Annotated in this window: 44 protein-coding genes; 17 read left to right on the forward strand and 27 right to left on the reverse strand. The window is 44.0% G+C overall.

The window, feature by feature from the left end; all coding sequences use genetic code 11:
- Positions 1-104: 104 nt before the first annotated feature.
- The 18 genes from coxB to Q0K92_RS08125 form a co-directional block, all read right to left on the reverse strand.
- Complete coding sequence (gene coxB, locus Q0K92_RS08040; RefSeq protein WP_297325291.1) at positions 105-980, reverse strand: cytochrome c oxidase subunit II; 876 nt, start codon at positions 978-980, stop codon at positions 105-107.
- A gap of 741 nt (positions 981-1,721) precedes the next feature.
- A complete protein-coding gene (locus Q0K92_RS08045; RefSeq protein WP_297325292.1) occupies positions 1,722-2,393 on the reverse strand; it encodes a Bax inhibitor-1/YccA family protein in 672 nt (223 codons plus the stop codon).
- A gap of 171 nt (positions 2,394-2,564) precedes the next feature.
- Positions 2,565-3,005, reverse strand: a complete 441-nt coding sequence (locus Q0K92_RS08050) for a hypothetical protein (RefSeq protein WP_297325293.1) — start codon at positions 3,003-3,005, stop codon at positions 2,565-2,567.
- A gap of 29 nt (positions 3,006-3,034) precedes the next feature.
- Complete coding sequence (gene ruvB, locus Q0K92_RS08055; protein ID WP_297325294.1) at positions 3,035-4,078, reverse strand: Holliday junction branch migration DNA helicase RuvB; 1,044 nt, start codon at positions 4,076-4,078, stop codon at positions 3,035-3,037.
- A gap of 24 nt (positions 4,079-4,102) precedes the next feature.
- Positions 4,103-4,687 carry a Holliday junction branch migration protein RuvA gene (gene ruvA, locus Q0K92_RS08060; RefSeq protein WP_297325295.1) on the reverse strand — a complete coding sequence of 195 codons (585 nt, stop codon included), beginning with the start codon at positions 4,685-4,687 and terminating at the stop codon, positions 4,103-4,105.
- Complete coding sequence (gene ruvC / locus Q0K92_RS08065) at positions 4,684-5,202, reverse strand: crossover junction endodeoxyribonuclease RuvC (protein WP_297325331.1); 519 nt, start codon at positions 5,200-5,202, stop codon at positions 4,684-4,686. The genes ruvA and ruvC overlap by 4 nt, the downstream gene beginning before the upstream one ends.
- Positions 5,203-5,225: 23 nt before the next feature.
- Positions 5,226-5,951 (reverse strand): YebC/PmpR family DNA-binding transcriptional regulator, encoded by a 726-nt coding sequence (locus Q0K92_RS08070; protein ID WP_297325296.1) that lies wholly within the window; start codon positions 5,949-5,951, stop codon positions 5,226-5,228.
- A gap of 146 nt (positions 5,952-6,097) precedes the next feature.
- The gene (gene glmS / locus Q0K92_RS08075) at positions 6,098-7,945 is read right to left on the reverse strand and encodes a glutamine--fructose-6-phosphate transaminase (isomerizing) (RefSeq protein ID WP_297325297.1); all 1,848 of its coding nucleotides are present in this window, start codon (positions 7,943-7,945) and stop codon (positions 6,098-6,100) included.
- Between the two features lie 46 nt (positions 7,946-7,991).
- Positions 7,992-9,362: a bifunctional UDP-N-acetylglucosamine diphosphorylase/glucosamine-1-phosphate N-acetyltransferase GlmU gene (gene glmU / locus Q0K92_RS08080; protein ID WP_297325298.1), complete on the reverse strand. Its 1,371-nt coding sequence runs from the start codon at positions 9,360-9,362 to the stop codon at positions 7,992-7,994.
- Between the two features lie 176 nt (positions 9,363-9,538).
- Entirely contained in the window at positions 9,539-9,961 is a 423-nt protein-coding gene (locus tag Q0K92_RS08085; protein WP_297325299.1) for a F0F1 ATP synthase subunit epsilon, read from the reverse strand.
- An 18-nt stretch (positions 9,962-9,979) separates the two neighbouring features.
- Entirely contained in the window at positions 9,980-11,359 is a 1,380-nt protein-coding gene (atpD, locus tag Q0K92_RS08090; RefSeq protein WP_297325300.1) for a F0F1 ATP synthase subunit beta, read from the reverse strand.
- Between the two features lie 31 nt (positions 11,360-11,390).
- Positions 11,391-12,275: a F0F1 ATP synthase subunit gamma gene (gene atpG / locus Q0K92_RS08095; protein ID WP_297325301.1), complete on the reverse strand. Its 885-nt coding sequence runs from the start codon at positions 12,273-12,275 to the stop codon at positions 11,391-11,393.
- 4 nt (positions 12,276-12,279) lie between these two features.
- Positions 12,280-13,821, reverse strand: a complete 1,542-nt coding sequence (gene atpA, locus Q0K92_RS08100) for a F0F1 ATP synthase subunit alpha (protein ID WP_297325302.1) — start codon at positions 13,819-13,821, stop codon at positions 12,280-12,282.
- Positions 13,822-13,833: 12 nt separating this feature from the next.
- Positions 13,834-14,370, reverse strand: coding sequence for a F0F1 ATP synthase subunit delta (locus Q0K92_RS08105; RefSeq protein WP_297325303.1), 537 nt, complete (start codon positions 14,368-14,370; stop codon positions 13,834-13,836).
- On the reverse strand, positions 14,370-14,843 hold the full coding sequence (locus tag Q0K92_RS08110; protein WP_297325304.1) for a F0F1 ATP synthase subunit B: 474 nt from the start codon (positions 14,841-14,843) through the stop codon (positions 14,370-14,372). Before Q0K92_RS08110 ends, Q0K92_RS08105 begins: the two co-directional genes overlap by 1 nt.
- 40 nt (positions 14,844-14,883) lie before the next feature.
- Positions 14,884-15,156: a F0F1 ATP synthase subunit C gene (gene atpE, locus Q0K92_RS08115; protein WP_013646518.1), complete on the reverse strand. Its 273-nt coding sequence runs from the start codon at positions 15,154-15,156 to the stop codon at positions 14,884-14,886.
- A gap of 55 nt (positions 15,157-15,211) precedes the next feature.
- Positions 15,212-16,021, reverse strand: coding sequence for a F0F1 ATP synthase subunit A (gene atpB / locus Q0K92_RS08120; protein WP_297325305.1), 810 nt, complete (start codon positions 16,019-16,021; stop codon positions 15,212-15,214).
- Positions 16,022-16,049: 28 nt separating this feature from the next.
- Positions 16,050-16,430 carry an ATP synthase subunit I gene (locus Q0K92_RS08125; RefSeq protein WP_297325306.1) on the reverse strand — a complete coding sequence of 127 codons (381 nt, stop codon included), beginning with the start codon at positions 16,428-16,430 and terminating at the stop codon, positions 16,050-16,052.
- Positions 16,431-16,762: 332 nt separating this feature from the next.
- Here Q0K92_RS08125 and argJ point away from each other — a divergent pair, with 332 nt between their 5' ends.
- The 3 genes from argJ to Q0K92_RS08140 are packed head-to-tail and all read left to right on the forward strand — an operon-like array spanning position 16,763 to position 19,884.
- Complete coding sequence (argJ, locus tag Q0K92_RS08130; RefSeq protein WP_297325307.1) at positions 16,763-17,989, forward strand: bifunctional glutamate N-acetyltransferase/amino-acid acetyltransferase ArgJ; 1,227 nt, start codon at positions 16,763-16,765, stop codon at positions 17,987-17,989.
- Between the two features lie 12 nt (positions 17,990-18,001).
- Positions 18,002-18,883: an ATP-binding protein gene (locus Q0K92_RS08135; protein WP_297325308.1), complete on the forward strand. Its 882-nt coding sequence runs from the start codon at positions 18,002-18,004 to the stop codon at positions 18,881-18,883.
- Positions 18,874-19,884, forward strand: coding sequence for a Nudix family hydrolase (locus Q0K92_RS08140; RefSeq protein WP_297325309.1), 1,011 nt, complete (start codon positions 18,874-18,876; stop codon positions 19,882-19,884). The genes Q0K92_RS08135 and Q0K92_RS08140 overlap by 10 nt, the downstream gene beginning before the upstream one ends.
- A 5-nt stretch (positions 19,885-19,889) precedes the next feature.
- On the opposite strand, the gene Q0K92_RS08145 is transcribed toward Q0K92_RS08140, so the two are convergent.
- Positions 19,890-20,078 carry a DNA gyrase inhibitor YacG gene (locus Q0K92_RS08145; RefSeq protein WP_297325310.1) on the reverse strand — a complete coding sequence of 63 codons (189 nt, stop codon included), beginning with the start codon at positions 20,076-20,078 and terminating at the stop codon, positions 19,890-19,892.
- A gap of 141 nt (positions 20,079-20,219) precedes the next feature.
- Between Q0K92_RS08145 and Q0K92_RS08150 the strand changes: the two genes are divergently transcribed.
- The 6 genes from Q0K92_RS08150 to cphA (Q0K92_RS08175) all read left to right on the forward strand — a co-directional run bounded on the left by Q0K92_RS08150 (position 20,220) and on the right by cphA (Q0K92_RS08175) (position 29,233).
- The gene (locus Q0K92_RS08150; RefSeq protein ID WP_297325332.1) at positions 20,220-20,795 is read left to right on the forward strand and encodes an RNA polymerase sigma factor; all 576 of its coding nucleotides are present in this window, start codon (positions 20,220-20,222) and stop codon (positions 20,793-20,795) included.
- Positions 20,792-21,400, forward strand: a complete 609-nt coding sequence (locus tag Q0K92_RS08155; protein WP_297325311.1) for a DUF3619 family protein — start codon at positions 20,792-20,794, stop codon at positions 21,398-21,400. The genes Q0K92_RS08150 and Q0K92_RS08155 overlap by 4 nt, the downstream gene beginning before the upstream one ends.
- 88 nt (positions 21,401-21,488) lie before the next feature.
- The gene (locus tag Q0K92_RS08160) at positions 21,489-23,783 is read left to right on the forward strand and encodes an ABC transporter ATP-binding protein (protein ID WP_297325312.1); all 2,295 of its coding nucleotides are present in this window, start codon (positions 21,489-21,491) and stop codon (positions 23,781-23,783) included.
- Positions 23,780-24,250: a DUF1854 domain-containing protein gene (locus Q0K92_RS08165; protein ID WP_297325313.1), complete on the forward strand. Its 471-nt coding sequence runs from the start codon at positions 23,780-23,782 to the stop codon at positions 24,248-24,250. The genes Q0K92_RS08160 and Q0K92_RS08165 overlap by 4 nt, the downstream gene beginning before the upstream one ends.
- An 85-nt stretch (positions 24,251-24,335) precedes the next feature.
- The gene (gene cphA, locus Q0K92_RS08170) at positions 24,336-26,666 is read left to right on the forward strand and encodes a cyanophycin synthetase (RefSeq protein ID WP_297325314.1); all 2,331 of its coding nucleotides are present in this window, start codon (positions 24,336-24,338) and stop codon (positions 26,664-26,666) included.
- Positions 26,663-29,233 carry a cyanophycin synthetase gene (cphA, locus tag Q0K92_RS08175; protein ID WP_297325315.1) on the forward strand — a complete coding sequence of 857 codons (2,571 nt, stop codon included), beginning with the start codon at positions 26,663-26,665 and terminating at the stop codon, positions 29,231-29,233. Before cphA (Q0K92_RS08170) ends, cphA (Q0K92_RS08175) begins: the two co-directional genes overlap by 4 nt.
- Positions 29,234-29,253: 20 nt before the next feature.
- Here cphA (Q0K92_RS08175) and zapD read toward each other — a convergent pair whose 3' ends face one another.
- From zapD to Q0K92_RS08200, 5 genes are all read right to left on the reverse strand, one after another.
- Positions 29,254-30,009, reverse strand: a complete 756-nt coding sequence (gene zapD, locus Q0K92_RS08180) for a cell division protein ZapD (RefSeq protein WP_297325333.1) — start codon at positions 30,007-30,009, stop codon at positions 29,254-29,256.
- A gap of 118 nt (positions 30,010-30,127) precedes the next feature.
- Positions 30,128-30,730 carry a dephospho-CoA kinase gene (gene coaE, locus Q0K92_RS08185; protein ID WP_297325316.1) on the reverse strand — a complete coding sequence of 201 codons (603 nt, stop codon included), beginning with the start codon at positions 30,728-30,730 and terminating at the stop codon, positions 30,128-30,130.
- A gap of 3 nt (positions 30,731-30,733) precedes the next feature.
- Positions 30,734-31,594, reverse strand: coding sequence for an A24 family peptidase (locus Q0K92_RS08190; protein WP_297325317.1), 861 nt, complete (start codon positions 31,592-31,594; stop codon positions 30,734-30,736).
- A 42-nt stretch (positions 31,595-31,636) separates the two neighbouring features.
- Positions 31,637-32,860, reverse strand: a complete 1,224-nt coding sequence (locus Q0K92_RS08195) for a type II secretion system F family protein (RefSeq protein ID WP_297325318.1) — start codon at positions 32,858-32,860, stop codon at positions 31,637-31,639.
- A 188-nt stretch (positions 32,861-33,048) separates the two neighbouring features.
- Positions 33,049-33,951 carry an SDR family oxidoreductase gene (locus Q0K92_RS08200; protein WP_297325319.1) on the reverse strand — a complete coding sequence of 301 codons (903 nt, stop codon included), beginning with the start codon at positions 33,949-33,951 and terminating at the stop codon, positions 33,049-33,051.
- Positions 33,952-34,000: 49 nt separating this feature from the next.
- Here Q0K92_RS08200 and Q0K92_RS08205 point away from each other — a divergent pair, with 49 nt between their 5' ends.
- Entirely contained in the window at positions 34,001-35,056 is a 1,056-nt protein-coding gene (locus tag Q0K92_RS08205) for a CDP-6-deoxy-delta-3,4-glucoseen reductase (protein ID WP_297325320.1), read from the forward strand.
- Between the two features lie 8 nt (positions 35,057-35,064).
- Here the strand turns inward: Q0K92_RS08205 and Q0K92_RS08210 are convergent, their stop codons facing one another.
- The 3 genes from Q0K92_RS08210 to hemC all read right to left on the reverse strand — a co-directional run bounded on the left by Q0K92_RS08210 (position 35,065) and on the right by hemC (position 38,146).
- Positions 35,065-36,240, reverse strand: coding sequence for a heme biosynthesis HemY N-terminal domain-containing protein (locus tag Q0K92_RS08210; protein ID WP_297325321.1), 1,176 nt, complete (start codon positions 36,238-36,240; stop codon positions 35,065-35,067).
- A gap of 170 nt (positions 36,241-36,410) precedes the next feature.
- Positions 36,411-37,187: a uroporphyrinogen-III synthase gene (locus tag Q0K92_RS08215; protein ID WP_297325322.1), complete on the reverse strand. Its 777-nt coding sequence runs from the start codon at positions 37,185-37,187 to the stop codon at positions 36,411-36,413.
- Between the two features lie 2 nt (positions 37,188-37,189).
- Positions 37,190-38,146, reverse strand: a complete 957-nt coding sequence (gene hemC, locus Q0K92_RS08220; RefSeq protein WP_297325323.1) for a hydroxymethylbilane synthase — start codon at positions 38,144-38,146, stop codon at positions 37,190-37,192.
- A gap of 124 nt (positions 38,147-38,270) precedes the next feature.
- On the opposite strand from hemC, the gene ppc reads away from it, so the two are divergent.
- The 7 genes from ppc (at position 38,271) to Q0K92_RS08255 (ending at position 46,240) form a co-directional block, all read left to right on the forward strand.
- Positions 38,271-41,066 carry a phosphoenolpyruvate carboxylase gene (ppc, locus tag Q0K92_RS08225; RefSeq protein ID WP_297325324.1) on the forward strand — a complete coding sequence of 932 codons (2,796 nt, stop codon included), beginning with the start codon at positions 38,271-38,273 and terminating at the stop codon, positions 41,064-41,066.
- Between the two features lie 53 nt (positions 41,067-41,119).
- The gene (locus Q0K92_RS08230) at positions 41,120-42,424 is read left to right on the forward strand and encodes a pitrilysin family protein (RefSeq protein WP_297325325.1); all 1,305 of its coding nucleotides are present in this window, start codon (positions 41,120-41,122) and stop codon (positions 42,422-42,424) included.
- A gap of 15 nt (positions 42,425-42,439) precedes the next feature.
- Complete coding sequence (gene rsmD, locus Q0K92_RS08235; protein ID WP_297325326.1) at positions 42,440-42,994, forward strand: 16S rRNA (guanine(966)-N(2))-methyltransferase RsmD; 555 nt, start codon at positions 42,440-42,442, stop codon at positions 42,992-42,994.
- Positions 42,987-43,466 carry a pantetheine-phosphate adenylyltransferase gene (gene coaD, locus Q0K92_RS08240; RefSeq protein WP_297325327.1) on the forward strand — a complete coding sequence of 160 codons (480 nt, stop codon included), beginning with the start codon at positions 42,987-42,989 and terminating at the stop codon, positions 43,464-43,466. Before rsmD ends, coaD begins: the two co-directional genes overlap by 8 nt.
- 20 nt (positions 43,467-43,486) lie before the next feature.
- Positions 43,487-43,738 (forward strand): YfhL family 4Fe-4S dicluster ferredoxin, encoded by a 252-nt coding sequence (locus Q0K92_RS08245; RefSeq protein WP_297325328.1) that lies wholly within the window; start codon positions 43,487-43,489, stop codon positions 43,736-43,738.
- A gap of 279 nt (positions 43,739-44,017) precedes the next feature.
- Positions 44,018-45,061, forward strand: a complete 1,044-nt coding sequence (locus Q0K92_RS08250) for a type IV pilus twitching motility protein PilT (RefSeq protein ID WP_297325329.1) — start codon at positions 44,018-44,020, stop codon at positions 45,059-45,061.
- Between the two features lie 42 nt (positions 45,062-45,103).
- Positions 45,104-46,240 (forward strand): PilT/PilU family type 4a pilus ATPase, encoded by a 1,137-nt coding sequence (locus tag Q0K92_RS08255; protein ID WP_297325330.1) that lies wholly within the window; start codon positions 45,104-45,106, stop codon positions 46,238-46,240.
- Positions 46,241-46,602 lie beyond the last annotated feature (362 nt).

A 46,602-nucleotide genomic window follows, 5' to 3' on the forward strand; every position in this document is an offset into this window, starting at 1 on the left:
TTATGATTGGTCGTTGTAATCCAGCGCATTATCCCACTGGGATGATGGTCATCATGTCCGTGACCGTGTGCGTCACCGTGTACTGCTGCCATAGTTATCTCCTTTTACTTATTTTCCACATGCATTGATGTTTTAACTGCGGATGCGCCTTGCTGAGCAGCAACCCATTTAGTATATTCACCTGCCTCCATTACCTCTACTACAATCGGCATGTATCCATGATCTTTACCACATAACTCAGCGCATTGACCACGATAGATTCCTGGTTTATCTGCTGTGAACCATGTATCACGAATAAAACCTGGAATAGCATCTTGCTTAATGCCCAATGCCGGCACCCACCAAGCATGTAGTACATCATTTGCAGTTATGATAACACGCACTTTCTTTCCAACAGGAACGACCACACGATTATCAACCTCTAGTAAATAATTTTCACCTTTCGGTGCTTTATTTTCAATTTGAACTCGTGGCGTCGATAGCTTACTAAAGAAACTAATTCCCTCGCCTTCGCCTTGCAGATAATCATAACCCCACATCCACTGATAACCAGTTGCTTTTATAGTCATATCAGGACTCGATGTGTCTTTCATCGCAATGACTGTTTTTGTTGCTGGGTACGCCATTACAATCAATATAAGGCAAGGTATTACCGTCCATACCACTTCGACTGCAGTGCTATGATGGAAATTTGCCGCCTTATAACCAAGAGATTTACGGTGCTTGAGTATTGAATAAAACATGACACCAAATACACCAATAAATATAGCCAAACAAATCCACAACAGCACAATATGCTGATCATAAATATCTTTCGCTATGATACTCTGCGGCTCGGGTAAATTGTATTTAGACCCTACTGCCATGCTTGAGTACAAAGCGAGAGCGGATACCCCCGCCAGGGTTGCTACTGATTTACTTCTCATATTTCCCCCCACATGATTACTAATTTTACGGATTCCAAATACGACCAAGAACATTACAAAGCACAGCTTTATATGCTCTACTAACTTACGAAAGCCATACAGCAGAATCCTATTTTGTTAAAACCACACCATGATTGACGATAATTACATTTCCTTGACCGAATTTCCTTATTATCCGCAACTTAGATTTTATTAGTTATAGATATCTTCTACACGCTAATCAATCAAGTGGAAATTCTAGCATGCCGCTGTTGCTCAAACAAGGAAAATTCATGATTCTTATAGCAATATTACCCTGCTTATAAAATGGTATTGCTATTTAATCATCCCCAACAAAAACCTTTGAATCAGGAAAACCCTATCTCTACTTTTCCAGAAACAGCTTTCTAATACATTAATCAAAGCACTCTATTTACCAACTCATTGAGTAACTTCTTGCATTTCCATTCATCCAGGATTCACCAATAATGACAATTTCCAGACAAAAAAGTCCGTTATCAATTTTAAGTGTACAGAAATATGGCCTAAACAAGCGCAATTAAAAGCATAACAAATAGAGCAATAACTATCATGGGAACGACAAAACCCATCCAATCCGAAGATGTACCTTTTGGGCTATTTTTCATCCTATCCAATACAGTAGGAAACAGAATTACAATGAACATCGCTAGTGCCAGCGCAGAGATAATTTGCATCCAATCCATGTTCCCAAAGCCCCCTCGTTCACACTTTATTTGCTCAAAACAAAACCCCGGTTAAACCGGGGTTTTGAACAGTTATTCAGACACTTGAAGGCTAATCATCATTACCCATGATACCTAATATCTGCAATAGACTGATAAAAATATTAAAAATTGTCATATACAACCCAATCGTCGCCAACACATAATTGGTTTCACCACCATGAATAATGCGACTCGTGTCATATAAAATAAAACCGCTCATAATCATGATAACCACAGCCGATATTGCTAGTGACATAGCAGGCATGGCCAGAAAAATGTTTGCCACTGCAGCAAGCAATACTAGTAAGAAACCTACCATCAGAAAACCGCCAAGAAAACTAAAATCTTTTCGTGTAGCCAGTGCATATGCAGACAAGCCCATAAATATGACACCCGTTCCACCGAGTGACAGCGTGATAATATTTCCACCATTAGGTAACGAGGCGTACATACTCAATATTGGTCCCAAACCAAAACCTAGCATACCGGTAATCAAGAAGACAATTCCAATACCTGCTGTAGAGTTTGCAAAACGGGGCAATACAAACATGGCGATTACCATCCCTCCAATAACGGATATCAGATAAGTCATTGGTGGCATATTCATGAACATTGACAGCGCAGCTGTAAAACCACTGAATAACAATGTCAGTGATAAAAGCATATAAGTATTGCGCAATACTTTGTTGGTCGCCAAAGCTGATGAAGATCTTTGAGCAACTGTTGAGTAATTTTGATTCATTTTAAAATAACCTCCAATCTAAAAATTAAATACCTAATCATTCTAGTAAGCAGTAAGACTAACGCATTTTATCGATAGTTCAAAACGCCATGTGCGTATATTAACCCAAAACCATAAGTATACTCAGAAGAGAATAATTTCTATGTTTATATGCACATTAACTATTACAAACTATCCTTCACTCGCTTTTGCCAGCGTAAAATTATAAACAAGGAAGAATCCTCCTCGTTCAACCAAAGTAATATTTAAACTAACAGACCCTCCGTCAAAGTTTGCGATACCTGAATAATTAATGCGTTTCTCACTCACTAGAGAAAATGCACTTACTGTACGTGAAAAATTAATTTCTTGAATTGATCGAAAACGGCCAAAGCTACGATAGAGGTTCATCAATTGATCAAGCTGTTCGTCATTTACTGTCTGTTTGGCTTCAGGCGCTAAGTGAGTCAGAAGTGCCTGTTTTTCCCAGCTGGAAATTTCGGTTAATATCTGCGCAACCGCTGGTTCTGCACTTTTACTGTAATAATCTTTCTCACGATTGGTATAAAAATACAGCATAATGACCAACGTCATTAAAATCGCAATGATAATGCGCAGCGTCTGAATTTGCATAAAATCTAACTTAAAAAATCAACTGATTATTAACAACTCTCTTCCCAAAGATCACCACTCAATCCGTTTTTCGGTAGAGTAACACCAAAATGTTGATAAGCAGCTGCAGTAGCCATGCGGCCTCTCGGCGTACGTTTCAAAAATCCTTGCTGAATCAAATAAGGCTCCAGCACATCTTCGATCGTATCACGTTCTTCACTAATTGCTGCTGCGAGATTATCAACCCCAACAGGGCCACCACTGAATTTTTCTAACACAGCAAGCAATAATTTCCTATCCATAATATCTAATCCTATTGCATCGACATCCAACATATTCAGAGCTGCATCGGCCACTGCAGCAGTAACGTGCCCATCAGCTTTAACCTCGGCAAAATCACGTACACGACGCAGCAATCGATTTACAATCCGTGGAGTACCACGTGAACGGCGCGCAATTTCAAATGCACCATCTGACGATATTCTCACATTCAACAACCCTGCAGAACGGACAACAATTTTACTTAGTTCTTCCGAAGTATAAAACTCTAGTCGCGAAACTATTCCAAAGCGATCACGCAAAGGGTTAGTAAGCATACCAGCTCGCGTAGTAGCACCAACTAAAGTGAATGGCGGCAAATCCAATTTCACCGAACGCGCCGCTGGACCCTCACCAATCATAATATCCAGTTGATAATCCTCCAACGCCGGATAGAGAATCTCTTCCACTACTGCAGAGAGACGATGAATCTCGTCTATAAACAAAACATCATTGGGTTCCAGGTTTGTCAGCAAAGCTGCCAGATCACCTGGGCGCTCTAACACTGGACCAGAGGTTTGGCGCAAATTAACACCCATTTCTCTGGCGATAATATGCGCCAATGTAGTTTTTCCTAGACCCGGAGGGCCAAATAAAAGGACATGATCAAGCGCTTCATGACGATTTCTAGCTGCTTCAATAAAAATCTGTAACTGCCCACGAATTTTTTCTTGACCAACGTATTCTTCTAACTGCTTGGGGCGTAGTGCGCGCTCCAAGATTTCTTCCTGCGAAGATGAAGGTATTGCAGCAACTAGCCGATCTGTTTCAATCATTCAGCAATCCAGGTTATGTACTTGTTACTTTTCCTTTGACAACAACTGCAATGCCTGACGTATGCCGTCAGATAACGTGGCACTTGCGGCTATTTGCTTGACAGCCCAATTAGCCTCTCGGTCACTATAGCCCAGCGATAACAATGCATTCAGAATATCATCGCCATGCACAGATGAAGGCTCGGACTCATCCAAATTAATTATTGTAGAATTCAGCTTATCCCGCAATTCCAGCAGCAAGCGTTCGGCTGTTTTTTTTCCAATCCCAGGTACTTTGATGAGTCGCGCACTATCTTGAGTCGCTACGGCATGGTACAAATCAGGTACACTCAAACCGGAAAGAAGAGCCAATGCAGTTCTTGCGCCTACGCCGGAAATTTTCACCAATTGACGAAAAGTTTGGCGTTCTGATTCCGTTGCAAAACCAAACAGCAAGTGTATATCTTCACGTATCACAAGATGTGTATACAATGTAGTTTGAGTCCCAATCGCTGGAAGGTCATAAAAAGTGCTCATAGGCACATTTACTTCATAACCCACCCCTTGCACATCCAACAGTACCTGGGGTGGATGTTTTTCAAGCAATGCACCAGTTAGCCGCCCAATCATACCAGGCGCCCTCGTTTCATGCGGTAGCCTGCTAATGGAATTTTCCCCAAACCAACCCCCGCGTGCGCATGGCAAATCGCACACGCAAGCGCATCCGCAGCATCGGCGCTTGGACTACTTGTCAGATTCAATAAGCGCATCACCATTTCTTGAACTTGATCTTTTTTTGCATGACCATTACCCACAACTGCTTGTTTTATTTGTAGTGCCGTATACTCAGCCACCATCAGATTATTCATCACAGCAGCGCAAATTGCCACGCCGCGCGCTTGACCCAGCAATAATGTTGATTTGGGGTTAATATTGACGAAGACTTGCTCCACGGCAGCGCATTCGGGTCGGTATTGTGCAATAACTTCACTCAGGCTATCCAAAATCGACTTAAGGCGAGCAGGTAATTCACCCTCAGATGTCTTGATACACCCACTACCGACATAGATCAGATCACTACCACTCTTATCAATCACACCAAAGCCGGTAATCCGTAAACCTGGGTCTATGCCAAGAATGCGAATTTTGTCACCCAGCCAGATGATGTTTATTCATCCAGAACTGCTGTGGTATATACATTCTGCACGTCATCAAGACTTTCTAATGCGTCCAGCAACTTATGCATTTTAATCGCATCGTCGCCAGTTAATAATGCTTCATTGCTCGGTTTCATGGTTACTTCAGCAAACTCTGCTTTAAAACCGGCTTTCTCCAGTGCTTCTTTAACTGCGATAAACTCATAAGGCGCGGTAATTACTTCAATACTATCATCATCATTACTGATTACATCTTCAGCACCGCCTTCCAATGCAGCTTCTATCAATTTATCCTCATTGGTTCCTGGTGCAAAAATTAATTGACCACAGTGTTTGAATAAAAAATTGACCGAACCATCCGTGCCTAGATTACCACCATATTTGGTAAAAGCATGACGCACATCGGCAACAGTACGGACACGATTATCGGTCATACAATCAACCATTACCGCAGCACCTGCTATTCCATAACCTTCATAGCGAATTTCTTCATAATCAACACCATCCAATTCCCCGCTACCCCGCTTGATCGCACGCTCAACATTGTCCTTAGGCATATTCTGATCATACGCTTTATCAACCGCCAAGCGTAAGCGCGGATTACAGTTGATATCTCCTCCACCCATGCGAGCAGCAACAGTTATTTCTTTGATGAGTCGCGTAAACACCTTGCCGCGTTTGGCATCTTGCGCGGCTTTTTTGTGTTTGATATTAGCCCATTTACTATGACCAGCCATTCTTGTCTGTATCCTTTATTAAAGTGGGCCTATCTTATCACCCCATCAAGCATGGATAAAGTACCATACTTCCGCTTCAAAAAATAAACGTTCAACTGATATAAATACTGATCGCAATCTAAGTCACTTTAATCCTCAAACTATCACTATTCAACCGTTACTGCTTTTGCCAGATTTCTTGGCTTATCGACATCAGTACCCCTCTCGAGAGCAACGTGATAAGCCAATAACTGCAGCGGAATTGTATGCAGAATCGGGCTAAGTAAACCGGTATGCTCCGCTAGTCGAATGACATGCAAATTCTTACTCTCCGTTATCTGAGAATCAGCATCTGCGAATACGTATAGTTCACCACCTCGAGCATGCACTTCCTGTAGATTTGATTTAAGCTTACCCAACAATTGATCATTAGGAGCAATCGCAACAACTGGCATCTCACTATCCACGAGTGCTAACGGACCATGTTTGAGCTCTCCGGCCGCATATGCTTCCGCATGAATATATGATATTTCCTTAAGCTTTAATGCGCCTTCCATAGCAATCGGATAATGAACACCGCGCCCAAGAAATAGCGCATGACGTTTTATCGCAAAACTTTTAGCCCAAACTTTAACTTGCGATTCAACTTGCAATGTATTCTGCAATGCAACCGGCAAGTGACGTAACGCCGCAATCATGCGATGCTCATCATCCTTCGATAACCGATGATGTATTTTTGCTAGCGTTATCGTAAGCAACAGAAGTGATGCTAGTTGCGTAGTGAATGCTTTCGTTGAAGCCACACCGATTTCTGGACCGGCACGGGTTAGAAAGCGCAAATTAGTCTGTCGAATCAGAGCGCTTTCCGGTACATTACATATAGCAAGACTATGCTGATGATCTAATTTCTTGGCATAACTCAGAGCTGCCAGCGTATCCGCGGTCTCTCCCGATTGCGAAATACCAACCACTAACGTATTTGGATGTGCAATAGGATTACGATAACGATATTCGCTGGCAATATCCACATTACAGGGTATTCCGGCAACCGATTCGATCCAATATCGTGCCACCAGTCCAGCGTGATAGCTGGTTCCACACGCCAGAATCAGAATATGCTTCGTTGCCGACAATATTTTTTCTGCTTCGCTACCAAATAAATTGGGTGAAATAGATTGTGTATTGAATACCATCTCCAGTGTGTTAGCCACTGCACTCGGCTGTTCGAATATCTCCTTTTGCATGAAATGCGTGTAGGGACCTAATTCAATCGCTTCATTGGACAAATAGCTTTCATGCACGGCACGCTCAACCGCTTCACCTAGCTGATTATGTAGGCAATTCACGATTCGATAGTCACGATTATGCAGCTCCGCAACATCACCTTCTTCCAAATAGATGATATTTCGTGTGGTCTGCAGTAAAGCAGAGGAATCGGATGCCACATAGTTGCCATCCTTTCCCACGCCAATTAATAACGGAGCTCCATTGCGTGCAACAACAATTCGTTCTGGATGTGCTTCTTCCATAACTGCTATCGCATAGGCACCCTGCAGTTCTGCAATGGACAAACAAACTGCTTTTAATAAATCACTTTCTTGCTCAAGTTTAAAGGCTATGAGGTGTGCAATTACTTCGGTGTCAGTATCTGAAGTAAATTTGTATCCTTGATTCTTCAGGTGAATGCGTATTTCTTCGTGGTTTTCTATGATGCCATTATGCACAACAGCAATTCGTGATTTCTCTCCTGAGAAATGAGGATGCGCATTACGTTCAGAAGGTTCTCCGTGCGTAGCCCATCGCGTATGTGCTATGCCTGCCAATCCGCACGTATTCTGCTGCGCAACAAGCTTACTCAATTCTGTTACACGACCTGTTGTACGTACTCTTTGTAATCCATGGTTGGTTACTACCAAACCAGCGGAATCGTACCCTCTGTACTCAAGGCGTAACAATCCTTTCAATAAAACAGGAACTACATCCACATTTGCTATCGCGCCAACTATTCCACACATCCTGATTCTTCCCCTTACACAACTTGTTAAGATACATGGGACATCATTATTTCGACTTAGTTGGGCGCTTCCACTCAAAGAAACTTACTTGCTTAACCCTTGACAAAGTTAAAGCGCTTTCCGGAGTATCTTTTGTAATGGTTGATCCAGCGCCAATTGTTGATCCTTTGGCGATTCTAACCGGCGCGACAAGCTGAGTGTCAGATCCAACAAACACATTATCTTCTATGATAGTTTGATGCTTGTTCGCACCATCGTAGTTGCAAGTAATTGTTCCAGCACCGATATTGACATTCTCTCCAACGATTGCATCGCCGATATAGCTTAAGTGATTAGCTTTACTGCCCGATGCAATCCGGCTATTTTTAACTTCAACAAAATTACCGATATGTACCTCATTGAGAAGTGCAGTACCCGGACGTATACGAGCATAGGGGCCTATCTTACAATTTTCTCCTATTTCTGCACCTTCAATTAGGCTATAAGGGTGAATTATCGCCCCCGCCGCAACCATTACATTCTTTAATATACAATTCGCACCAACCTGCACACCATCGTTCAATTTGACAATCCCTTCAAAAATACAATTAATATCAATCTTGACATCTGTTCCACAATGCAACTCTCCTCTGATATCAATCCGCGCCGGATCAGCCAAACTGACTCCCTGCTCCAGTAGTTTATTCGCGTATTCTTCTTGATAGATTCGTTCAAGCTGTGCTAATTGGCGCTTATCATTAACACCCATTACCTCCCAAAGATTGGTTGGTTGTGTAGAGTTCACTTGAACCCCTTGTTTAGCAGCCATCGCAATAATGTCAGTTAGATAGTACTCGTGCTGCGCATTCGTATTTTCAATCTTTGGTAACCATTCATGCAAATAGATATTAGGAATCAGCATGATCCCGGTGTTAATTTCACATATATCTTGCTGTACTACGCTAGCATCTTTTTGTTCAACAATCGCTGTGATTGCATTTGTTCTTGGATCGCGCACAATTCTGCCATACCCGGTCGGATCCGCCACTATTGCTGTAAGTAATACACAATATCCTGCTTGCGCTGAAATTATTAGTTTCTGGAGTGTGTCTTTACTGACGAGAGGAACATCTCCATATAATACAAGCGTCGATCCTTCCTTATCGAGATAAGGTTGAACTTGCATTAATGCGTGTCCCGTACCTAGTTGGTGCTCTTGCACAACCCATGTCAGATCACTATCCGGCATAGACCGCTGCACCACTTCTCCACCATGGCCTATCACAACACAAATTTTATAAGGCATGAGTAATCGGGCTGTACTCGTCACGTGCCTGAGTAGCGGATAGCCTGCTAAAGTATGCAGTACTTTAGGAAGCGAAGATCGCATGCGCTTTCCAGCACCTGCTGCCAGTATTACAACATTTAGCTTTAACACAATATTGAGCTTTCCCTGGATATTAATTACTTAGTACTTATTCCGTAGCAGCATAACAAATATTTTTTGTCTCTTACTCTTAATAAAGCCAAATTTTAACGTCATTTATACAAATTCGGATTACAGGCATAAAAAAAGGCGACATATGTCGCCTTTTTCGCTATCGATACATTATATTAGTGCTTACGCTTTCTCAGCTTGTCAATTGCTGCCAATTGCGACATTGCTTCCATAAGTTCAGCTTGCGCTTTAGCATAATCCAATTCTGATTCACGATTTTTCATGGCTTCTTCTGCAGCTCGTTTTGCTTCAATAGCTTTCGCTTCATCAAGATCATGACTACGCACAGCAGTATCAGCCAGAATCGTTACAACATTAGGTTGAACTTCTAACATGCCACCAGACACATATATCAGTTCTTCCTCTTTTAGTTGAGCTTTGATACGCACCATTCCAGATTTGATTCTGGTCAGCATCGGCGTATGACGTGGATAGATACCTACTTCACCCATTTGTGCCGGTGCAACCAAAAATTCCACTGGACCGGAATAAATCGATTCCTCAGCACTTACGATATCAAGATGAAAAATGGTGCTCATTAACTATTTTCTCTAAGTTCATTGAAGTGTTTTAGCTTTCTCGACGGCTTCTTCGATACTACCAACCATGTAGAATGCTTGCTCGGGTAATTCATCGTATTCCCCTTCCACAATACCTTTAAAGCCTTTGATAGTATCTTTAAGAGATACATATTTTCCAGGAGAGCCAGTAAATACTTCAGCAACGTTAAATGGCTGCGACAAGAATCGCTGAATCTTACGAGCTCGGCTCACTGCCAGTTTATCTTCTGGTGACAATTCATCCATACCTAGAATAGCTATAATATCTCTTAGTTCTTTATAGCGTTGCAGTGTTTGTTGCACTGCGCGGGCTGTATTGTAGTGATCTTCACCAACAACCTGAGGATCAAGTTGACGTGAAGTTGAATCCAGAGGATCCACCGCTGGATAAATACCCAAAGAAGCGATATCGCGAGACAACACCACAGTTGCATCCAAGTGCCCAAAAGTTGTTGCCGGTGAGGGGTCAGTCAAATCATCGGCTGGCACATACACAGCTTGTATTGACGTAATCGAACCTGTTTTCGTCGATGTAATACGCTCTTGCAAACGTCCCATTTCTTCTGCCAGTGTCGGTTGATACCCCACTGCTGATGGCATACGTCCCAGTAGTGCAGACACCTCAGTCCCAGCCAACGTGTACCGATAAATATTATCAACGAAGAATAATACGTCACGACCTTCATCACGAAATGATTCAGCCATCGTTAATCCCGTTAGCGCTACTCGTAGACGGTTTCCAGGTGGCTCATTCATCTGTCCATAAACCAATGCAACCTTGTCAAGTACCTTGGATTCTTTCATCTCATGATAGAAATCATTTCCTTCCCGAGTTCGCTCTCCCACACCGGCGAATACTGAATATCCACTATGTTCAATTGCAATATTACGTATCAATTCCATCATATTGACTGTCTTGCCCACACCTGCACCACCAAACAATCCAACCTTTCCGCCCTTTGCAAACGGACAAATCAAGTCAATCACTTTAATACCTGTTTCCAATAACTCTGTGGATGCAGATAATTCATCAAATGCAGGCGCTTCACGATGAATAGACATACTTTTTTCTGCACCAATATCGCCCATTTCATCAATAGGACGACCCAAAACATCCATAATACGTCCCAATGTTTTGGTTCCGACAGGCACATTAATCTGCTTACCGGTATTTTTGACTACCATCCCACGACGCAATCCATCAGAAGATCCCAATGCAATTGTGCGCACGATACCATCACCTAGCTGTTGCTGTACTTCCAGCGTAAGCTCAGAGCCTTCCATTATTAATGCATCATATACTTTGGGGAGAGACTCACGCGAAAATTCCACATCAATCACTGCACCAATACACTGAACAATTTTTCCTTGACTCATCGTTGTTCCCTAAACTAAATACAAAAATGTTTTAAACAGCTGCCGCGCCCCCGACGATCTCTGACAATTCCTTGGTAATTGCAGCTTGCCGAGACTTGTTGTATATCAATGTTAATTCATCAATGACATTTCCAGCATTGTCTGATGCGGCCTTCATCGCAACCATTCTTGCAGATTGCTCAGATGCCATATTCTCTGCCACAGCCTGGTATATCAATGCTTCGACATACCGTATCATGATATCGTCTATCACAGGCTTTGCTTCAGGCTCATAAATGTAATCCCATGTTGTTTTTGGCTTGCTGTTACTTTGCTCATCGCTTTGCATGCGCTCATCGGTCAATGGAAGTAACTGCTCCATCACAGGCTCTTGTTTCATCGTATTGATAAAGCGATTATAAAAAATGTACACCCGATCAAACTGATCTTGCGTATAGCCATCCAATACCACTTTGACTGCGCCGACGAGCCTCACTATATCAGGGGTATCACCAAGCCCGACAACCTGTGAAGTAACATTCGCGCCAATCCGACTCATAAAACCCAAGCCTTTGTTACCGATACAACAAGCCTCAATTTGTTCACCTTCTGCTTGCCAGCGCTTCATTTGATTTAAAGTTTTGCGCAATACATTAGTGTTCAATCCACCGCACAGACCTTTATCCGAAGTCACTACGATGATACCAATTCGTTTGACGGTATCTCGTGCAATCAGAAATGGATGCCGATACTCGGTATTTGCCCGACTCATATGAGCTGCGACATTACGTATCTTTTCACCATACGGTCGCGCTTTTTTCATCCGATCTTGAGCCTTACGCATTTTAGACGCGGCCACCATTTCCATAGCACGCGTAATCTTTTGCGTATTCTTTACACTCTTTATTTTATTGCGTATCTCTCTGCTGCCGGCCATTTGCTTAATATGTTCCGTTTTGCTTAAATTCTTGAATCGCTGCTGTCAGCTCTTTTTCTGTTTCTGCATCAAGCTCTTTGCTTTTCTCTATTTTATCAAGAATGCCGCCATGCTGACCGCGCACATAACTTTTTAATGCAGATTCGAATGCCAGTGCTCGATTCACTTCCACATCATCAAAATATCCATTATTGACCGCAAATAAAGTGAGCGCCATTTCAGAAACACTGAGTGTTGCATACTGAGGTTGCTTCATGAGTTCAGTTGCCATTTTTCCACGTTCCAGCTGTTTACGTGTCGCTTCATCTAAATCCGACGCAAACTGAGCAAATGCAGCTAATTCTCTGTATTGTGCTAATGCCAGACGTATACCGCCACCCAATTTTTTAATAACTTTAGTTTGTGCTGCCCCCCCCACACGGGAAACTGACACGCCGGCATTGATTGCAGGACGAATACCTGCATTGAATAAATCTGTTTCAAGAAATATTTGCCCATCTGTAATTGAAATCACATTAGTTGGCACGAAAGCGGTCACATCACCAGCTTGTGTTTCAATGATTGGAAGTGCAGTCAACGATCCAGTTTTACCTTTTACTTCACCGTTTGTCGCTTTTTCGACATATGCTGCGCTTACTCTAGCTGCTCTCTCAAGCAAGCGTGAATGTAAGTAGAACACATCACCTGGATATGCTTCACGTCCAGGTGGACGTCTTAAAAGTAAGGAAATTTGCCGATACGCCCATGCTTGCTTAGTTAAATCATCATAAACAATTAATGCATCCTGACCTTTATCACGAAAATATTCACCCATGGTACAGCCTGAATATGGTGCAATAAATTGCATTGCTGCTGATTCTGATGCCGTTGCCGCCACCACGATGGTGTATGCCATTGCACCGTGTTCTTCCAATTTTCGAACTACGTTAGCAATTGATGATGCCTTTTGTCCGACCGCAACATATATACAAAACATGTTTTGGCCTTTTTGATTAAGAATCGCATCAATAGCTACTGCAGTTTTTCCAGTCTGACGATCACCAATGATCAATTCGCGCTGCCCACGTCCAACCGGCACCATGGAATCCACTGACTTCAGTCCTGTTTGCACAGGCTGATCAACAGATTGTCGCCAAATAACACCCGGTGCAATTTTTTCAATCGGCTCTGATCTTACTGCTGTAATAGGCCCTTTACCATCTATTGGCTGTCCTAGTGCATTAACAACGCGTCCCAGCAAGCCTTCTCCAACTGGTACTTCAAGTATACGTCCGGTACATTTGACTGTATCCCCTTCACGGAGGTGTTCATAAGCTCCCATGATAACGGCGCCCACAGAATCCCGTTCAAGATTCAATGCTAAGCCGAAGGTATTACCAGGAAACTCAAGCATTTCTCCTTGCATTACATCGGACAAACCATGAATGCGCACAATACCGTCTGTTACAGAAACAATCGTTCCCTGCGTACGAACTTCTGCTGTATCAACAAGTCCTTCTATCCTTTGTTTAATCAGTTCACTGATTTCGGATGGATTTAACTGCATTTCATTTAACTCCTAGCTTTTAAGTGCAAAGGCCATGACTTCAAGTTTACCGCGAACTGAAGCATCAAGAATCTCATCACCAATTTCAACTTTAATACCGCCTATTAATTCAGGATCTACACTCACTTGAGCTTCTATCTTGCGCTTAAATTTTTGTTCGAGATCATCAACCAGTTTTTTTAATTGCTTGCTTTCCATTGGAAATGCGCTAACAATTTTCGCTTCCACAACTCCTTCGTGCTGCGCTTTCAATTGTTCAAATAATTGACTTATTTGAGGTAGCACAAGTATCCGTTTGTTCTCTACTAGCATTATTACTAAATTACGTGCATCAGAACTAAATTTACTTCGCCCAATCTCCAGAAATATTTCACTGAGCTGCTTCGCAGAAACCACCGGATTACCAATGAGCAGCTTTACTTGATCATTTTCTGCAATTTCTGATGCGAACTGCAGCATTTTTGACCATTGAGGCAAACTATTATTGACAACGCCTAATTTAAACACTGCCTCTGCATAAGGCCTTGCAACTGTAATCGCTTCGGCCATTATCTTAGATCTTCCTCAATTGAAGCAAGCATATCAGCATGCGCCTTAGCATCGACTTCCCGACGCAAAATTTTTGCCGCACCAGCAACTGCCAATTGTGCAACATGTTGGCGCAATGCTTCTTTTGCACTAAACATCTCATGCTCTATATCTGCCTTAGCGCCAGCAATTATTCGATCACCTTCCTCTTTTGCCGTTCTTTTAGCCTCTTCAACAACTTCCGTAGCCCGTTTTTCAGCTTGCAAAATTATTTCTGAGGCCCGCTGTTTAGCTTCTTTCAATACATCAGATGAGCGCTGACTTGCCAATTCCAATTCATGTCGACCGCGCTCCCCAGCGGCCAGACCATCAGCAATTGTTTTTTGACGCTCTTCTATTGCACGCAGCAACGGTGGCCATACATACTTAACAGTGAACCAAATAAATACCGAAAAGGCTATCGCCTGAGAAATTAAAGTAAAGTTAATATTCATGACAAGCCTGTAATATCTGATCTAAACCACAACAACATTATTATTGAATCACTGCCAGCAATGGATTACCAAATGCAAACAGCATAGCCAAACCGACGGCAATAATAAAAGATGCATCCGTCAAACCCAGCAACAGAAACACCTTCCCTTGTAAGGTAGGTATCATCTCTGGCTGGCGCGCAGCACCTTCAAGAAAACGGCTACACATCACACCCACGCCGATACATGCTCCAGCTGCCCCAAGACCGATCATCAAACCAATACCTATTCCGGTATACGCTTGAATCATTGCCAAATACTGCAAATTCTCCATTTTAGTTCCCTTCTGTTAAGATTAATAATATGCAACAAAAATAAAGCTTCTAAATTTAATGAGATTCATGTGCCATGGATATATATACCACCGTCAGCATCATGAAGATAAATGCTTGCAAGGTAACTATCAAGATATGAAATATCGCCCAACCCGCCCCGAGTATTGAACCAAAGATTGTACCTGACACTCCGGTTGCTGCCCACATACCCAATAACAGGAAAATAATTTCACCTGCATAGATATTCCCAAAAAGTCGCAGAGAATGAGACAAAGGTTTGGATACATATTCTATAAAATTAAATAGCAGATTCAGTATCCACAACAACGGACTTTTCCCAAATGGCGTACAAAAGAGCTCATGCATCCAACCGCCCCACCCCTTGACCTTTACATTAAAGAAAAGCATCAGGAACCATATTGAAAGGGCCAGCGCAAAAGTTGTGTTGACATCCGTAGTTGGCACTATTTTCCAGTTGTGCAGACCAAATGCATGTTCCAAGATCCACGCCATAATGTCTATTGGCAGAATATCCATAGCATTCATCATCAGCACCCATACAAATATTGTTAGCGCTGTTGGCGCAACAAACACATGCCGGTTACCATGAAATGTATTCTTCACCTCATTATCTATGAACTCGACAGCAAGCTCGACAAATGCCTGACTCTTCGATGGCACGCCAGATGTTGCTTTGCGCACAATCAGCCATATAAACCCAAGACTGATAACACCAAGAATCACGGATGTAACCAGCGTATCAACATGCAGAACCCAGAACGAGCCTTCGCCGACTTGCGCCGTTAAATAGGTCAGATGATGATCAATGTATGATGTTGGAGTAAGTTCTGTATCCGATGCCATGCGTACCTGCTCTATTTCTACTATTAATTCACCTTGTTTTTATATTATCAGATACAAACAACGCCATGCTATGAGCCAAAACAGTAAGGATAAATGTTCCGATGAATGCGAATGCATTAACACTTTCAAAATTCTTGAACACTACCCACAGCAAAATCACAATTAAGCCTATCTTAACAATTTCAGCTCTAATTGCAGTTCTAATTGCCGCATCAGCTGTATACCCTTTATGATGGGAGATAATTATTGCAAACACTGCGGAGGATATCAAACTAACCATTCCTCCTAGAATTGCTGATACTGCACTTTGCAAATCAGACAAAAAAACAAAAATAATCACCACAACCAGAGTTAGAAGCAACTGCACTCTTAGCACAAAACTTAACGGTCTATTTTTTATCCAAGACATACCATTTCTATCTTAGGAACAGACAGCGTTGATTATCTGCACTCAAAAAAAGGGCTAATACTAGCTTACTTAAGCTGTTCAGTCAATGTACAAATCGAGATCTGCTAGAGAACAAAAAAGACTACTTTGGCTTTTAGCAAATGATTTGATCGGATTATCCGGATGGAATCCAGATAAGTACCGTGATCCAAAAAAACCGACTACTCTGTTAAGGGATAAGCCAAACTGCTCAGCGGCCTTAAAGTTATCAATACCATCATGAGAATTTTTTAGAAAACCCTGGCAAAGATACGGTAGCATAGCGTCATTTTAAAATGACTTGATTATTTACCATGCCTGTTAATATTTCTCCCCTACTCCCCGAACAACTCTCGCCCGTCGATGGTGTAACTCTTGGCATTTTTGAGGCCGGTATTAAAAAGCCTGATCGTAAGGATTTGCTGGTGATGGTGCTAGATGAAGGCACGAAAGTCGCCGGTGTTTTTACCCAGAATCGATTTTGTGCTGCGCCGGTGATTGTGGCAAAGCAACATTTAGCGCAGCCGCCCATTCGCGCCCTGCTGATAAATACCGGCAATGCCAATGCCGGGACTGGTGAATCAGGAATACAGCATGCGCTGGCGACCTGTTCTGAACTAGCCAGACTATTGGGCTGCACGGCGCAGCAGGTATTGCCGTTTTCAACGGGCGTGATCATGGAGCCATTGCCGGTAGACAGGATTGTCAAAGGCCTGCCCTCGGCCGTTGCTAATTGCAGAACGGATAACTGGTTTGCCGCAGCGCAGGCGATCATGACCACGGATATCGTACCGAAAGCGGCATCCCAGCGGTTAGAGATTGATGGAAAAACAGTGACGGTTACCGGCATCGCCAAAGGCTCCGGCATGATCCGCCCGAATATGGCGACCATGCTGGGTTATGTTGCGACCGACGCGGTCATCAGTCAGGATTTGCTACAGGAGATAGTGCAATACGCCGCGGATCATTCGTTCAATCGCATCACGGTGGACGGCGATACTTCCACCAATGATGCGTTCATCGTACTGGCTACCGGGAAAGCTGGGCACAGCGAAATTACCCTGCAAAGTAGCAAAGAATTTAATCAGTTGCAGCAAGCCATTACCGCTGTTGCTGTCGAACTGGCGAAAATGATTGTACGTGATGGTGAAGGTGCAACCAAGTTTATTACCGTGCAAGTGGATGCTGGCAAGAACACGGATGAATGCACCAATGTAGCTTATGCGATCGCACATTCGCCATTGGTCAAAACCGCTTTCTTCGCATCCGATCCGAATCTGGGGAGGATTCTGGCAGCGATTGGATATGCCGGAATTGATGATCTGGATGTGAGTGGCATTCAACTCTACTTGGATGATGTGCTGGTTGCGGAAAAAGGCGGCAGAGCAGCGCATTATCGCGAAGAGGATGGACAACGCGTGATGAATCAGTCTGAGATTACCGTGCGTGTCGTGCTGAATCGCGGTTCAGCATCTACTACTGTCTGGACCTGCGATTTTTCTTATGATTACGTCAAGATTAATGCGAGCTATCGCAGTTAAGATCAGTATTCCATGAATGATTTCGACAAACTCTATGAGCGGGCAGACAAGCTGCTTGATCTTATGGAAAAACTTCTGCCACCAGCGCCACCAGATCCTGACTGGCAATCAGCGATTGCTTTTCGTTGGCGCAAACAGGGCAATACTGGATATATCCAGTCGATTGCACACCTTCATCGAATTACGTTAGATGCATTATGTGGCATTGCCGATCAAAAGCAGCGGATTGATCAGAATACGCAACAGTTTGTGCAGGGATTTTCTGCCAATAATGTGTTGCTGACAGGCGCGCGTGGTACGGGAAAATCCTCACTGATTAAGGCATTACTGAATAAATATGCAAACGATGGGCTGCGCCTGATCGAAGTGGAAAAGCACCATCTCGTCGATCTGCATGACATCGTGGAAAAGATTTATCAGCGCCCGGAGCGCTTTATTTTGTTTTGTGATGATTTGTCTTTTGAAACCGACGAACCGGGTTATAAGGCGCTGAAAGTGGTGCTGGATGGATCGATCGCTACGGTTTCCGATAATGTTCTGATCTATGCCACATCCAATCGGCGTCACATGGTACCAGAATTTATGCGCGACAATCTCGATACGCGACATATTGGTGAGGAAGTGCATCCTAGTGAAACGATAGAAGAAAAAATTTCCTTGTCGGAGCGCTTTGGTTTGTGGGTGTCGTTTTATCCTTTCGACCAGGAGCACTATCTGGAGATAGTGCGTTACTGGTTGGCTTATTTTGGCATCCATGAAATGACTTCTCTAGCACGCACCGAAGCTTTGCAATGGGCACTGGAGCGCGGTTCGCGTAGCGGACGGGTGGCTTGGCAATTTGCACGGGATCTGGCCGGTAGGCAAAAGTCGGTTGGTAACAATCCATGCCAGTGAACCATTTATTCACACCTATTAATGAATCAACACCAATCGTCGAAGTTGTCGCGGCTGTAATTTTGCGACCGGATGGTCAGTTTTTACTGACGCGCCGACCTGGAGGCAAAATCTATTCCGGTTATTGGGAATTTCCCGGTGGCAAGGTTGAAAAAAACGAATCACTGCTGCACGCGCTGGAACGTGAATTGTGGGAAGAATTAGGTGTTCATATTCGCCACGCCCATCCCTGGATAACACGAGTTTTCACTTACTCACATGCAACGGTGCGCTTGCATTTTTTTCGTGTGGTGGAATGGGAAGGTAGGCTTTCACCGAGGGAAAAACAAGGTTTGTTCTGGCAATTACCTCATCAGGTTGCGGTATCTCCTATCCTGCCCGCCAACGGACCTATTTTGCAAGCGCTTTTGCTGCCACCAGTCTATGCCATTACACAGGCAACGCAGATCGGTATTGAGTCTGCGCTGATACAAATTGAACAAGCATTACAAAATGGATTACGTTTGCTGCAGGTCCGCGAGAAGCACATGGCGCAAGATTCGTTACGGGAATTTTCAACGCAAGTGCTTGCACTTGCGCGCGCTTATCAGGCAAGAGTGCTGATAAACAGCGATGCAGTGTTAGCCCGCGAAATCGGTGCCGATGGTGTGCACTTTACGTCATCACAACTCATGTCATTGCCATGCCGCCCTGATCTGGAATATGGCGTATGTGGCGCATCCTGTCACAATGCAGAGGAACTTTTTGCTGCGGAGCAATTGGGGCTCGATTTTGTTGTGTTGAGTCCGGTTCAAACTACACTCAGTCACCCAGAACTATCTCCATTGGGCTGGAGAAGATTTGCCACGCTGATCCGAGACTATTCATTACCGGTGTATGCATTGGGTGGGTTACACCAAGAAGATTTGACGATAGCTCAGGAAATGGGGGCACATGGAATAGCGATGATGCGCGGGATCGTAAGTCCGTTAAGTAATCCCCCCTGCGACGTAGCATGCTGAACAACTCAATCTTTTTCTTCCTGTTTTTTTTCAGGCTCTGTCGACTCTGGAATCCGATAAGATTCTTGCGCCCATTGGGACAAATCGTTTATTTTGCAACGTTCAGAACAAAATGGGCGGAAACGATTATGTGACTCCCATACCACTTTTTTACAACATTGAGGACAATTGACGATGCGTGTGCGTTGTTGCATAAAAACAACTCATTGTTTTAAATAGTTTTTAGATTACCGTCTATTCAGTAAAATATGAATAGAATAGCTCTTAAAGTCATTGTACGAAAGATTTCGTACAAATTAATTTTAATTTTTTAAATATAAGCAAAGGTTGGTGCCCTGGCTACTCGACAAGAACTTTCAGATTTTCTGACCGAAACCGAAAGGCGTGCATATAAACAGGCCTGGTTTGCGGTTCATGATGAACATGTGGCATTGGATATCGTGCAAGATTCCATGATGAAACTCACACAAAAATATGCTTCGAAACCGATCGAAGAGCTTCCACTTTTGTTTCAGCGTATCCTGCAGAATACCATTCGCGATTACTATCGCCGACAAAAAATCCGCTCATTATGGACGACGCTGTTTTCGGCATTTACGCCCGGTGACCGGGATAAAAATCAGGAAGATTTCGATATTCTCGAAACTTTGCAGATAAAACAGGAATCCAACTTTGCTAAAGAACCTGATGCGCAATTAGAGAGCGCGCAACTGATTGGTTTAATAGAAAAAGCTATGGAAATTCTTCCGGCACGTCAACGCGAAGCGTTCATACTGCGTTACTGGGAAGAAATGAGTTTAGCGGAGACTGCTGTAATTATGAAATGTTCGGAAGGAAGTGTAAAAACACACTGCTCTCGTGCAGTCCATACATTGGCCAAAATACTCGGGGAGAAAGGGGTTAAATTATGAACGAACAAGAGATGGGAAGAGAAATTGCCAGGTTGCTAGACTTTGGTGCTAATGAAACTATTAAACAGAGCACCTTGTACCGATTGCAATCTGCTCGTCGCGCAGCTTTGGAAAATTGCCAACCCGCGTTGGAGATCATTAATTCCGGCAATGGCACCTCCGTTTACGGCGGACATGACGAGCATTTTAATACCGGGAAGTTGTTATTGCTATTGATAGCGCTGCTTGCTTTTGCAGTGGTGTCTACGACTTATTGGCAATTCCTGGAAAAAGGCAAATCAACCACGATGCTGGTTGATGACTTATCGACTGAGACTTATATTGACAATGAGCCTGAATTGGGTGATGACTTATCGTTAGATGATTATATTGACAATGTACTGCAGCTGGTTGATGACTTATCGACAGATGCTCACATTGACAACGGATCTAAACAGGTTAATGACATACCGACAGATGTCCGTATTGATGATGAGCCTGAATTGGTTGATGACATACCGACGACAGATGTCCATATTGATAATGAATCTGAACTGGCTGATGGTTTACCGACAGATACTCGTGCTAATACTGAGCTTAATGAATGGTTGGATTCCAATAAATAATTTTAGATTGTTTCTAATTTCCCTCTAGTATCTCATTTGAATTCTTTCTGGAAATATTCTTATCTTACATTTTCTTGCAGCTTAGCGAATGCAACAAACTCTTCATTCATCACTTGATAAATTATCATTGATCTGGAGTGGTGAGCTTTCGTCACAATTGACTGACGATGAGAGCGTACTCGCTTGGATTGAAATTGATCTTAATACACAGTTGCATTTTGCTGAGGGTCTTGTTGCTGTCACCAACAAACGCTTGCTAGCCAAAATGGCAAATGATGGCGCTTGGCAAGAATGGCGCTATCAGCAAGGCTTATCGCTGACACAACGGGATCATGCAGGTGTCGGTTGTCTTGAGCTATTTGATGCACATACGCGGCTTGCCTATTGGCGTTATCGGCTAGGTAATGATACCGCAGCAAATCGATTCATCGAATGCTTTAGACAGCAGCTTGATTATCAGCTTACCGGTAAATTACCCTTAGCAACACATACGCAAGCTCAATGTCCGAACTGCGCCGCTCTTTTATCCGCTGATCAGGATGAATGTCCGGTCTGTGACAAGCAAAACCATGCGCCGCCTTCCACCTGGACATTATTGCGATTGTGGCGTTTCGCAAAGCCGTATAAGGGGCGTTTGCTTATCGGATTTCTGTTGACCTTATGCAGTACAGCTGCAACATTGGTACCGCCGTATTTAACCATGCCATTGATGGATAATGTGTTGATACCTTACCAAAATGGTCAGCCGATCAATACCGATTTGGTAAAGCTGTATCTTTCCGGTTTGTTAGGTGCGGCGGTGCTTGCCTGGATGCTGGGTTGGGCAAGAACCTATATGCTGGCACTGGTTTCCGAGCGCATCGGTGCCGATTTGCGCACCACAACCTACGAACATCTCCTTAATCTTTCCCAGGAATATTTCGGTGGCAAGCGTACCGGTGATTTAATGGCGCGCATCGGCGCTGAAACCGATCGTATTAATCTTTTCCTTTCACTGCATTTACTCGATTTCGCCACCGACGTCATCATGATTGGTATGACCGCTCTGATTCTGGTATCCATCAATCCTTGGTTAGCGCTTGTGACGCTCGCACCTCTGCCGGTGATTGCATGGCTGATTCATCTGGTTCGTGACAGACTGCGCATCGGTTTTGAAAAGGTTGATCGTATATGGGCTGAGGTGAACAATGTGCTTGCAGATACTATTCCGGGTATCCGAGTAGTTAAAGCATTTGCACAGGAAAAAAGAGAAGCGGCGCGTTTCCATGCCGCCAATCAGCGTAATTTGCACATTAATGATCGTGTAAACAGAGTTTGGTCCTTATTCACACCAACGGTCACGCTGATGACCGAGATCGGTTTATTGATCGTTTGGGTATTCGGCATCTGGCAAATTTCTAAAGATGAAATTACAGTCGGGGTACTTACAGCTTTTCTTGCCTACATAGGTCGTTTTTACATTCGACTCGATTCGATGAGCCGTATTGTTTCAATTACGCAAAAGGCGGCAGCTGGAACCAAACGCATATTTGATATTCTGGATCATGTTTCCAGTGTTCCGGAATCAGCGAACCCTGTGCATTTGCCGACAGTGCAAGGTCGCATTGAATTGCGCAATGTCGGCTTCCGGTATGGAACGCGCAGTATTACACGAGACATCAATCTGGTTATCAATCCTGGCGAAATGATTGGCTTAGTCGGACACAGTGGCTCGGGAAAAAGTACCCTGGTTAATCTGATCTGTCGTTTCTACGATGTCACGGAAGGAACAATCCTGATTGACGGACATGACATCCGCACACTACCGATCGCTGAGTATCGTAAGCATATCGGTTTGGTACTTCAGGAACCTTTTCTGTTTTATGGCACCATTGCGGAGAATATTGCTTATGGCAAGCCGGATGCAACACCGTCGGAGATTGTGTCCGCAGCCCGTGCGGCACATGCACATGAGTTTATTTTGCGTCTACCGCATGGCTATGATTCACTTGTAGGTGAACGTGGGCAAGCCCTTTCTGGCGGTGAGCGTCAGCGTATCTCAATCGCTCGCGCACTATTGATTAATCCACGCATTCTGATTCTGGATGAAGCAACTTCTTCGGTGGATACTACCACCGAAAAAGATATCCAAAAGGCACTGGATAATTTGGTGCGTGGCCGCACTACCATTGCCATTGCCCATCGCCTGTCGACTTTGCGTGAAGCCAATCGTTTGATTGTTCTTGATCGCGGCAGAATCGTCGAAATTGGAAATCATGCTGAATTGATGGCCCGGGAAGGGTATTACTATCGCTTGTATCAAGCTCAGGCACGTAATGTGGATACTGAGGATCGAGCATTTGTTTCTGTCGTGGAGCATAGTGCTGCAGGGGAACTTAAATGAGCGATACGGTTGATTATCAGTTAAGCCGGAATACTTATGGACGATTGGTTTTTACGAATAAGTCCGGCCCACAGGAAGACGTAGTTCCGGTACGATCATTTCCGATTACCAATCCCGATCAAGGTATCGCCCTGATTGATTCGCATGGCCATGAGCTGGTGTGGATAGAGCGATTAATTGATTTACCAGAAGATTATCGCGTACTCATTGAAGCAGAACTTGCAAACCGTGAATTCATGCCGGAAATAAAGCGTTTACTCAAGGTTTCAGGTTTTATTACACCCAGTACTTGGCAAGCTGAAACAGATCGTGGTGAAGTCACCTTTATTCTCAAGGGTGAAGAAGATATTCGCCGGTTAACAACATCATCACTCATGATTACAGATAGTCATGGTATTCATTTTCTGATTCGTGACCGCTTGGCACTTGATCGTCATAGTCGTAAGCTATTGGATCATTTTCTGTAATGTGTTTGAGAGTTATTTTTCTTTTTATGTAAACCAATTGGTTTGAGCAGCGTTAATACGATATCTCTTTCCTGATATCAATGTTATGTCTAACTACTCAAATCCAGATTGCGAAAATGTAAAAGATATTAAGTTTCTTGAGATCAAACACTTGAATGGTCCTAATATGTGGACCTACTATCCTGCCCTTGAAGCAACCGTCGATATTGGCGCCCTCGAAGATTTTCCTTCCGATACGATTCCAGGCTTTTATGAGCGTTTATCGGCATGGCTTCCATCACTGATTGAACATCGTTGCAGTTATGAAGAACGTGGCGGTTTCTTGCGTCGAGTACAAGAAGGCACGTGGCCTTGCCATATTCTCGAACATGTCACCTTGGAACTACAAAATCTGGCTGGGATGCGTGGCGGTTTTGGCAGAGCTCGCGAAACCTCGGTACGTGGTGTATATAAAGTTGCATTAAGTGCATGGCATGCAGAAATTACACGAACCGCTTTGTATTCCGCGCGTGAATTGATATTGGCAGCCATGAACTTTCAGCAATCTGATAATCCATCGTATGATGTCGAGGGTGCTATCCAGAACCTCCGGGATCTAGTTGATTCGCTCTGGCTTGGCCCTTCCACAGCTTGTATTGTGGATGCTGCGATAGCGCGCAATATTCCAGCCACCCGGCTTATTGCCAAAGGAAATCTCGTACAGTTAGGATATGGCGCTCGTTGCCGTCACATCTGGACAGCAGAAACAGATCGGACACCGGCCATCGCAGAAAGCATTTCCCGTGACAAAGATCTAACGAAAGCATTGTTACAATCGTGCGGTGTCCCTGTTCCAGAAGGACGTATTGTCGAAAGTGCTGAGGCCGCATGGGAAGTAGCTAATGATATTGGTATGCCGGTAGTCATAAAACCTTGTGACGGAAACCATGGACGGGGGGTATTCATTGAATTAAACCACCGTGAAGAAATTGAATCGGCCTACCACATCGCATTGAATGAAGGTACCGGTGTATTAGTTGAACGTTATATTACAGGCACTGAACATCGATTATTGGTTGTTGGTGGACAGCTGGTCGCTGCTACACGCGGCGATTCAGTATCAGTAATTGGAGATGGTATTTCAACGATTGCTGAATTGATTGAATCTCAAATCAATTCTGATCCACGCCGTGGAACGACAGAGGATCACCCACTCAATCTGATCCGTCTGGATAGTGCTGCGCAAATGGAAATAGCCCATCAAGGCTATCAAAGTGACTCAACTGTTCCAGCTGGCATTAAGGTCTTGATCCAGCGTAATGGCAACCATGCATTTGATGTAACGGATCAAGTCCATCCTAGTACTGCCTCTATCGCATCGCTGGCTGCCCGTGTCATTGGTTTGGATATTGCGGGTATCGATTTAGTGGTCAACGATATTTCCCGTCCATTGAGTGAACAAGGTGGCGCGATTGTCGAAGTAAACGCCGGTCCAAGTTTGCTGATGCATATTAAGCCTGCCGTAGGTACACCTCGCCCCGTTGGCAAAGCAATCGTTAGCCATCTGTTTCCGGATAAAGACAACGGCCGTATTCCCATTGTAGGCATCACGGGTAGTCATGGCAAAACAGCAGTCGCTTATCTTGTTGCCAGGTTGCTCATACTTTCTGGCAAACAAACCGGATTGGCATGTAGTGATGGGCTTTATCTCGATTACAGGAAAATTGATAAAAACAACAGTGCCAATTGGGCCGCGGCCAATCGTACTTTAATGAATCCAACTGCGGAAGCTGCTGTATTTGAGAATGGCTTTGATACCCTCCTGAACGAAGGATTAGCTTATGACAGTTGCCAAGTCGGTGTTATCACTAATGTCGATCCGACTCATCATTTTGGCCATCATGGCATCGAAACACTTAAGCAAGTGTATAACGTGCTTCGTACACAAGTCGATGTTGTAACACCTACAGCAGCGGCTGTTGATGATGTGGAAAAAGATATACAACTACCAATTGGTGCGGCAATACTCAACGCCAAATCTGAAATGTTGGTTGAGATGTCAGAATTATGCCATGGTGAGGTTATTTTCTTCAGTATTGAACCAGACCTATCAGCAATTATTCAGCATCGTACTCAAGGAACCGGCTCTACCGTGGGTAAGCGTGCTGTAATTTTACGCGATGACTCAATCGCATTGGTCACCGGCTCTTATGAATTGCCCTTGATTAAATTGCAGGAAATCACCTCAGATAGTGACGAGCATGGTGCTCAAGAAATAGAAAATATCCTGGCTGCTGTCGGAGCTGCATGGGCATTAGGCATCGAACCTGATCTCATACGTACCGGTATCGCAACTTTTGGATTCAGTCAAAAAAAATACAAACCCGAAAATCAGAATTTCCCAATCGGCCTACAAACTCAAGGAATTAAATTATGAAAGTATTACGTATTCGTGCATTGCGTGGACCCAATTTATGGAGTCAGCATACCTCTATTGAAGCTACCGTTCTTTGTATTGAATCTGAAAATAATATTAATACCCTATCTGGTTTTGAGGCGGGATTGCGTGAACGCTTTACGGAAATTCCCACCCCTCGCCCCGAAGACCATCATGAAGTCATCACACCGGCTCATATGCTTGAACATGTTGCACTTTATTTGCAAGTACAAGCCGGTTGTCCAATAACCTTTAGCCATACAGCCAAGGCACCGGAAGCTAATACCTATCGTGTCATTGTCGAATATAGTGAAGAAAAAGTCGGTCGACTTGCTTTTGAGTTGGCACAAGGGCTATGTAATGCTGTTATCGAAGACATTGCCTTTGATTTAAATGATGCTTTGTTTCGTTTACGTGAGCTCAATGAAGATATACGTCTTGGCCCGAGTACAGGCGCTATTGTTCAAGCTGCAGTTGCGCGTGGCATTCCATTTCGTCGCTTGACTGCAGGTAGCTTGGTGCAATTTGGCTGGGGTAGTAAGCAGCGTCGTATCCAGGCTTCTGAGAGCGATATGACCAGCGCTGTTGCGGAATCAATTGTGCAAGATAAGGAATTAACTAAAACGTTACTGCACGCTGCCGGAATACCTGTCCCACTTGGTCGCAACGTAGAAAACGCTGAAGATGCCTGGAGGGCAGCTTCTGAAATCGGTATTCCGGTAGTTGTCAAACCACAAGACAGCAATCAAGGCAAAGGTGTAACAGTCAATCTTATCAATGCTGAACAAGTGAAAGCTGCTTATATGATTGCAGCCGAATTCAGTAACAATGTTTTGGTTGAGCGTTATGTTCCTGGACATGATTATCGTATGTTAGTTGTCGGTAATAAGCTGGTTGCTGCGGCACGCCGTGAACCACCACAAGTCGTTGGTGATGGATTACACAGCGTTCGTCAATTGGTCGATCAGATTAATCGTGATCCAAGGCGTGGCGAAGGTCATGTTTCTTCTTTGACTAAAATTCATTTAGATGAAATCTCCTTAGCGCATCTGTCAGCACAGGGATTAACTGCTGAATCAGTTCCCGCTCAAGGAATGCGAGTTATTTTGCGCAATAATGCCAATTTATCGACAGGTGGAACCGCTACTGATGTAACCGATAATGTTCATCCTGAGTTGGCGGCTCGTGTGGTTGCAGCTGCACAAGTCGTAGGTTTAGATATTTGCGGTGTTGATGTTGTTTGCGACAATGTAGCACTTTCATTGGAAGAGCAAGGAGGCGGTGTTATTGAAGTCAACGCGGCACCCGGTTTACGCATGCATTTGCAACCTTCTTTCGGTAAGGCGCGCGCTGTAGGTGAAGCCATCATTGACAATATGTTTTCTGAGGGAGATGACGCACGTATCCCAGTGATTGCTGTGACAGGCACAAACGGTAAAACAACAACAGCTCGCCTGATTGCCAATGTATTGGATAAAGATAGCAAACGTGTTGGTCTTGCGTGCACTGATGGTGTTTATATTGATGGACTTTGTACTGATACGGGAGATTGCAGTGGTCCTAAAAGTGCAAGAAATATCCTATTTCACCCGGATGTAGATGCAGCTGTTCTAGAAACTGCACGTGGCGGACTGTTACGCGAAGGTTTAGGCTTTGATCGTTGCCATGTTGCCGTTGTCACCAATATTGGCATGGGTGATCATCTGGGCATGGCTTATGTCAACACGGCAGAGGAATTAGCTGTAGTTAAACGAATTGTTGTGCAGAATGTAAAATCAACGGGTTATGCTGTGCTTAATGCAGCCGACCCGTTGGTTGCAAGTATGGCCGATCACTGCCCTGGTTCGATTATTTTCTTTGCGCGTGATAGTCATCACCCTATAATAGCAATGCACCGCGCGCAACAAAAACGTGTTATTTATGTTGAAAATCGTTGCATTGTCGCTTTAGGAGAAGACGGCGAGCATCGGATACCGCTGAATGAAGTTCCGCTCACCAAGAATGGCAGTATTCATTTCCAAATTGAAAATGCAATGGCTGCTGTTGGAGCAGGCTGGGCGCTTGGCTTGGATTGGTCCGTTATTCGCGCCGGCTTATCCAGTTTTGTAAACGATGCACAGACAGCACCCGGTCGCTTCAATCTGTTTAATTACCGCGATGCTACCTTGATTGCCGATTATGGCCATAACCCGGATGCAATACAGGCACTTGTCAGTGCGATTGATAATATTCCATCGAAGAAACGCTCTGTTGTTATTAGTGCCGCTGGCGATCGTCGTGATGAGGATATTCGTCAGCAAACTAGAATTCTTGGCGATGCATTTGATGAAGTTGTGCTATATCAAGACCAATGCCAACGTGGGCGCGCAGACGGGGAAGTATTAACTCTACTGCGAGAAGGCTTAGGTAATGCCAAGCGCACGCAAAAAATCAGTGAAATCGTCGGAGAGGCTATTGCAATTGATGCGGCACTATCAAACCTAAAAGCTGGCGAATTATGCCTCATTCTAGTTGATCAAGTTGAGCAGTCACTTGGCCAGATTAATCATCGTATTGCATTAGGTTAATAGAATATATTAACGATTAACTATAGATTACAGAAGGTGATTTCAAATGAGACATCACCTTCATATGCTTTGCTTCTTTGGCCTGATTGAGAAGGGGTAAAGCGGATATTCAACGCGTATTTATTCGCGCTGATTTCAGGCACACAAGGCAGATCATCACTCATGGTAAGTCTTAGCATATGCGCTGCATATTCTGATCCAGTTAGCTGAAAAACCCCATGATTCGCCACAACCCTTGAGGTTCTGCCACTTTTTCTTAATAAATAAAGTACGATTCCAAAGGCATTACGTACGGGCTGAAATGGCGCCAGCCAGTCATTAAAGTCTTTGTGGCGATGAGTAGGATCTAAATTCAACCAATAATGATAGAAGGGCAAATCAAATGCACAGCAACCACCTGGAATTCCGATTCGTTGTTTGATTGCCATCAGCCATTCATTTTCACGCAAGTGCTCACCAACCTTTCCAGGCAGATCCAGCATTTCTCTAAAAGTGATTTTAATGCTATCCAGCACTTCATTTAGTGCTGTTTCTGAGACATTTGGGTTTTTGCGTAACATTTCAAGTATTTGTTTTTGTCTCTCGAGCTCTTGCAACAAATCTGACTTGATGTCTGCACGACTGGTAATTTCAAGAATCTCAAACAATGCAATCAGTGAAGCATGATGCTCGGTAGCTGAGTCTCTATTTGAAAAGAAATCGATTTTATTAAACAAATCCTCTAACCGTAACAGGGTACGGATACGCTCATTCAGTGGGTGCTCGTAGCAAATCAAGGTCAAAACGCATCTATAAGGAAGATTGGAAGAGTAGAATCTTGCCCGAAGCAGGAGCATTTCACAAATAAAAATTTAATTTTTCGAAGTAATTATTTATTGCTTTCTATATACCAGGCTAATTCTTTGCAAGAGAAAGATATTGATGGTGCAGGCGAAGCACTTGTGTTCTTAAATAATCAATATCTTGGTCATTGATAATGATGTCATCTGCTTTCTGTAAGCGAATTTTTCGTGAGATCTGTGCCGCCATGATGGTTCTTGCCACTTGCTGCGACAAATGGCTACGCGCCATGGTGCGTGAGAGTTGTTGTTGCTCATCACAGTCGACGACCAGAATTCGTTGAATGATGTTGCCGTAATCATTTGTTTCAAATAATAACGGCACAACGATGATGATGTAGGGAGAACGGCTCTGTTCAATTTGCAGTGCTGTTTCTTGAAGAATAAGCGGATGAAGGATTTTTTCGAGCTTGAGCCGTGCAGCGCTATTTGAAAAAACCAAGTCGCGCATTTTGTTTCTATCTAGAGCACCTTCAGAGGTAATGAAACTATTTCCAAAGGCTTCTTGTATCATGCTAATGGCCGGTCCGCCCGATTGGGTTAGTTCTCGAGCAATTACATCGGTATCAATAACGTCAACACCTAAATCAGAGAAAAATTTACTGGCACTTGATTTTCCGCAACCGATTCCTCCGGTGAGTCCAACGATAAAAGTCATTGATTAAAACAATCCAAAGTATGCGTGGTTTAGTTTATCACCCCAGAATAAAGCAATCAGGGCTCCTCCAACCAGATAGGGGCCAAATGGAATGGGGATATTTTTTTTAAGCTTAGCGGCAATAATCAATCCAATACCAACGATAGCACCAATCAGTGATGAAAAAAGAATGACAAGTGGCAGCATGGTCCATCCCAACCATGCGCCGATAGCGGCTAGCAACTTGAAATCACCATATCCCATGCCTTCTTTTCCTGTAATCAGTCTAAACCCCCAATAAATCGCCCACAAGGAAAGATAACCTGCCATAGCGCCAATAATCGCCGAATAAATGTCAGTAAAGCCATTATTCATATTGACAAGTAAGCCCATCCATAACAAGGGCAGTGTTATATCATCAGGCAGCAACTGTGTATTGATATCAATGGTAGCCAATGCAATTAATGCCCATACAAAAATTAGCGCTGCGATCGTGATAAAACCAAAGCCGAAATACCAGGCAACAAAACCACTCATAAAAGCTGTTATTACTTCTATGGCAGGATAACGCAGAGAAATATGTGTATGGCATTGAGAACAACGTCCTCGCAAAGCAAGATAACTAATAATCGGAATATTTTCCAATGCGGTTATTTTATGTCCACAATGGATACATACTGAACGGGGGGTGATGAGATTAAATGCGGGTTGTGATTCAATGGATTCACCGCGTAACTCGGCACATTGCTGTAGCCAGTTTCTTTGCATCATTTCTGGCAAGCGATATATCACCACATTTAGAAAGCTACCGATCATCAATCCGATGATTGTAACGAATGAAATTAAAAAAGAAGGTGTGTCTTGCAAGATGGATATGAGTGACATGGCGGATTGTTTCAGTAAAAGATAAATTCTCGAAGGTTGAGTTTAACTAACAACCATACCCATTTTAAAGATCGGTAAATACATTGCAATGACCATACCTCCGATTAGGGTTCCCAGTACGACCATTATCATCGGTTCCATCAAGCTTGAAAGTGCGGCAACAGCATCATCTACTTCTGCTTCATAGAAATCGGCAATCTTGCCTAACATGGAATCAAGGGAACCGGATTCTTCCCCGATAGCAACCATTTGGATCACCATGCTGGGAAATACATTGGCATTGGCCATGGAAGACATCAAGCTATTACCTGTACTAACTTCAACCTGAATACCTTTGGTTGCTTCATAATAGATATAATTCCCCGCTGCACCAGCAACGGAATCCAATGATTCAACCAGCGGAACACCTGCGGCAAACATGGTCGACAGCGTGCGTGACCAACGTGCAATCGTGGCTTTGCGAATGACCTCTCCGAAGATCGGCAACTTGAGTACCAGCCGATCCATAACGCGCTGCATTGCAATGGAACGTTTCCAAGCATAGAAGAAAGCATAAATCCCACCGCCCAGAATACCTAGAATGGCCCACCAATAAGCCACGAAAAAATCCGAAATAGTCATTACCAGCAATGTCGGAGCAGGTAACTCAGCACCAAATCCTTCAAAAAGATCTTTAAAAGCAGGGATTACAAAAATCATGATGACTGCGGTAATGATAAAAGCAACCACAATAATTGAGATAGGGTAAAAAAGCGCGGACTTGATTTTCCCCTTAATGGCCTGAATTTTTTCTTTATAAGTTGCCAAACGGTCTAATAGGCTGTCTAAAATACCCGCAGCTTCTCCCGCTCCAACCAGATTACAGAATAAAGCATCAAAATAAAGTGGATATTTGCGAAATGCATCGGCCAAATTACTCCCGGTTTCCACATCTGCTTTAATGTCCATCAATAACTTACCCACGGCACGATTGCTGTGCCCCTTACCGACTATGTCAAAAGCTTGTAGTAGTGGCACACCGGATTTCATCATGGTAGCCAACTGACGCGTAAATAGCGTTATGTCCTTGCCTGTAATTTTGCCACTGGACTGAACTTTCTTTACTTTGGTTACTTTAATACCTTGGCGACGGAGTGTGGAAGTAACGATAACCGTTCCGGCTGCGCGCATTTCACCTTTTACTTGCTTGCCGGCTTTATCCTTACCTTCCCACGAATAATTGATTTCTTTTAGTTTTTTTTCTGTATGCGCTGTTACTGTCGCCATAATAGATCAGCTCCTTAGAGATCCGGAATACACTTGAAGAATCAGAATATTGTAAAAATTCAAACTTACTGTGGTGATTAATAGTAAAGCTTAAAAAATTATTCTGAAGTTGTGCGGAGCTTAACGGCACAGTTTTATAAATTCTGAGCATGCATTATCGAAAATTGGGATGAGCATGGAATTGAATTTCAAATCTTTTTGATCTCCAACTTGGCAGCTTTGATGCCTTCCAAGACGGTTGGATATGACAGGCGAACATGCAATTCTTTTTTCATGCGTGAATTATTAAGTCGCCTGGATTCTTTCATGAAAGAGAACATGCCGGGTGATATACGTTCTTTGGCTTCATTGCGGGTGATGCGTGGCGGATGAGGAAAATCGAAATGATCCGCTACCAGATCAAAGTATTCCCCCATTTTTAGTTGGGAATCATCATTGGTGTGATAGATCCTACATGGTTTTGCATATCGCAACGCTGCACAAATTATTCGAGCAAGATCATCCGCATGAATATGGTTGGTGTAACTGTCTTCGGTATCTAATAATGTAGCATGGCCTTCGCGCAGGCGTGTTAATGGCAGTCTGTTTACTGCATAAATACCTGGTACGCGTAAAATGGAAACAGAAACCCGATTTCGCTTTCCCCAATCGCGTATTTGTCTCTCGGCATCAACGCGTCGTATCGCTCGATCATTTTCCGGGCGAACAGGACGAGCTTCATCAATAAGCGCGCCATCACAATCTCCATAAACCCCGCTGGTACTGATATAGATAAGGCGTTGTGGTAAAATCGCGACATGCGCTTGTGTTCGTTTGGAGAGTGCAGACAGTAAGTGTACAGTCCTGCGGTCGTGTAGCCCTTGGTTGGGTGGAGGAGCCAAATGTACTACTAGTTGTGCAATTCCAGCGAGTTTCCCAAGACTCTTCGGGCAATCTAAATTTCCGTAAATTGGAATAATGCCGTGTGATCGCAAACGGTTAAAGCTATCTAAGCTACGACATAAGCCAAGAATTCGATAGTGTTTTTGTAATAAAGGTGCTGCACGTAGGGCAATATCACCACAACCAACCATTAACAGTGTTTTTTTCATATAAGCTATTTGTTTTTAATTATTATATTTTTTATTTGCCTGCCACTCAATGTTGCATCAAATCATTATTCAGCCCAGTGGGCATGTTCTAAAAGTCGAATCCGGTGAAACTATTCTTGAAGCAGCATTGCGCGAAGGTTTCTCGCTTCCCTATGGCTGTCGCAATGGTTCCTGTGGAATCTGCAAAGGTAAAGTCATACAAGGCACGGTGGATTACGGTTGTTATAATGAAGAAACTCTGACCGAAGAAGAAAAACAAGCCGGCATGGCGTTATTTTGTTGTGCTTCTCCATTATCCGATCTTGTGATTGAATGCCATGAAATCGGCGCTACTAAAGATATTGAAATTAAAACATTGCCATGTCGTGTGCATAAGCTTGAGCTGGTTGCTCCCGATGTGATGGTCATTTCTTTGAAACTTCCGACTAATCAGCGATTGCAGTTTCTTGCCGGACAATATATCGACATTCTGCTTAAAGATGGAAAGCGCCGCAGTTTTTCTCTGGCAAACGCACCGCATGATGATGAATTTCTGCAATTGCACGCGCGTAATTATCCAGGAGGAGCATTTACTGAACATGTGTTTACTGGCATGAAAGTTAAGGATATGCTGCGTTTCACCGGACCTTTAGGTTCGTTCTTTTTACGTGAGGCGCCTGAAGAGACTCCGATCATCTTTTTAGCGAGCGGCACGGGGTTTGCGCCCATCAAAAGTATTCTTGAGCATATCTTTTTTCAGGAAAGTAGTCGAAACAGCAAAAGAAAAATGATTCTTTACTGGGGTGCTCGTACAAAAGCTGATTTATATTTGATTGAATTAGCGGATAAATGGCAGAAAGAACATGACAATTTCACTTTTATTCCTGTCTTGTCTGAACCATTGCCAACTGACAACTGGGCGGGGAGAACAGGTTTAGTGCACCAAGCCGTCATGCAAGACTTCCATAGTTTGGAAACACATCAGATATACGCTTGCGGTGCCCCTGTGATGGTAAAGGCCGCCTATCATGACTTTACCAATCAATGTAACTTACCTAAAGATGCTTTTTTCTCTGATGTGTTTACGCCGTCAACCAGTAACCCCGAAGTTGCGCAGGAATCCTAGGGATTATTTTAGCTTAATTGCTTAAGTGTCAATTCAAGCCCTTTATTATAATGATCCATCGCGAATTCACGCTTACCCAATTTTTCATTTAACTGAGCGAGTGCAAAATGAGCCTTTTGCCCAGGTTCAACAGACAAACTTGCTTCTAAATAGTTTTGCGCCTTACCCCATAGTTCGCAATGTGTGCATAGCTTACCCAATGTGAGTAGCAATTGCGCATTATTGGGATGCGATCTGAGCCAAACTTCAGCACACTCAATTTGCCTATTAACGTGATAATCCAGGCACTCTGCATAGAGTTCGATCAGTTCGTTATCCCATGTAATGGGAACATTCTGCTCAATAATTTGATGCGCTGTAGTACAGTTACCCAAAGCAATATATGCGCGTGTGGCTGCAACAGCGAGCTTGCTGTCCATTTTCTCCAGAGGGGGCATGTGCTGCCAATATTGATCCAGCGACTGTAGGTCAGAAGCTTTACTTCTGATACTTTCCATTTGTGCATCATGTCTTAATTTTTTTACCAAAATTTTATTGATTGATTGACGCTTTGCGAGTACATCAGTCAATTCTAAAACTGCGTCCCAGTTTTTAGCTTGTTGCTGCGCCTTCAGCTCAAGCTGAAGCGCGGAAGACGGTTGTAATCCACCCTTTGCATACAATGATTGCAGCGTCTCAAGCGCTTCTTTATAAAGGCCATCATTCAGTAAAAAATCAGTTTTAGCGATAAGGCACAGTGATTTCTCACTGGGTGCTTTATTAACTGCTGTGACGAGATATTGATCACGCGCCTTAGTTTCATCGAGCTCATTGGCTGAACGCGCTGCAATAACAGCACTAATCGCTGTCACTATAGGTGCATCGGCTAACTTTAAAGCAGTGGCAGCATTTTTCTGAGCTCTAGCATAATCACCTTCAAAGTAGGCTTTGAGTCCAGTCAGTAACATGACATCTGTTTTTTTATGACGATGCCGTTGACTGAATCCAAAAATCCCCAACACAAGTCGAACCAACATGTAAAAAACAAAAAATACTGCTATCAATCCAATAATGAAGTGATCGAGTGATAGTTTTTGTTCATAAGGTGGCATGACTAATAAAACATGCCCTGTAGTGTATTTAGCAGCAAGTGTTACAGCTACAGCGGCAGTAAAAAGTGCCAATAGCCAGAGTATCAGTTTCATATGTTCTCCTCGTTACGGTAGAATCGACAATTGTTGATATTGAATCGTAGATGACAAATGACATGGACGCCAATAATGGCGGATAGCAGCGATGTGATGGAATGTCCTGATTTAGCTTTGTTCTGAGTGCTTTCTTCCATATCTTTTTCTTTAAGCTGTACTGCTTTTGATTACGAATTAAAGTACACCTGCAGGCTTTCTAGCAAACCCTTATCTCCAGTAGGCGGTGTTTTCACAATTCTTTCCAACCCAAGATCTTTTGCAGTTTGAGCAATACGTTCATGTGCTGTAAAAATCGGAGTCGATTTCAGCAATTGTTGGCCAAGCTTACCTATTATGTCAAATAAATTATGCAATCCTTCGCTACTGGTGATAATCACAGCATGTATCTCACCTTGTGACCAAGCAGCCAATAACGGTGCTATATCGACATCCGGCTTCTTACGTTGGTAACATTCGGCATACTCGAGAAGCGCGCCGCGTTGCATGAGTGTATCGCCCAATAATTGCCTGCCCCCGTTACCACGGAAGATAACAATGCGTTGACCGGCCATATCTTGCAATTGTGCTTGCTTGAGTAATGCTTCACTATCAAAATGCTCAGTTGGAATAAGCACTTCGTTGACACCATACTGCCTTAAAGTATCTGCACTGCCTTTTCCGACAGCAGCAATTTTCAGATGGGAAGGCAATGCACGCTGCTTGCTGATCAACTGCATGGCCTTGTTAACCGCATTGGGACTGACAAAGATCGCCCAATCAAATTCATCCAAGCGATTAATTAAATCGATCAGAGGTGTTAAATCTGCCACATCCGCTATTTCCAGCACCGGAAACAAAATCGGGTTACCACCCATAGCACGGATGCCGTCTGCAAGAAATGCGCACTGATGTGCTGGGCGAGTAACCAGAATATTTATACCTGTGAGTCGGTTACTTGCGGGCAACGCTATTTCCAACCATCAGCAGAGACTAAATTAGCCAAGATTTCATCAGCGCCTTGTGTGATTAACTTCTGGGCTAATTGTTGTCCCATCACAATGCCTGTTTCTGGTTGGCCACCTAATGCGCCGCTGACCATGCGCTTACCGTCAGGCTGCGCTACGAAACCACGCAATTGCAGCGTGCCATTGATAATTTCAGCAAACGCCCCCAATGGCACCTGACAACTGCCCCCCAGTACGCGGCTCAGAGCACGCTCCGCTTCGACACAATAAGCAGTTTCCTGGTGATGTAACGGCTGCAAAAGCTCAACCAAGTCTGTTCGATCGGATCGGCATTCGATTCCCAGAGCACCTTGCCCTACCGCGGGTAAACTTTGTTCCGGATCCAGCAATGCTGTGATGCGCTCGGACAATTCAAGCCGCTTTAAGCCAGCTGCAGCCAGAATGATTGCAGCATACTTTCCTTCATCAAGTTTACGTAACCGGGTTTGCACATTGCCGCGCAATGGTTGCACCTGGAGATGGGGAAAGCGTGCGCGCAATTGACTTTCACGCCGTAAACTGGATGTACCGACGACACTACCTTCCGGCAATACATCCAGGCTGGTATATTGATTGGAAACAAATGCATCACGCGGATCTTCTCGTTCAGTGATGGCGGCAAGTTTGAATCCTTCAGGCACATTCATGGGCATATCCTTCATGGAATGCACTGCAATATCGGCTCGGCCGTCTTCCAGAGCTTGTTCCAGTTCCTTGATGAATAGTCCCTTCCCGCCAATTTTTGATAGGGACTGATCAAGTATTTGATCGCCGCGCGTTGTCATGCCGAGTATGCTGATTTCAGTTTGCGGGTATAATTCGCCTAAACATTTTTGAATAAACTTGGCTTGCCACATAGCAAGCAAACTTTCTCGTGATGCAATGACGATTTTCTGGGGAAATAAAAGTGAATTGGGCATTAATAATATAAAATGAAAAAATTACAAAAAATTCTTAATAGTAATCATTTTAGCATGGTCGGTACTGACTTTGCTTGTTACAAGTATGTGCTGGATTCATTTTTAATCGTGAGCGTGTAATGCAATGAGTGCTGCTGATTCAGAGAATAATGGTGCCCAAAATGTATTGGCGGATGACAAAGATCTGCCATTGCGTGAAGATATTCGTTTTTTAGGGCGTATGCTGGGCGATACGTTACGTGAACAGGAAGGGAATAGTGCTTTCGAACTGGTCGAAAATATACGCCAGACCGCGATTCGCTTTCATCGGGATCAAGATCCAAAAGCGCAATATGAACTTGATGCAATTCTGAACCGATTGAGTGATAAAGACTCATTGCCTGTCGTTCGTGCATTCAGTTACTTTTCATTACTTTCCAATATCGCCGAAGATGTTCATCATAACCGGCGGCGCCGTGCACACCTGCGTGCGGGATCCTCACCGCAGGCCGGCAGTGTCACTTTGGCATTGGAACGCGTGTTGGAAGGCAAAAAAGATACTGCGGTGTTGGTCGATTTTTTTAGAAAAGCGGTTATTTCGCCGGTTCTGACAGCACATCCAACCGAAGTCCAACGCAGAAGTATCTTGGATTGCCAATTGGCCATTGAGCGCTTACTGAAAGAACGGGCGCGCACCGAGCTGACGCCCAATGAATTGCGCCATAATGAAGAAGGTTTGCGCGCCACCATTCAGATCTTGTGGCAAACGCGCATGCTACGGCCAACCCGTTTGTCTGTGTATGACGAAATTGAAAACGGCCTGGCTTACTACAGTTATACTTTTTTGACCGAGATTCCCTATATCTATGCAAAAATAGAAGACTTACTTGAACGCCGCTTGGGTAAGGATGCGCCTTATGTCACTTCGTTCTTACGCATCGGCAGCTGGATTGGCGGCGATCGTGACGGCAATCCTTTTGTGACACATGAAGCGATGTTGCGTGCCGTCGAACGTCAATCCGCGCTGGCTTTGGATTTTTACCTGGATGCGGTAAATAAGATTGGCCGTTCAATGAGCCTCACTGAACATTTGGTGAAAGTCAGTGACGAGGTCAAAGAATTGGCGGCTACTGCACCGGATATTCCCAACCGGTCTGATGAACCGTATCGGCGGATTTTTCTCAGTATCGGAGAACGCCTGGTCGCAACTTCCCAGCAATTAGGGCATCAACTTACGCAACATCACCCGATTCACGCCGGCAAGCCCTACGCGGATAGTACCGAGCTTTTGCACGATCTCGATGTAATCATTCACTCATTGAAACAACACAAATCCTATTGGGTGGCGCGTGGTGCGTTGCGTAATTTACGCCGCGCGGTTGATGTATTCGGTTTCCACCTGGCGCCACTGGATATGCGCCAGCACAGCAAGATACATGAGCAGGTCGTGACCGAATTATTCGAGCATCGTGAACCGGGTAAACGTTACGTGGAATTGAATGAGCAAGAACGCGTGAAATGGCTGTTGGCAGCAATCAGCCGGCCTCGTCCTGTGCTCGCTTCTTGTGCAGATTATTCCGAAACGGCACAATCCGAGCTACATATCCTGCAGTGCGCGGCGGAGATCCATCGCCGCTTTGGGCGTGCGGCACTGCCCAATTACGTTATTTCCATGACTACGGGCATCATCAATATACTGGAAGTAGCATTGCTGCTGCAGGAGGTGGGCTTGTTGCAAGCTGGAGAAAATCCTCAGTTGCATCTGAACATCATTCCATTGTTTGAGACGATTGCAGATTTGCGCAGTTGCAGCGATATCATGGATCAGTTGTTTTCATTGCCATATTATCGCAAGCTATTGAGTTCTCGCGGCAATGTGCAAGAAGTCATGCTGGGTTATTCCGACAGCAACAAAGATGGCGGCTTTATCACATCGAATTGGGAGATCTATAAAGCTGAAATTGAACTCACCAAAGTTTTTGCCAAGCACAACGTTGAACTGCGCTTGTTCCATGGTCGTGGCGGCACGGTGGGCCGAGGTGGCGGGCCCAGTTATCAGAGTATTCTGGCGCAACCGCCAGGCAGTGTTAACGGCCAGATACGCGTTACAGAGCAAGGCGAAGTCATCAGCAGTAAATATGCGGAACCTGAAATAGGCCGGCGGAATCTTGAAACGCTGGTGGCTGCAACCATGGAGGCGACATTGTTGAGCTATGATTCGATCGGTGCGAATGCAGATCGATATTATCAAGCCATGGAAAAGCTTGCATCGGCTTCTTTTGCAGCTTACCGCGAATTAGTATATGAAACACCGGGCTTTAAAAAATTCTTTTTGGAATCTACACCTATCCGGGAAATGGCAGGATTGCACATTGGCAGCCGGCCACCGTCGCGCAAGAATTCGGATGCCATTGAAGATTTACGTGCCATTCCCTGGGTATTCAGTTGGAGTCTGAGCCGCATGATGTTGCCGGGCTGGTATGGCTTCGGTCATGCAGTGGAAGCCTTTGTGAATGGCGCAGACCAGGATGGACAGGGACTGTCATTATTGCAAGAGATGTATCGGGAATGGCCTTTTATGCAAACATTATTGTCCAATATGGACATGGTGCTGGCTAAGACGGATATGGGCATTGCCTCACGGTACGCGGAATTAGTCGATGATGTTGTATTGCGTGAACAGATTTTTGGTCGTATCCAGGAAGAACGGGCGAGAAGTCAGAAATGGCTGTTTGCCGTGACCGGTCATACGGAGTTACTGCAAGACAATCCAACGTTAGCGCGCAGCATTCGCAACAGAACGCCCTATATCGACCCGCTCAACCATTTGCAGGTGGAATTGCTGCGTCGATACCGGTCCGGCGAAGATAGTGATGAAGTTAAACGCTCTATTCATCTGACTATCAATGGTGTGACAGCTGGATTGCGCAATAGTGGTTGACAGGTAATTTTTACAAAATGTTGCTCTTGATGAGCGTGCGGTAGGAGGCTTGGGTGCAAATAAAGCGATTTGTTTTTGTTGTATTGTTAAGTTTCTATTCTCAATGGGCATTGGCTTCACTGCCGATCCAGTACTGGCAGACATCTTCCGGTACGCGAGTGTATTTTGTTGAAAATCATGATCTGCCAATGCTTGATATCAGTGTGGAATTTGCTGCGGGTAGTGGCATGGATACACCGAGCAAGTCGGGTCGTGCCAATCTGGTTCGGCATTTGCTTAGCATGGGGGCGGGAGGATTTTCTGAAGATCAAATTACAACCGCTTTAGCGGATGTTGGTGCACAGCTGAATAGCCACTTTGATCGGGACCGTGCAGGTATTGCTTTACGTACTTTAAGCAGTGAGCGAGAACGCAAGCAAGCGTTAGAGACATTGGCGCGCATTATCCAGTATCCAGAATTCCCTCAGAATGTACTGGATCGAGAAAAGGCCAGGATTACTTTGAGTATTAAAGAATCGAGTTCTAAGCCTGATTATATTGCTGAACGTGAATTGATGAAAATGCTGTATGGCGACCACCCCTACGGACTGAATGATGTGGGTGAAATTAATACCATCAATTCATTGCAGCGGGAAGATCTGCTGGCTTTTTACCGGTCTTACTATGTTGCCAGCAATGCAGTGATCGCAATTATTGGCGATATTAGTCGGTCTGAGGCGGAAGCGATTGCGAAATCGTTGACGGAAAATTTATCTTCCAATCAGCAGAAAACTGAAGTGCCGGCAGTGCAAATTCCTGCAGCAGGAATAAAAAGGATTCCTCACCCAGCAACACAAAGTCACATTCAGCTGGCCTATCCAGGGCTGCGTCGGAATGATCCTGATTATTTCCCCCTTTTGGTCGGAAATCACATACTGGGTGGCGGCGGATTCGTTTCGCGTCTGATGGAAGAAGTTCGTCAGCAGCGTGGTTTAGCCTATAGCGTTTATAGCTTCTTCTCTCCCTACAAAGAACAAGGGCCATTTCAAATCGGCCTACAGACCAAAAAAGAACAATCCGAGGAAGCATTCGCATTAACTCAGAAAGTACTCAAAGATTTTGTTAGTGGAGGCCCAACAGGAGAAGAACTGATAGCCGCCAAGCAAAATATTATCGGCGGATTTCCACTGCGGATAGATAGTAATAGCAAAATACTCGGTTATCTTGCCATGATTGGTTTTTATAATTTGCCACTCACTTATTTAACAGATTACTTGGTTGCTGTTGAAGCAGTAACCACTGAACAGATCCGGCAAGCATTCCAGCGACGAATCCAGCCTGATGGTATGGTGGCCATTATTGTGGGTGCAATTGAATAGAACAATTTTTGACACATGGCTGCAGCACAAGGAAAAGTCCGCATCATTGCTGGTTACTGGCGTAGTCGCCTGATAGTCTTCCCAGATCAACCTGATTTAAGACCTACTGCGAGCAGAATACGCGAAACAGTATTCAATTGGTTGGGGCAAGATTTGAGCGGATTGTGTTGTCTCGATTTATTTGCGGGGAGTGGCGCATTGGGTTTCGAGGCCGCATCTCGGGGCGCAGCACAAGTAGTGATGGTCGATACAGACGCTAGAGCTTACAAGGCATTGTATGAAAACAAACAAAAATTGCAGGCAACGCAAGTTGAATTGGTGATGATGAATGCATTGAATTTTATCCGTTCCGATACGCGGAAATTTGATGTTATCTTTCTTGATCCTCCTTACCGTCTTGAACTGTTATCAGAGCTGTTGCCGTTACTGCCATCACATCTTGCAGAGGGCGGACTGGTTTATACTGAAACCAGAAGCGCTTGGATTCCAGACACCCAATGGCATGTGAAACGTAGTGCAAAAGCTGGCACGGTACACTATCAACTTTTGGAGTCGGCATTCAATGGATAAAGCCATTTATCCCGGCACCTTTGATCCAATCACACGTGGACATGAAGATCTGGTTCGGCGCGCTTCACGCTTATTTGATCAAGTTGTCGTGGCAGTAGCCGTGAGCAGCAGCAAAAAACCATTCTTTACTTTAGAGGAGAGAGTGGAAATGGCGCAGAAGGTTTTATCAGATTGCTCGAATGTTCAGATCATGCCGTTTTCGGGTTTGTTAATGAACTTTCTGCGACAACAGAATGCGCGAGTTATTTTACGTGGTTTGCGTGCGGCATCTGATTTTGAGTACGAGTTTCAAATGGCGGGAATGAACCGTGGTATGTATCCTGACGTGGAAACTTTATTTATGACCCCTTCTGAGCAGTACATGTTTATTTCTGCAACCATTGTGCGCGAGATTGCGTCTCTGGGCGGTAATGCGGATGCGTTTGTACACCCTTTGGTAGCACAGAAGCTACGAGAAAAAATAACGAAATAGTTTTGAGAGAATTAGATTCAATGGCACTGATTATTACGGACGAATGTATTAACTGCGATGTTTGTGAACCCGAATGCCCTAACGGCGCCATTTCACAGGGTGAAGAAATCTATCAGATCGATGCCAGCTTATGTACGGAATGTGTTGGGCACTATCATGAGCCGCAATGTATCGAAGTATGTCCGGTTGATTGTATTGTGACCAATCCTGATAAAATTGAGAGCAAAGAGCAGTTACTAGCAAAATATCAATCACTCATTGCTGCGAAATGAATTTTTCAGCATAAGATATCAAATTACCTGCTCGAAACCGAGAAACATTTTACCAGCGGTATTTCCAGCTGAATCATCCTAACAATAGCTTGTAAAAACCCAATGTACCGAGTGAATTTCTATATTCATTAGCGCTTTTTCCTCTCTATCAGTACTCCCTTAATTTTTATTTACATTTCCCGTTAGCAAGTGGATTAACCCAAGTGCACTTACTTGGGATTTATTAATCTTTTCAGGCACTCAACAGTACATTGAGTACTGTCACCAAAGGGTATCGCAATGAATATAATAGAGTTGCTAGCTTTCGTGGTTAAAAACAGCGCTTCAGATTTACATTTATCGGCAGGTATGCCGCCGATGATTCGGGTGCATGGCGAGATTCGACGCATCAATTTACCCGAGATGGAACATAAAGAAGTACACGCGATGGTGTACGACATTATGAATGACAGCCAGAGAAAAGCGTATGAAGAACATCTGGAATGTGATTTTTCCTTTGCTGTTCCCAACCTTGCGCGTTTTCGTGTCAATGCATTTAATACACAGCGAGGTGCCGCAGCTGTGATGCGCACGATTCCATCAAAAGTTTTGAGTTTGGAAGATATTAAAGCACCTAAAATATTCGCTGAGATTGCAAAGCAGCCGCGAGGAGTTGTGTTAGTCACAGGTCCGACAGGCTCAGGAAAATCCACCACATTGGCGGCCATGATCAATAGCATCAACGAGAATGATTACGGTCACATCCTGACTCTCGAAGACCCGATAGAATTCGTGCATGAAAGTAAGAAATGCCTTATTAATCAACGCGAGATTGGACGGGATACATTAAGCTTTTCCAATGCACTGCGTTCAGCGTTACGTGAAGACCCTGACATCATCCTGGTAGGTGAAATGCGTGACCTGGAAACTATGCGCTTAGCAATGACCGCAGCCGAAACGGGGCATTTGGTTTTTGGCACTTTGCATACCAGCTCTGCCGCTAAAACTATTGATCGTATTATTGATGTTTTTCCTGCAGAAGAAAAAGAAATGATGCGTTCGATGCTATCCGAATCATTACGGGCTGTTATTTCACAGGCACTGCTAAAAACCAAAGACGGAAAGGGGCGTGTAGCTGCCCATGAAATAATGATCGGTACGCCGGCTATCCGTAACTTGATACGGGAAGGCAAGGTTGCGCAGATGTATTCGGCAATTCAAACGGGACAAAATGTAGGTATGCAAACATTGGATCAGAATTTGACAGATTTGGTGAAACATAATGTGATTTCAGTAGCTGAAGCACGAGGCAAGGCGATGAATAAAGATAATTTCAAAATTTGATAAAGCTGTTTAGGTTATTAATCACAATTCCAGAGGTAGATTATGGATAAAGAGCAAGCAACAAAATTTATGTCTGATTTGCTACGCCTGATGCTCAGCAAAAAGGCTTCAGATTTGTTCATCACAGCCGGTTTTCCACCTGCATTCAAAATTGATGGAAAAATGACACCGGTTTCTCAGCAATCACTTTCTGCACAACATACTGAAATACTCGCCAGAGCCATTATGAATGACAAGCAGGCTGCTGAGTTTGAAACTACCAAGGAGGCTAATTTTGCGATTAATCCGTCCGGGATCGGACGCTTCCGCGTGAATGCTTTTGTGCAACAACAACGAGTGGGTATCGTGTTGCGCACTATCACAACCAAAATCCCCGAGTTTGATGATTTGGGTTTGCCGCAAGTGCTTAAGGAAGTTGTGATGAGTAAGCGTGGCCTGGTGATTTTTGTAGGTGGCACAGGCTCGGGAAAATCGACATCAATGGCTGCATTAATCGGTCATCGTAATCAAAATAGCTATGGCCATATCATCACCATTGAAGATCCGGTGGAGTATGTGCATGAACATATTCATTGTGTAGTTACGCAACGCGAAGTGGGTGTTGATACCGAGTCATGGGAAGCCGCTTTGAAAAATACATTACGGCAAGCACCTGATGTTATTTTGATCGGAGAAATACGCGATCGCGAAACGATGGAACATGCCATTGCATTTGCTGAAACCGGGCATCTGTGCATGGGAACATTACACGCAAACAGTGCAAATCAGGCGCTGGATCGTATTATTAATTTTTTTCCAGAAGAGCGCCGCACACAATTATTAATGGATTTGTCATTGAATTTAAGAGCACTGGTGGCACAACGACTGATACCGGCAAAAAGTGGCAATGGCCGTGTAGCCGCCATTGAAGTGCTGCTCAATTCTCCGTTGATTGCAGATTTGGTCTTTAAAGGAAATGTTCACGAGATTAAGGAAATTATGAAGAAATCTCGTGAAATGGGGATGCAGACATTTGATACAGCGCTGTTTGAGCTTTACGAAGCGGGTAAAATCAGCTATGAAGATGCGCTTAGGAATGCTGATTCCATGAATGAGCTGCGCTTACAAATTAAACTTAACAGTACCGAAGCCCAAGATAGAGATTTTGCTTCTAGTGTAGATCATCTAGCAATAACGTAATTTGTGTGGTTCCTACCTGTAACAATTTAACCTTTCAGGAATTTTGCTAAAAATCAGTTGGCAAAATTTGTCTTTTACCTGCAGCTAAAAGGAATCGAATTTCGTTTTAGCTGCAGACGTGATAGTCTCTCCTTGTAAAACTCCATGCGTCACGCTTAAATCTGCTTTAACGCGGAGGGTTTCATTGGGGAAACAAAATGAACCATTGCACGCTCAATTATTCCGATGGGTAAACAGCTAATAGCCGGGCTAGTGGCTCTGATTAGTCTCATCATGTTTGCTGGAATCGGTCTTTATGCGTTCCGCCATTCCCTGCTGGAAGCGCTTATTGATGATCAACTGCGCAAACAAGACCTGCCGCT

Origin of the sequence: Nitrosomonas sp., assembly GCF_024282095.1 — a bacterium.
Taxonomy (GTDB): domain Bacteria; phylum Pseudomonadota; class Gammaproteobacteria; order Burkholderiales; family Nitrosomonadaceae; genus Nitrosomonas.

Coding starts and splice junctions, on each gene's coding strand:
- coxB (WP_297325291.1), bottom strand. CDS start 980: ATGTTCTTGGTCGTATTTGGAATCCGTAAAATTAGTAATCATGTGGGG.
- Q0K92_RS08045 (WP_297325292.1), bottom strand. CDS start 2,393: ATGAATCAAAATTACTCAACAGTTGCTCAAAGATCTTCATCAGCTTTG.
- Q0K92_RS08050 (WP_297325293.1), bottom strand. CDS start 3,005: ATGCAAATTCAGACGCTGCGCATTATCATTGCGATTTTAATGACGTTG.
- ruvB (WP_297325294.1), bottom strand. CDS start 4,078: ATGATTGAAACAGATCGGCTAGTTGCTGCAATACCTTCATCTTCGCAG.
- ruvA (WP_297325295.1), bottom strand. CDS start 4,687: ATGATTGGGCGGCTAACTGGTGCATTGCTTGAAAAACATCCACCCCAG.
- Q0K92_RS08070 (WP_297325296.1), bottom strand. CDS start 5,951: ATGGCTGGTCATAGTAAATGGGCTAATATCAAACACAAAAAAGCCGCG.
- glmS (WP_297325297.1), bottom strand. CDS start 7,945: ATGTGTGGAATAGTTGGCGCGATAGCAAATGTGGATGTAGTTCCTGTT.
- Q0K92_RS08085 (WP_297325299.1), bottom strand. CDS start 9,961: ATGAGCACCATTTTTCATCTTGATATCGTAAGTGCTGAGGAATCGATT.
- atpD (WP_297325300.1), bottom strand. CDS start 11,359: ATGAGTCAAGGAAAAATTGTTCAGTGTATTGGTGCAGTGATTGATGTG.
- atpG (WP_297325301.1), bottom strand. CDS start 12,275: ATGGCCGGCAGCAGAGAGATACGCAATAAAATAAAGAGTGTAAAGAAT.
- atpA (WP_297325302.1), bottom strand. CDS start 13,821: ATGCAGTTAAATCCATCCGAAATCAGTGAACTGATTAAACAAAGGATA.
- Q0K92_RS08105 (WP_297325303.1), bottom strand. CDS start 14,370: ATGGCCGAAGCGATTACAGTTGCAAGGCCTTATGCAGAGGCAGTGTTT.
- Q0K92_RS08110 (WP_297325304.1), bottom strand. CDS start 14,843: ATGAATATTAACTTTACTTTAATTTCTCAGGCGATAGCCTTTTCGGTA.
- atpE (WP_013646518.1), bottom strand. CDS start 15,156: ATGGAGAATTTGCAGTATTTGGCAATGATTCAAGCGTATACCGGAATA.
- atpB (WP_297325305.1), bottom strand. CDS start 16,021: ATGGCATCGGATACAGAACTTACTCCAACATCATACATTGATCATCAT.
- Q0K92_RS08125 (WP_297325306.1), bottom strand. CDS start 16,430: ATGTCTTGGATAAAAAATAGACCGTTAAGTTTTGTGCTAAGAGTGCAG.
- argJ (WP_297325307.1), top strand. CDS start 16,763: ATGCCTGTTAATATTTCTCCCCTACTCCCCGAACAACTCTCGCCCGTC.
- Q0K92_RS08135 (WP_297325308.1), top strand. CDS start 18,002: ATGAATGATTTCGACAAACTCTATGAGCGGGCAGACAAGCTGCTTGAT.
- Q0K92_RS08140 (WP_297325309.1), top strand. CDS start 18,874: ATGCCAGTGAACCATTTATTCACACCTATTAATGAATCAACACCAATC.
- Q0K92_RS08145 (WP_297325310.1), bottom strand. CDS start 20,078: ATGCAACAACGCACACGCATCGTCAATTGTCCTCAATGTTGTAAAAAA.
- Q0K92_RS08155 (WP_297325311.1), top strand. CDS start 20,792: ATGAACGAACAAGAGATGGGAAGAGAAATTGCCAGGTTGCTAGACTTT.
- Q0K92_RS08160 (WP_297325312.1), top strand. CDS start 21,489: ATGCAACAAACTCTTCATTCATCACTTGATAAATTATCATTGATCTGG.
- Q0K92_RS08165 (WP_297325313.1), top strand. CDS start 23,780: ATGAGCGATACGGTTGATTATCAGTTAAGCCGGAATACTTATGGACGA.
- cphA (WP_297325314.1), top strand. CDS start 24,336: ATGTCTAACTACTCAAATCCAGATTGCGAAAATGTAAAAGATATTAAG.
- cphA (WP_297325315.1), top strand. CDS start 26,663: ATGAAAGTATTACGTATTCGTGCATTGCGTGGACCCAATTTATGGAGT.
- coaE (WP_297325316.1), bottom strand. CDS start 30,730: ATGACTTTTATCGTTGGACTCACCGGAGGAATCGGTTGCGGAAAATCA.
- Q0K92_RS08190 (WP_297325317.1), bottom strand. CDS start 31,594: ATGTCACTCATATCCATCTTGCAAGACACACCTTCTTTTTTAATTTCA.
- Q0K92_RS08195 (WP_297325318.1), bottom strand. CDS start 32,860: ATGGCGACAGTAACAGCGCATACAGAAAAAAAACTAAAAGAAATCAAT.
- Q0K92_RS08200 (WP_297325319.1), bottom strand. CDS start 33,951: ATGAAAAAAACACTGTTAATGGTTGGTTGTGGTGATATTGCCCTACGT.
- Q0K92_RS08205 (WP_297325320.1), top strand. CDS start 34,001: ATGTTGCATCAAATCATTATTCAGCCCAGTGGGCATGTTCTAAAAGTC.
- Q0K92_RS08210 (WP_297325321.1), bottom strand. CDS start 36,240: ATGAAACTGATACTCTGGCTATTGGCACTTTTTACTGCCGCTGTAGCT.
- hemC (WP_297325323.1), bottom strand. CDS start 38,146: ATGCCCAATTCACTTTTATTTCCCCAGAAAATCGTCATTGCATCACGA.
- ppc (WP_297325324.1), top strand. CDS start 38,271: ATGAGTGCTGCTGATTCAGAGAATAATGGTGCCCAAAATGTATTGGCG.
- rsmD (WP_297325326.1), top strand. CDS start 42,440: ATGGCTGCAGCACAAGGAAAAGTCCGCATCATTGCTGGTTACTGGCGT.
- coaD (WP_297325327.1), top strand. CDS start 42,987: ATGGATAAAGCCATTTATCCCGGCACCTTTGATCCAATCACACGTGGA.
- Q0K92_RS08245 (WP_297325328.1), top strand. CDS start 43,487: ATGGCACTGATTATTACGGACGAATGTATTAACTGCGATGTTTGTGAA.
- Q0K92_RS08250 (WP_297325329.1), top strand. CDS start 44,018: ATGAATATAATAGAGTTGCTAGCTTTCGTGGTTAAAAACAGCGCTTCA.
- Q0K92_RS08255 (WP_297325330.1), top strand. CDS start 45,104: ATGGATAAAGAGCAAGCAACAAAATTTATGTCTGATTTGCTACGCCTG.